At 72.2% G+C, this 57,671-nt stretch carries 37 protein-coding genes (1 of these 37 running past the window's edge); 18 read left to right on the top strand and 19 right to left on the bottom strand.

Features of this window, described 5'->3' with window-relative positions; genetic code table 11:
- Nucleotides 1-259: the 5' portion of a serine/threonine-protein kinase gene (locus ACIRJT_RS13800; RefSeq protein ID WP_403908326.1), read on the bottom strand. The gene continues 1,430 nt to the left of window position 1, outside the view; 259 of the gene's 1,689 nt are visible here — the first part of the coding sequence; its start codon is at nucleotides 257-259; the stop codon falls past the left edge of the window.
- Nucleotides 260-753: 494 nt separating this feature from the next.
- Here ACIRJT_RS13800 and ACIRJT_RS13795 point away from each other — a divergent pair, with 494 nt between their 5' ends.
- The 5 genes from ACIRJT_RS13795 (at nucleotide 754) to ACIRJT_RS13775 (ending at nucleotide 11,098) form a co-directional block, all read left to right on the top strand.
- Complete coding sequence (locus ACIRJT_RS13795) at nucleotides 754-4,491, top strand: FHA domain-containing protein (RefSeq protein ID WP_403908324.1); 3,738 nt, start codon at nucleotides 754-756, stop codon at nucleotides 4,489-4,491.
- 345 nt (nucleotides 4,492-4,836) lie between these two features.
- Nucleotides 4,837-6,201, top strand: coding sequence for an ABC transporter substrate-binding protein (locus ACIRJT_RS13790; RefSeq protein ID WP_403908322.1), 1,365 nt, complete (start codon nucleotides 4,837-4,839; stop codon nucleotides 6,199-6,201).
- 106 nt (nucleotides 6,202-6,307) lie between these two features.
- On the top strand, nucleotides 6,308-7,594 hold the full coding sequence (locus ACIRJT_RS13785; RefSeq protein ID WP_403908320.1) for a carbohydrate ABC transporter permease: 1,287 nt from the start codon (nucleotides 6,308-6,310) through the stop codon (nucleotides 7,592-7,594).
- Nucleotides 7,595-7,798: 204 nt separating this feature from the next.
- Complete coding sequence (locus ACIRJT_RS13780) at nucleotides 7,799-8,680, top strand: carbohydrate ABC transporter permease (RefSeq protein ID WP_215101447.1); 882 nt, start codon at nucleotides 7,799-7,801, stop codon at nucleotides 8,678-8,680.
- Between the two features lie 189 nt (nucleotides 8,681-8,869).
- Complete coding sequence (locus ACIRJT_RS13775; protein WP_403908318.1) at nucleotides 8,870-11,098, top strand: CDP-glycerol glycerophosphotransferase family protein; 2,229 nt, start codon at nucleotides 8,870-8,872, stop codon at nucleotides 11,096-11,098.
- 71 nt (nucleotides 11,099-11,169) lie between these two features.
- On the opposite strand, the gene ACIRJT_RS13770 is transcribed toward ACIRJT_RS13775, so the two are convergent.
- From ACIRJT_RS13770 to ACIRJT_RS13745, 6 genes are all read right to left on the bottom strand, one after another.
- Nucleotides 11,170-12,312 (bottom strand): glycosyltransferase, encoded by a 1,143-nt coding sequence (locus tag ACIRJT_RS13770; RefSeq protein ID WP_403908316.1) that lies wholly within the window; start codon nucleotides 12,310-12,312, stop codon nucleotides 11,170-11,172.
- Nucleotides 12,309-15,197, bottom strand: coding sequence for a CDP-glycerol glycerophosphotransferase family protein (locus tag ACIRJT_RS13765; protein WP_403908314.1), 2,889 nt, complete (start codon nucleotides 15,195-15,197; stop codon nucleotides 12,309-12,311). Before ACIRJT_RS13765 ends, ACIRJT_RS13770 begins: the two co-directional genes overlap by 4 nt.
- Nucleotides 15,194-18,637, bottom strand: coding sequence for a CDP-glycerol glycerophosphotransferase family protein (locus tag ACIRJT_RS13760; RefSeq protein ID WP_403908312.1), 3,444 nt, complete (start codon nucleotides 18,635-18,637; stop codon nucleotides 15,194-15,196). Before ACIRJT_RS13760 ends, ACIRJT_RS13765 begins: the two co-directional genes overlap by 4 nt.
- 256 nt (nucleotides 18,638-18,893) lie before the next feature.
- Entirely contained in the window at nucleotides 18,894-19,763 is an 870-nt protein-coding gene (locus ACIRJT_RS13755) for a TylF/MycF/NovP-related O-methyltransferase (protein WP_403908310.1), read from the bottom strand.
- A gap of 11 nt (nucleotides 19,764-19,774) precedes the next feature.
- Nucleotides 19,775-20,563 (bottom strand): methyltransferase domain-containing protein, encoded by a 789-nt coding sequence (locus ACIRJT_RS13750; RefSeq protein WP_403908308.1) that lies wholly within the window; start codon nucleotides 20,561-20,563, stop codon nucleotides 19,775-19,777.
- 135 nt (nucleotides 20,564-20,698) lie between these two features.
- A complete protein-coding gene (locus ACIRJT_RS13745) occupies nucleotides 20,699-21,871 on the bottom strand; it encodes a CDP-glycerol glycerophosphotransferase family protein (protein WP_403908307.1) in 1,173 nt (390 codons plus the stop codon).
- 101 nt (nucleotides 21,872-21,972) lie between these two features.
- Here ACIRJT_RS13745 and ACIRJT_RS13740 point away from each other — a divergent pair, with 101 nt between their 5' ends.
- Complete coding sequence (locus ACIRJT_RS13740; RefSeq protein WP_403908305.1) at nucleotides 21,973-25,848, top strand: CDP-glycerol glycerophosphotransferase family protein; 3,876 nt, start codon at nucleotides 21,973-21,975, stop codon at nucleotides 25,846-25,848.
- An 82-nt stretch (nucleotides 25,849-25,930) separates the two neighbouring features.
- On the top strand, nucleotides 25,931-27,166 hold the full coding sequence (locus ACIRJT_RS13735) for a hypothetical protein (RefSeq protein ID WP_403908303.1): 1,236 nt from the start codon (nucleotides 25,931-25,933) through the stop codon (nucleotides 27,164-27,166).
- A 101-nt stretch (nucleotides 27,167-27,267) separates the two neighbouring features.
- On the opposite strand, the gene ACIRJT_RS13730 is transcribed toward ACIRJT_RS13735, so the two are convergent.
- The gene (locus ACIRJT_RS13730) at nucleotides 27,268-27,876 is read right to left on the bottom strand and encodes a TetR/AcrR family transcriptional regulator (protein ID WP_403908302.1); all 609 of its coding nucleotides are present in this window, start codon (nucleotides 27,874-27,876) and stop codon (nucleotides 27,268-27,270) included.
- A gap of 244 nt (nucleotides 27,877-28,120) precedes the next feature.
- On the opposite strand from ACIRJT_RS13730, the gene ACIRJT_RS13725 reads away from it, so the two are divergent.
- Together ACIRJT_RS13725 and ACIRJT_RS13720 are read left to right on the top strand one after the other, a co-directional pair.
- Entirely contained in the window at nucleotides 28,121-29,026 is a 906-nt protein-coding gene (locus ACIRJT_RS13725) for an ABC transporter permease (RefSeq protein ID WP_403908931.1), read from the top strand.
- Nucleotides 29,019-29,810, top strand: coding sequence for an ABC transporter ATP-binding protein (locus ACIRJT_RS13720; RefSeq protein WP_403908300.1), 792 nt, complete (start codon nucleotides 29,019-29,021; stop codon nucleotides 29,808-29,810). The genes ACIRJT_RS13725 and ACIRJT_RS13720 overlap by 8 nt, the downstream gene beginning before the upstream one ends.
- Nucleotides 29,811-30,149: 339 nt before the next feature.
- Here the strand turns inward: ACIRJT_RS13720 and ACIRJT_RS13715 are convergent, their stop codons facing one another.
- Nucleotides 30,150-35,189 (bottom strand): NAD-glutamate dehydrogenase, encoded by a 5,040-nt coding sequence (locus tag ACIRJT_RS13715; RefSeq protein WP_403908298.1) that lies wholly within the window; start codon nucleotides 35,187-35,189, stop codon nucleotides 30,150-30,152.
- Nucleotides 35,190-35,622: 433 nt separating this feature from the next.
- Between ACIRJT_RS13715 and ACIRJT_RS13710 the strand changes: the two genes are divergently transcribed.
- On the top strand, nucleotides 35,623-36,189 hold the full coding sequence (locus ACIRJT_RS13710) for a DJ-1/PfpI family protein (protein WP_403908296.1): 567 nt from the start codon (nucleotides 35,623-35,625) through the stop codon (nucleotides 36,187-36,189).
- 108 nt (nucleotides 36,190-36,297) lie between these two features.
- Here the strand turns inward: ACIRJT_RS13710 and ACIRJT_RS13705 are convergent, their stop codons facing one another.
- On the bottom strand, nucleotides 36,298-36,975 hold the full coding sequence (locus ACIRJT_RS13705) for an HAD family hydrolase (protein WP_403908294.1): 678 nt from the start codon (nucleotides 36,973-36,975) through the stop codon (nucleotides 36,298-36,300).
- Nucleotides 36,976-37,015: 40 nt separating this feature from the next.
- Nucleotides 37,016-37,522: a DUF6912 family protein gene (locus ACIRJT_RS13700; RefSeq protein ID WP_403908292.1), complete on the bottom strand. Its 507-nt coding sequence runs from the start codon at nucleotides 37,520-37,522 to the stop codon at nucleotides 37,016-37,018.
- A gap of 274 nt (nucleotides 37,523-37,796) precedes the next feature.
- Between ACIRJT_RS13700 and ACIRJT_RS13695 the strand changes: the two genes are divergently transcribed.
- A complete protein-coding gene (locus tag ACIRJT_RS13695) occupies nucleotides 37,797-38,243 on the top strand; it encodes an Rv3235 family protein (protein WP_403908290.1) in 447 nt (148 codons plus the stop codon).
- A 68-nt stretch (nucleotides 38,244-38,311) separates the two neighbouring features.
- Here ACIRJT_RS13695 and secA read toward each other — a convergent pair whose 3' ends face one another.
- Entirely contained in the window at nucleotides 38,312-41,131 is a 2,820-nt protein-coding gene (gene secA / locus ACIRJT_RS13690) for a preprotein translocase subunit SecA (RefSeq protein WP_403908288.1), read from the bottom strand.
- Between the two features lie 240 nt (nucleotides 41,132-41,371).
- Here secA and ACIRJT_RS13685 point away from each other — a divergent pair, with 240 nt between their 5' ends.
- Both ACIRJT_RS13685 and ACIRJT_RS13680 read left to right on the top strand, forming a co-directional pair.
- Complete coding sequence (locus ACIRJT_RS13685) at nucleotides 41,372-41,983, top strand: GNAT family N-acetyltransferase (protein WP_403908286.1); 612 nt, start codon at nucleotides 41,372-41,374, stop codon at nucleotides 41,981-41,983.
- A 64-nt stretch (nucleotides 41,984-42,047) separates the two neighbouring features.
- The gene (locus ACIRJT_RS13680; protein ID WP_403908285.1) at nucleotides 42,048-43,235 is read left to right on the top strand and encodes a winged helix-turn-helix domain-containing protein; all 1,188 of its coding nucleotides are present in this window, start codon (nucleotides 42,048-42,050) and stop codon (nucleotides 43,233-43,235) included.
- 39 nt (nucleotides 43,236-43,274) lie between these two features.
- On the opposite strand, the gene ACIRJT_RS13675 is transcribed toward ACIRJT_RS13680, so the two are convergent.
- From ACIRJT_RS13675 to mtnA, 7 genes are all read right to left on the bottom strand, one after another.
- Complete coding sequence (locus ACIRJT_RS13675) at nucleotides 43,275-44,027, bottom strand: response regulator (protein ID WP_403908283.1); 753 nt, start codon at nucleotides 44,025-44,027, stop codon at nucleotides 43,275-43,277.
- Nucleotides 44,028-44,210: 183 nt separating this feature from the next.
- On the bottom strand, nucleotides 44,211-44,900 hold the full coding sequence (gene hpf, locus ACIRJT_RS13670) for a ribosome hibernation-promoting factor, HPF/YfiA family (RefSeq protein ID WP_371623777.1): 690 nt from the start codon (nucleotides 44,898-44,900) through the stop codon (nucleotides 44,211-44,213).
- 326 nt (nucleotides 44,901-45,226) lie between these two features.
- Nucleotides 45,227-45,988, bottom strand: a complete 762-nt coding sequence (locus ACIRJT_RS13665; protein ID WP_403908281.1) for a ComF family protein — start codon at nucleotides 45,986-45,988, stop codon at nucleotides 45,227-45,229.
- 84 nt (nucleotides 45,989-46,072) lie between these two features.
- The gene (locus tag ACIRJT_RS13660; RefSeq protein WP_403908928.1) at nucleotides 46,073-47,911 is read right to left on the bottom strand and encodes an LpqB family beta-propeller domain-containing protein; all 1,839 of its coding nucleotides are present in this window, start codon (nucleotides 47,909-47,911) and stop codon (nucleotides 46,073-46,075) included.
- Nucleotides 47,912-47,939: 28 nt separating this feature from the next.
- Nucleotides 47,940-49,979: an MtrAB system histidine kinase MtrB gene (gene mtrB / locus ACIRJT_RS13655; RefSeq protein WP_403908279.1), complete on the bottom strand. Its 2,040-nt coding sequence runs from the start codon at nucleotides 49,977-49,979 to the stop codon at nucleotides 47,940-47,942.
- A gap of 1 nt (nucleotide 49,980) precedes the next feature.
- The gene (gene mtrA, locus ACIRJT_RS13650; protein ID WP_007448372.1) at nucleotides 49,981-50,670 is read right to left on the bottom strand and encodes a two-component system response regulator MtrA; all 690 of its coding nucleotides are present in this window, start codon (nucleotides 50,668-50,670) and stop codon (nucleotides 49,981-49,983) included.
- A gap of 4 nt (nucleotides 50,671-50,674) precedes the next feature.
- Complete coding sequence (gene mtnA / locus ACIRJT_RS13645) at nucleotides 50,675-51,817, bottom strand: S-methyl-5-thioribose-1-phosphate isomerase (protein ID WP_403908277.1); 1,143 nt, start codon at nucleotides 51,815-51,817, stop codon at nucleotides 50,675-50,677.
- 140 nt (nucleotides 51,818-51,957) lie between these two features.
- On the opposite strand from mtnA, the gene ACIRJT_RS13640 reads away from it, so the two are divergent.
- Genes ACIRJT_RS13640 through ACIRJT_RS13620 form a run of 5 tightly spaced genes read left to right on the top strand, consistent with a single transcriptional unit; the run spans nucleotide 51,958 to nucleotide 57,459 of the window.
- A complete protein-coding gene (locus ACIRJT_RS13640; RefSeq protein WP_403908275.1) occupies nucleotides 51,958-53,169 on the top strand; it encodes a glycerophosphoryl diester phosphodiesterase membrane domain-containing protein in 1,212 nt (403 codons plus the stop codon).
- Nucleotides 53,170-53,173: 4 nt separating this feature from the next.
- Nucleotides 53,174-53,863 (top strand): DUF4129 domain-containing protein, encoded by a 690-nt coding sequence (locus ACIRJT_RS13635; protein WP_403908273.1) that lies wholly within the window; start codon nucleotides 53,174-53,176, stop codon nucleotides 53,861-53,863.
- The gene (locus ACIRJT_RS13630; protein WP_403908271.1) at nucleotides 53,860-55,110 is read left to right on the top strand and encodes a DUF4350 domain-containing protein; all 1,251 of its coding nucleotides are present in this window, start codon (nucleotides 53,860-53,862) and stop codon (nucleotides 55,108-55,110) included. Before ACIRJT_RS13635 ends, ACIRJT_RS13630 begins: the two co-directional genes overlap by 4 nt.
- On the top strand, nucleotides 55,107-56,135 hold the full coding sequence (locus ACIRJT_RS13625) for an AAA family ATPase (protein ID WP_403908269.1): 1,029 nt from the start codon (nucleotides 55,107-55,109) through the stop codon (nucleotides 56,133-56,135). Before ACIRJT_RS13630 ends, ACIRJT_RS13625 begins: the two co-directional genes overlap by 4 nt.
- Nucleotides 56,136-56,145: 10 nt before the next feature.
- Nucleotides 56,146-57,459: a DUF58 domain-containing protein gene (locus ACIRJT_RS13620; protein WP_403908267.1), complete on the top strand. Its 1,314-nt coding sequence runs from the start codon at nucleotides 56,146-56,148 to the stop codon at nucleotides 57,457-57,459.
- The last annotated feature ends 212 nt before the right edge of the window (nucleotides 57,460-57,671 follow it).

The following is a 57,671-nucleotide window of genomic DNA, read 5'->3' as shown; positions in this document are numbered from 1 at the left end:
CGACGAGGTCCCGGGTGCGCACGATGTTGGGGTGCGTGAGCCGCAGCAGGACGGAGCGCTCCCGCAGGAACCGCATCACGACATCGGCGTCGTTGGCCAGCTCCTCCTTGAGGACCTTGATGGCCACGGTCTCGCCGGGCTGACCCGCGACGGCTGCCTCGGCGCCCGCGGTCTCCCGCTGGCGGGCTCGCCAGACGGTGCCCGTGGCGCCGCGTCCGAGCGGCTCCTCGAGCAGGTACTTGCTGCCTACCGGCCGCACGTCATGCGCTCCCTGCTGATCGTGGTGCTTGCGGTCCCCCAGGGGTCTTGTTCGCTCCCTGGGCCCGCCCGAATGTTCCGGCCCACTGTAGTGCCGCCGAACGGGGCACCGGGGGCTCACGTTTCGGGGGAAGACGCGCGGACCGGGTGGAAGGTTGCCGCACGGCTGATCACAGGCCGGTCGGACGTTCGGTCACGGGTGCGGATTTCCGTCCGGCATCCGGCGAGCAGCTGCCGGGAAACCCCTCCGAGCGGCGGGATCCGGACGCAAGCAGGCACTTTTGCGCCCACAGCCGACCATTCAAGATCATTTAAAGGTGACCGCCGGGCGTGTTGTCAGCGGCAGGTGCGAGGATGCGTCCAGCACGGATCTGCGAGGTCGGAGTCTCGCGGTGCGTGACGACCTGTACGGACGACGTGTCCGTGCCGGGTGGGGGGAACCACAGGGCGTTTCCCCTGCCGGGCACCCCCGCGCAGAAGGGACCGCTGACGGCGATGCAGATCCGGCTGACCGTCCTCGCGCCGCGCAGCGGCCAGACCTCGGCGCGCACCTGCGACGTGCTCGTCACCGCGCCCGCCGGGACGGCGCTGGCCGCCGTCGCCTCCCAGCTGGCCGCCGCCGTGTCGGGGCCCGAGAGCTCCCAGGGCGGCGGGGCCATCGTGCTCTTCGCCGGACGGGAGCGGCTGGACGGGCACCGCGTCGCGCTGGGCGAACCGCCCCTGGTGGACGGCGCGGTCCTCTCGCTCCAGCTCCCCGGCGACGACGAGGCGACGGACGACCCCGTTCCGGCCCAGCTCCACGTGGTGGCGGGCCCTGACGCGGGCGGCGTCCACCTGCTGCACGGCGGGCAGATCCGGATCGGCCGCTCCGCCGACGCGGACGTTCCGCTCGACGACCCGGACGTCTCCCGGCTGCACTGCGCGGTGACGGTCTCCGACGACGGCCGGGTCTCGGTCGCCGACCTCGGTTCGACGAACGGCACCTCGCTGGACGGCGTCGAGGTGCGCGAGCGGCCGGTCCGCCTCGCCCCCGGCGCGCTGCTGCGGCTCGGCGAGTCGGCCCTCCGTCTCACGGCGGGCTCCCGTCCGACGAAGCTGCCGACCGCCCCGGACGGCGAGGGGCACCTGCGGGTGGCCCGCGCCGAGGGGGGCTCTCCCGCCCCGGGCCACGGCTCCGGCGCGCCTCTTCCCACGCACACCCCCGACCACGGCGGCCAGGGCCACGCCCACGGTTACGGCGCACCGGCCTCCCCGTTCCCCTCTTCCGCCGCTTCCACGGCGCCCTCCGGGCCCTACGGCGGCGGCTCCGGAGCCCCGGGTTCCTCCTCCGACGAGGCCTCCTGGCCGGAGCACGCCGAGGCCGGGCCCGCCGCGTATCCGGGACGCGGCACCCACGCCCGCGGCGAGGAGGTCGCCGACACCCCGGCGCCCCGGCGGGGCATAGGAGCATGGGCGAGGCGACTCAAGGGCGGCGCGAGGGCCGAGCAGTCGGCGGGCACGGAGACCGGCGCCGGGCGGCGTGGCGAGGCGTACGACGCCCCCCGCGCCCCGGACGGTCCGGGCGGCCCGACGACCTATGGATCAGCCGCGTACGGATCAGCGACGTCCGCATCCGGCGCGTACGGCTCCGTGGCGGGGTCCGACGACTTCCCGGGCGGTTCCCACGATCCGTACGGCGGCCCGTCGGGTGCCGGGCACCTCGCCTCCCCGGCCTCCCCCGGCTCCCCCTTCTCGGCGCTGCCCTCCGCACCCGAGGGCACCTGGCCGGATCCGGCCGCCGTGCTGCTGACCGCGCTCGGCCCCGGCCCCCGGCTCTGGGAGCGTCACCCGGGGCACCCGGAGGCGCTGGTGGTGCGGCTCGGTACGACCGACCGGGCCGAGGTGCCCGCCGTGCCGGTGACCGTGGGGCTGCGGGAGGCCGGTTCGCTGGGGCTCGCCGGTCCGCGCGCCCGGCTGGCGGGTCTTGCCCGCGCGACGGTGGCGCAGCTCGCCGCGCTGCACTCCCCGTTCGATCTGGAGATCGTCCTCATCAGCACGGACCGCTCCCGCCCGCTGGAGGAGAGGCGGCGCGAGTGGTCCTGGCTGGGGTGGCTGCCGCATCTGCGCCCGGCCCACGGGCAGGACTGCCGGCTGCTCCTCGCGTACGACCGTGAGCAGGCTGCCGCCCGTACGGCCGAGCTGGTGCGCCGCCTGGACGAGGGCCCCCTCGGTCCCGGCTGGCCGCACCTGGACCGGGCCTCGGTGGCCGAGGCGGCCCGCGCCCACACGGGTCCGCACACGGTGGTCGTCCTGGACGGCGACCCCGGTACGGCGATGCTGCGCGAGACCACGGCGCGGCTGGCCGGGGCGGGCGCGGCGGCCGGGATCCATCTGATCTGCCTGGCCGAGACCCCGTCCGCCTCCCCCACCTCACCGGTGGCCGCGACGTACGAGGCGGCCTGCCGGGCCTCCATCGCCTTCCGGGAGTGCGGGGCCGTCGCGATGCTGAGCGGGGACGTCGCCACGGCGCTGCGCCTGTTGCGCACGGCGGGCGGGCAGGCCGCGGGGCACGGGACGGTGGCCGCGGTGGACGCGGTGTCGGCGGCCTGGGCCGAGCGGTTCGGGCGGGCCCTGGCGCCCCTGCGTGAGGAGGGCTCGGTCGCGCTGGCGGGCCGCCCGACGACCGCGGCGCTGCCGCCGTCCGCCCGGCTGCTGGACGAGCTGGGCCTGGCCCGCGCCACGCCGGCCTCGCTGATGGCCCGCTGGGCGTCCACGGCGGAGGCCCAGCCCGGCGCCTCGGCCCCCCGGCCCGCCGCCCCGGCCCGCTCGGAGCCGGACAGCCCCAATTCCGGGCGCACCCTCAGCGCGGGCCCGCGCGTCGGCCCGCAGCGCACCGCCGCCTCCTCCTCCGACCGCGACTCCGGGCGCACTCCCTACCCGGCCGCGGGCGCCCCCGACCCGGACCGCACTCCGTACCCACCCCTGGACGCCCGCGACTCCGGGCGCACGCCGTACCGGAAGCACCGCTCCGACCCCGACCGGCCGCCCTATCCACCTCTGGACACGCACGACTCCGGGCGCACGCCGTATCCGGGCTCCCAGCGTTCCGGGACGGGGCAGGCGGCCGGGTCCGGGGAGCGGGCCGACGCCGCCGCGGTGGCGTCCGTCGCCTGCGGGGCCGCGCCCCCTCCCGGCGCCACCCGCACCGGCCGCCCGGTCCTCGTCCTCGGGGCGGGCCCCCGGGGCCCCCTGAGCGTCGATCTCGCCGACGAGGGGCCGCACCTGCTGATCGAGGGGCCGCCGGGCAGCGGCCGCACCGAGCTGCTCCGGGCCGTCGCCGCCTCGCTCGCCTCCGCGGCCCGGCCCGACCGGCTCGGCATCCTGCTCGTCGACGGCTCCGGCGGCGAGCACGGGGAGCGCGGCGAAGGCCTGCTCCCCTGTACGGAGCTGCCGCATGTCTTCACGCACCTCGTGGCATGCGACCCGGTCCGGATGCGGGAGTTCGCGCAGGCCCTGGGCGGCGAGCTGAAGCGGCGCGCCGAGCTGCTCGGCGACCTGGACTTCGCCGCCTGGCACGAACGGCACGCCCCGCAGGAGGCCCCGCCCCGCATCGTGGGACAGCGACCGCCGAGCGGCGCCGAGCGGCGCGGCGATCTGGACTCCCCGGCCAGCGGCACCCTGCGGCTGCGCCCCGCCGCCCGGTCCGGGGACCCCGGCCCCTCCCCGCTGCCCCGCCTCGTCGTCCTCGCCGACGACTTCGACGCGCTGGTCGCCCCGGCGCTCGGCAGTCCCGGCCGGCCCGCCGCCGGCTCGGTGGTGCGGGCGCTGGAGGCCGTCGCCCGGGACGGCGGGCGACTCGGGGTGCACCTGGTCGCCACCTCCGCACGCCCTGACCGCACCGAGGACACCGAGCTGGCCCGTGGCGCCCGGCTGCGCATCGTGCTGGACGCCCCGGTGCTGCCGCCGTCCCCGGACGAGCCGGCCCCCGGCCGGGGCAGGCTGGGGCATCCGGACGGCCGGGTGACACCGTTCCAGGGGGGCCGGGTGACCGGCCGCATCCCGCGTACGGCGACGCTGCGGCCCACCGTCGTCCCGCTGGAGTGGGAGCGGATGGGCGATCCGCCGACCCGGCGCCCGGTCCGGGAGCTGGGCAACGGGCCGACCGACCTGGCGCTGCTCGCCAGTGCGCTGGAGCGCGCGGCCCGTTCGGTGAACGCCGAGCGGCTGCCGGCGCTGATGCCGTTCCCTGCCTGACGCGACCACCGGCTCCGATGCCCTTCCCGGCCTGACGCGACCACCGGCTCCGGGCGTTCCACGGCCTGACGCGGACCCGGCACCGACGCGTTCCGCGGCCTGACGCGACCACCGGGGCGACCCGTTGCCGCCCTTGGCCCGGCCACCGTCTCGACCCGCTCCTACCCTGCCCCGGGAAGGCTTCCGACATGCCCTGACATGACGTCACGAGGCGATCACGATCAGCCCGTTGGGGCCTCCGGCGGTATTGCGGGGGCAGTGCGCCGGGCGTAGGACTGTGCGCACGGACGACGTGGTCCGGGCATGCGGACGTGGCCGGACGCGTACAGAAGAGACGGGGCAGGAATGGGCACAACCTTCTCGATACGCAGGGCCGCAGTCGTGTTCGCGGCGGTCGGCGCTCTGGCGCTCACCGGCTGCGGAGGCGACGGAGACGGCAAGAAGAAGACGGACGACGGCTCCGACAAGGGCACGGACAGCGCGTCCACGGTGAACCTGCCGAAGCTGGACGGGGAGAAGATCTCCGTCGCCGCGGTCTGGACCGGACCCGAGCAGGCGAACTTCACCAAGGTGCTGGAAGAGTTCGAGAAGCGCACGGGTGCGAGCGTCACCTTCGTCCCGGCGCAGGACCCGATCATCAACTTCCTGGGCACCAAGATCGCGGGCCAGCAGCCGCCGGACGTGGCGATGATCCCGCAGGTCGGCGCCATCCAACAGGCGGCGGCGAAGAAGTGGGCCAAGCCGGTCGGCGCCGAGGCGAAGGCTCAGCTCGACAAGAACTACGCGAAGGTCTGGCAGGACCTCGGCGCGGTGGACGGCACCCAGTACGGCGTGTACTTCAAGGCCGCCAACAAGTCCCTGATCTGGTACAACGCCGCCGCTTTCGACAACGCGGGGGCGAGCGAGCCGAAGACCTGGAAGGACTTCCTGACGACCGCGGAGACCATCTCCGCCTCCGGCGTCACGCCGGTCTCGGTGGGCGGCGCGGACGGCTGGACCCTGACCGACTGGTTCGAGAACGTCTACCTCTCCCAGGCGGGGCCGGAGAAGTACGACCAGCTGGCGAAGCACGAGATCCCGTGGACCGACCCGTCGGTCAAGGACGCGCTGACCACGCTGGCCGGGCTGTGGGGGAAGCCGGAGCTGATCGCGGGCGGCGCGGACGGGGCGCTCCAGACGGAGTTCCCGGCCTCGGTGACCCAGACGTTCACCGGGGGCGACCAGCCCAAGGGCGCGATGGTCTTCGAGGGCGACTTCGTCTCCATCAACATCGCGCAGACCGAGGCGAAGATCGGGACGGACGCCAAGGTCTTCCCGTTCCCGGCGGTCGGCGCGGACTCCCCCGTGGTGACCGGCGGCGACGCGGCGGTGGCGCTGAAGGACACCAAGGGCGCGCAGGCGCTGCTGACCTGGCTGGCGTCCTCGGACGCGGCGAAGATCTGGGCCGAGGCGGGCGGGTTCATCTCCCCGAACAAGGGCCTGGACCTGAAGGCATACCCGAACGACGTGCAGCGCACGATGGCCCAGGCGCTGATCGACGCCGGTGACGACGTCCGGTTCGACATGTCCGACCAGGCCCCGCAGTCGTTCGGCGGGACGCCGGGGAAGGGCGAGTGGAAGATCCTCCAGGACTTCCTGAAGAACCCGAAGGACATCGCGGGGACCCAGAAACAGCTGGAGTCCGAAGCGGTCAAGGCGTACAAGAGCTGACGCCGTGACGACAGCGACCGCGGGGGGCGCCGGTTCGGCGCCCCCCGCCGACGACACGCATCCCCGTCCGTCCCCGCCCCCGGATCCGAAGAGGTCCCGCCGGAGCGTGACCGGCACCCGCAGGGTCATCGCGGCCGCGTTCCTGCTGCCCGCGCTGGTGCTGCTCGGTGCGCTGGTGCTCTATCCGATCGGTTACTCGGTCTACCGGTCGTTCTTCGACCAGGCAGGTACGGGCTTCGCCGGGTTCGACAACTACAAGGCGCTGTTCACCGACGCCACCATCGTCACCGCGGTGAAGAACAACGCGATCTGGGTGGTCTTCGCCCCGACGGTCGCCACCGCGCTCGGGCTGATCTTCGCGGTGCTGACCGAGCGGATCCGCTGGGGCACCGCGTTCAAGCTGATCGTCTTCATGCCGATGGCGATCTCGATGCTGGCGGCCGGCATCATCTTCCGGCTGGTGTACGACCAGGCTCCCGAGCGGGGTGTGGCCAACGCGGTGGCGGTGGGCGTGCACGACACGTTCAACCAGTCCTCCGTCTTCCCGAAGGCGCGCCCGCTGCCCGTGCACCCGCTGGAGAAGGGCGACGGCGGGGCGTATCTGTCCAAGGAGCCGGTCCGGGCGGACCAGCCGCTGCGGGTGCCGCTGGTCGGCGTGGCCCCGGCGAACATGCCGGGCGACGCGCGGCCGGCGAAGGCGGCCCCGGCGGGTTCCGGGGACGAGATCACCGGCACGGCCTGGCTGGACTTCACGCGGGGCGGCGGCGGGAAGCCGAATGTCGTCGACCCGAAGGAGTTGGGCCTGAAGGGCCTGAAGGTCGAGGCGGTGAAGGACGGGAAGGTCGTCGCCACGGCCACGGCCGGAGCGGACGGCGTGTTCACCCTGCCCGCCTCGGCGGACGGGGCCCAACTGCGCCTGCCCGCAGACAACTTCCGCGAGCCGTACAACGGCGTCGACTGGCTCGGACCGTCCCTCGTGACGCCCGGGATCATCGGCAGCTACGTCTGGATGTGGGCCGGGTTCGCGATGGTGCTGATCGCGGCGGGCCTGGCCGGTCTGCCGCGTGAGCTCCTGGAGGCCGCCCGGGTGGACGGCGCCAACGAGTGGCAGGTGTTCCGCCGGATCACGGTGCCGATGCTGGCGCCGGTGCTCGCGGTGGTCCTGGTGACGCTGATGATCAACGTGCTGAAGGTCTTCGACCTGGTGTTCATCATCGCGCCGGGCTCCTCGCAGGACGACGCGAACGTGCTGGCGCTCCAGCTGTACAGATCCTCGTTCGGCACGGACGCGGACCTGGGGATCGGGAGCGCGATCGCGGTGCTCCTGCTGCTGCTGGTGATCCCGGTGATGCTGTTCAACATCCGCCGGATCCGGAAGGAGGGACGCCGATGACGGGCCACGCCCGCCCCGCGCCGCCTCCCTCCCGGGGGTCCGGGGGTCGCCCCCCGGGAGAACACAGCAACATCCGCCGGATCCGGAAGGAGGGACGCCGATGACGGGCCACGCCCACCCCGCGCCGCCTCCCTCCCGGGGGTCCGGGGGTCGCCCCCCGGGAGAACACAGCAACATCCGCCGGATCCGGAAGGAGGGACGCCGATGAGCGCACCCGACGCATCGATCAAGGCCAAGCAGTCCCTCGGCGCCCGGATCGCCGCCCGCGCCGGCGGCGGGGTGATGCGGGTCTTCCTGATCCTGGTCGCCCTGTTCTGGCTGATGCCCACGATCGGTCTGCTGCTGTCCTCGCTGCGCGGGCCGCAGGACATCGCGGCGACCGGCTGGTGGAAGGTCTTCACCGCCCCGTCGGAGATGACCTTCGACAACTACCAGCGGCTGCTGGACAACTCGACGATCACCGGCTCACTCGTCAGCACGATCATGATCACCGTGCCCTCCACGGTGCTGGTGGTGGTGATCGGCTCACTGGCCGGATACGCCTTCGCGTGGATGGAGTTCCCCGGCCGCGACTGGTGGTTCCTGCTGGTCGTCGGGTTGCTGGTGGTGCCGGTGCAGGTGGCGCTGATCCCGGTCTCCGAGCTGTTCGGCACCATCGGGATCTTCGAGACGACGCTCGGGGTCGTGCTGTTCCACACGGCGTTCGGCCTGCCGTTCGCGATCTTCCTGCTGCGGAACTTCTTCGCGGAGATCCCCCGCGAGCTGCTGGAGGCCGCCCGGCTCGACGGGGCGGGCGAGATCCGGCTGTTCACCCGGGTCGTGATGCCGCTGGGCGGTCCGGCGATCGCCTCGCTCGGGATCTTCCAGTTCCTGTGGGTGTGGAACGACATGCTGGTCGCGCTGATCTTCGCGGACTCCGAGTCGCCGCCGATCACCGTGGCGCTCCAGCAGCAGGTACGCCAGTTCGGCAACAACATCGACGTGCTGGCGCCCGGCGCGTTCGTGTCGATGGTGATCCCGCTGGCGGTGTTCTTCGCCTTCCAGCGGCAGTTCGTGTCCGGCGTGATGGCGGGCGCCGTCAAGTAGCCCTGGCCACACGGCCGTACGTCCCCGAAGGCGTACGGCTGTACGTCAACCCGAAGCGGCTCGGTTCCCCGGAATCGGGCCGCTTCGCCGTCCGCGTCCCCCGATTGCCGCGTCCGGCGTAACCCTGTCATTCCATCCGACGTTTGCGGTCTGCCTGGTTCCCGCGAACGATCGACCCATGGATGTGTAGTGCCCCGGTTCTCCGTCATCGTGCCCGCATTCCGGGTCCAGGCGTATCTGCACGCGTGTCTGGATTCCGTGCTGGCCCAGTCCTTCAAGGACTACGAGATCGTCGTGGTCGACGACTGCTCCCCCGACGCCTGTGGGCCGATCGCCGACGAGTACGCCCGCCGGGACCCTCGTGTCACCGCACTGCACCTGCCCCGCAACACCGGCCTGGGTCCGGCCCGCAACGCCGGAATGGGCCGGGCGTCCGGCGACTACCTGATCTTCCTCGACGGTGACGACACCCTGCTGCCGGACGCGCTCCAGACCATCGCCGACCGGATCGACGCGACCGGCGAGCCCGACGTCCTGATGTACGACTACGCCCGCACGTACTGGACGGGCCGCAGCGTGCGCAACGTCCTGGCCGCCCACCTCGACGAGGGCGGGCCCGACCGCTTCCGGCTCACCGACCGCCCCGAGCTGCTGCAACTCCTCATGGTCGTCTGGAACAAGGCGTACCGCCGCGCGTTCATCGAGGCCGAGGAGTTCACCTTCCCGCCCGGCTACTACGAGGACACCCCCTGGACCTACCCGGTGCTGATGTCGGCCGGGTCGATCGCGGTGCTGGACGCCGTCTGCGTCTCCTACCGGCAGCGGCGGCGCGGCAACATCCTCTCCACCACCAGCGAGAGGCACTTCGACGTCTTCGACCAGTACGACCGGGTGTTCGCGTTCATCGACGCGCGCCCCGAACTCGCGCTGTGGCGGCCGGTGATGTTCCGCCGGATGCTGGACCACTTCTCGGCGCTGTTCGCCTCCCGGGACCGGCTGCCGCACCACAGCCGTGCGGCCTTCTTCCGCCGGGCGGCCGCGTCCTGCCGCCGCTACCGCAGCCCCGGCGCCCCGGTCCCCCGCCGTGCGCTGCTGCGGCACGGCCTGTTGCGTCTCGGCGCGCGGCGCACCTACCAAGCGCTGTCGGGGGCCCAGCGCCTCGGCGGCCGGCTGCGCCGGGGGTCGGCGGCCGTGCGCCGGGCGGTGCGGGGCACCGCGCTGCGGGCGCACTACCGGATCCAGTTGCGGCTGCCGCTGCGCTCCCGGGACGCGCTGTTCGCCGCCCGGGGCGGGGGCGGGTACACGGGCAGCCCGGCGGCGATCGAGGCGAAGGTCCGCGAGCTGGTCCCGCGGGTGCGGACCGCCTGGATCTGCCGGCCCGTCGACGCCCACACCGTGCCGACCGGCGCCCGGCACCTCGCGCCCGGCACCTTCGCCCACTGGACGGCGCTGGCCCGCTCCGCGTACCTGGTGAACGACTCCGCCTTCGACCGCGGGCTGGTCAAGCGCCGGGGCCAGGTCCTGCTCCAGACGCACGAGGGCACGCCGCTGCGGACCGTGGGCACCGATCTGCTGGACCGGCCCGCCGCCGCCCGGGGCACCGACTTCGAGCAGCTGCTGCGCTCGGTGGACACCTGGGACTTCTCCCTCTCGGCGAACCCGCACTCCACCCTCGTGCGGGAGAGGGCCTATCCGTCCGCGTACACGACGCTGGAGTACGGTTCGCCGCGCAACGACGTGTACCACCGCACCGGTCCGGCCGACGTGGCGCGACTGCGCGAGACGCTGGGGATCCCGGCGGGCAGCACGGCGCTGCTGTACGCCCCGACGCACCGCGACTACCGGCGGGTCCAACGGCCCGCCCTGGACCTGGAGCGGCTGGTCCGGGTCCTGGGCCCGCAGTTCGTGGTCCTGGCCCGGGCGCCGCACCCCGCGGGCCCCGGCGGCCTCCGGGCGCCGCACCCCCGGATCATCGACGTCAGCGGGCACCGGTCCGTGGAGACGGTGGCGCTCGCGTCGGACGCGCTGATCACGGACTACGCCTCGCTGATGTTCGACTACGTCAACCTGGACCGCCCGGTGGTGCTGCACCTCGCCGACATCGAGGCGTACGAGGCGGCCCGGGGCACGTACTTCGACATCACGGCGTTCCCGCCCGGCATCGTGGCCCGGGGCCAGGACGAGCTGTTCGACATCTTCGCCACGGACCACTGGCGGGGCTCCCGCTCGGCGCAGCTGCGGGCCGCGTTCCGGGCCCGGTTCTGTCCGTACGACGACGGGTACGCCGCCGAGCGGGTGGTGCGGCGGGTCTTCCTCGGGGAGACGGGCGGGCTGCCGCTGCCGGTGCCGTCCGCCGCGCGCCGGACGCCCGCGGCCCTTCCGGCGCAGGACGGGGCCGGGGCGGGCGTCAAGGGCTGACCCCGGCCCGTCGGCTCAACGCGTACTCCGCACATGCTTAAGGGCGCGCTCAACGCGTACTCCGCAGGTGCTCAGCGTTCCAGGAACGCGAACAGCTCCTCCCAGCGGCGCAGGGTCTCCGGCTCGGAGAACCGCTGGACGCCGGACCGGGCCCGTGCGCCCATCGCGTCGCGCAACCGGGGGTTGCCGGTGAGCCGCAGCAGCCGGTCGGCGAGGGCGGCGACGTCTCCGGCGGGCGCCAGGAGGCCGTCCTCGCCGTCGCGGACGATCTCCCGCACCCCGGGCGCGCAGTCGAAGGCGGCGCAGGGCACACCGCTCGCCATCGCCTCCAGCAGGGCCAGCGGGAAGCCCTCGCCCCGGGAGGACTGGACGAAGACGGAGGCCTCGGCGAGGGCCCGCTCCACGTCGTCGGTGCGGCCCATCCACTCCACACAGCCGTCGAGGCCCAGGCTCGTGCACTGCTCCTTCAGCGCTGCCTCGTCCTCGCCGGCCCCGTAGACGCGCAGCCGCCAGTCGGGGCGGGCCGGGGCGACCAGGGCCCAGGTGTCCAGCAGCAGGTCGATGCCCTTCTGGTCGCTGAGCCGGCCGATGCTGGCGACGGTCCTCGCGGTGCGCGGGGAGGGCACGGCGGGGAGGCGGGAGAGGGCGTTCGGCAGGAAGCCGACGTTGTTCATGCCGTCCCCGGCCCACTGGTCGGCGTCCTCCTCGGTGAGGACGAGCCAGTGGTCGAGGTCCTTGTAGTGGTTCTTGATCCAGCGGTAGCGGTGGCTCGCGCGGGAGTAGCCGTAGGACTCGTGGCTCATCCCGATGACCCGCAGCCCGGTGGTGTCGGCCTCCCCGACCCATTCCATCGCCCAGACCTGGGTGACGATGACGACCGCGCCGGGGCGGGCGGTCGCGAAGGTCTCCGAGAGCCGGGCGACCGCCCGCTTCTTGGCGGCGACCCGGGCCGCCTCCCTGCGCCGGGTGGGAATGCGGAAGCGGTCACGGACGCCGTGGGGCGTCCAGGGGGTCGGGGGGTGGGCGGGGTAGAGGGCGGTGACGGGGTGGGCGGGCTGTGCGGGCAGCGCCATCTTGAGGTCGGCGGCGTGGATGCCGATGGCGTGGACCCGGTGCCCCTGGCCGGCGAGGAGGCGGGCGGTCTGGTGCATCCAGCCGGTGACGCCGCCGAGTTCGTCGGTGCTGTTGGAGACGATGAAGATGTCGCGGCTCATCGGCCGGCCCCCCGGTCGTGGTCGAGGTCGATGGTGTGACGGGCGCCCCGGGAGGATCCGGGGGCGAAGACGGCGGCGACGGTCCTGCGGGCGGCGTCGCCCCGGTCGTAGCCCCCGAACTGCCGTGTGAAAGCCCGGCGTCGGTCGGCGTACCGGGTTTCGGACCTCTTCAGTTCCGTGAGGGTCGCGAACAGCTCCTCCTGCGTCTCGGTCACCGGCCCGGGGGCCTTCTCCCGCAGGTCGAAGTAGCTGCCGCGCTCGGCCGCGTACGCCTCCAGGTCGGGGGCGTACAGCACGACGGGCCGGTCGAGGAGGGCGAAGTCGAACATGATGGAGGAGTAGTCCGTGATCAACACATCGGTGAGGGCGAGGAGTTCACTGACGTCGTGGTGGCGCGAGACGTCGACCACGGTGCCGGGCGGGCAGATCGGCAGCCGGGCGGACTCCAGGTAGTGGGCCCGGACGAGCAGGGTGTGGGTGTCGCCGAACCGCTTCGCGAACTCCCGTACGTCCAGCAGAAGTCGGGTTCTGCGCTGTTTTCCGGGGCCGCCCCGGAACGTGGGGGCGTACAGCACGGTCTTCTTGTGGTCGTCGAGCCCGAGCACCCCGGCGAGCGGGGGGCGCGGCAGCCGCCCCTCGGTCTCGGCCCGGTCGCGCTCCGCGATCAGGGCGTCGTTGCGCGGGTAGCCGGTGCGCAGGAGCCGTTCCTCGGGCAGCCGGTAGGCGCGGGCGAGGGTGTTCACGTCGTGCCCGGAGCGGACGAGGAAGTGGTCGAAGCGGTCCACGGCCCGCTGGAGCCGTTCGCGCCGGGGGGCGCTCAGGAGGCGTACGCGGGTCTCGTCGAAACCCATCCGTTTGTACGCGGAGCCGTGCCAGGTCTGGAGGTACGTGGTGTGCCGGGGCTTGTGCAGCTGCTGCGGGAAACCCTGGTTGTCGACCCAGAATTCGGCGCGGGCCAGCGCCCACAGATAGCGCCAGGACCAGCGGCGTACGAGGCGGGCGTCGGCCGGGAAGCCGGCCGGGGAGGGGTCGTAGGACCAGGTGGCGTGGAGTTTCAGGCCCTGGCGGCGGATCTCCTCGTACAGGGCGCGCGGGCTGTCCCCGTAGTTGGTGCCCATGTGGCTTTCGAGGACGACGGAGCCCCGGCGGACGGGGAGCCGGGTGAGCCAGGTGTTGTAGACGGGGACCTTGAAGCCCCGGGAGCGGTAGCGCTCCAGGCGCCCCCGCAGGGACCGGGCGAGGTGTTTCGCCTTGCGGGCGGGCCGGAAGCGGGTGGCGTAGCGGACCAGGCGGTGGGCGGTGCGGGCCGGGCGGCGGCGGGCGGTCAGCCGGAGCGCGAAGTGGTCCTTGAGCGTGATGTAGGGCTCCCAGGTGTCCCCGGCGAGCCGCCCGAGCCGGGGCCGGGCGGCGAACCGCAGGGCCTCGTCCACCTGGTCCTGCGGGGCGAACAGGTCGCTGACGGACCGGGGCCCGTCGGGGCCCCCCGCGGTCACCGTGAGCCGCGCGTCCCACGCCGTGTCGCGGGCGCCGAACGGGCGCAGGCGGCGCGCGACGTCGGCCCGCGCGCGCCAGGTGATCCCGTTGCCGTCGCGCCGGACCTCCTCGACCGGGAACGCGACGGCGCGCGCCCCGCCCCGGGCCCGGAACTCCAAGGTCGCGGCGAGAGGGGCATCGGGGGCCGGGCCGCCGTGGCCGGGCAGCACGAGGCGGCCCTCCAGCAGCAGGCGGCCCCGCTCGGCGGTGGCGCGGGTGAGCCGGTTCATCAGCCGCGCGTCGCCGAACGCGCGGTACTGGTGGCCGAGTTCGGTGACATCGACGCCGGGCCCCTCCGGCTCTTCGCCGCCCCAGGCCACCCGGCCGTCCGCGCCCGTCGTCAGCGGCGCGCACACGGTGGCGGGCCTGCTCAGCGCGTACGCCGCGGCGAGGACCCCTTCGGCGTCGCCCCGGGCCAGCAGGCTCACGGCGACCCGCTCCAGCGGCGGCAGGCCCGGCAGGCCGTCCCGGAAGGAGCCGGTCAGCGCGCGGGCGGCGGCCGCGGCGACCCGGGCGCGGCGGGCGGCGGGCAGGCGGGGGAAGGACCGGGCGAGCGGGACCAGGTGGTCGCGGGCGAACGCCGTCTCCCGTTCCTCGCGCAGCTCGGACAGTCCGTGCGCGAGGAGGGTGTTGGCGACCCGGCGGTGGGCCTCGACCAGGGCGGCGAGGTCGCGGGCCCGGTCGGGGACGGCCCGGCCGGTCACGATCAGCCGCCGGACCAGGGCGATCCGGCCGACCGCGGCGGCGGCGAGCGGGCCGAAGAGGATCTCGCCGTGCGTCAGGTCCTCCTCGTACCGCAGCCCGTGCCGTCTGGCGGCCTCTCGGCGCAGACAGAACCCGGTCACCAGGGCGTCCCTGGCGACGAGTTCGGGGGCGTCGGTGAAGCGGGCGAGGGTGCGGGAGCGGGCGTACAGCTCGCCCTGCCAGGACGGCTCCCGCTCCTTGCCGCCCTCGTCCGCGACCCGGCTCCAGCGGCCGGCGATCAGGTCGGCGCGGCTTCTCTCGCCCGCCTGCCAGAGATTGCGGCAGGCGTGCTTCTGGAGGCGTTCGCCGGTGGCGAGGACCAGGACGTACCGGCCGTCCGCCGCGTCCAGGCCCGCGTTGCGCAGGGCCCCGGTGGTGCGGACGGCCGGGTCGGCGTGGAGGAGGCGGACCCGCCCGGGGGCCCGGTCGGCGAGGGCGCGGGCGGCGGTGCGGACGGCCGGGGCGGCGGTGGAGGCGAGGACCACGACGGCCTCGGCTCCGCGCAGCGACTGGCCGAGGACGGACCCCACCGAGGCGCGCAGGGCGTCGGCGCCTCCGGGACCCTCGCCGTCCCCGCTGGCGGTGATCACACAGCTGAAATCACTCATGCCTGCTCCCCCTTGAGCATCCGGTCGACGACCCCGGCGGCGGCGGTCCCGTCGTCGAGGTCGCAGAACGCCTCCCGGAACCGCTCGTACGCCTCCCGGTGCCCGGCGGTGGTGGCCTCCGGGTCGCGCAGGGCCGCCACGATCCCGGCGGAGTCGGGGATGAGGGGTCCGGGGGCGCGCTGTTCGAAGTCGAAGCAGAAGCCGCGCAGGGTGTCGCGGTAGTGGGCCAGGTCGTGGGTGTGGAAGAGCATCGGGCGGCCGGTCTGCGCGAAGTCGAACATGATCGAGGAGTAGTCGGTGACCAGGACGTCGCTGATCAGCAGCAGTTCGGCGACGTCCGGGTGGCGGGAGACGTCCTTGACGAAGGCGGTGTCGGGGACGCTGCCACCGACGAGGTAGTGGCGGCGGACCAGCAGGACATGGTCCTCACCGAGGCTCTCCCGCGCCCGTTCCAGGTCGAGTTGGAGGTCGAAGCCGTGGCGCCCGCCCTGCCGTGGGCGGTCCTCGCGCCAGGTGGGGGCGTACAGGATCACGCGCCGCTGCTCGGGGAGCGCGAGCCGTTCGCGTACGGCGGCGGCGGTCCGATCCCGGTCGGGGGCGTGGAGCAGGTCGTTGCGCGGGTAGCCGCACTCCAGGACCTCGCCCGAGTAGCCGAAGGCTCGGCGCATGACGGGGGTGGAGAAGCTGTTCGGGGAGACGAGCACGCTCCACTGGGCGGACCGGCGTTCCATGGACGCCATGTACGCGGCGTCGGCGTGCGGGGCGCCCGCGAGGTCGCGGCCGATGCGTTTGAGCGGGGTGCCGTGCCAGGTCTGGACGACGCACTGGCCCTCGGCCCGCTCGAACCACTCGGGCAGGTGCGTGTTGGTGACGATCCACCGGCTGCGGGCGAGTGCCTCGTACCAGTCGGCGCTGTGCAGGGCGACGGGACGGACGCCTTCGGGCACGGCGGCCTGCTGGTCGCGCACCACCCACAGGTGCTCGATGTCCCGCCCCCGGGAAGCGAGTTCGCGGTGGACGGCGCGGGGCGAGTCGGAGTACTGGCGGCCGTCGAAGCTGGAGTAGAGGACGGCGGGGCGCAGCTCGTCGACCGTGGCGGCGCGCAGTCCGGCGTACCGCTCGCACTGGATCCGCTGCCCGTGGGCGCCCCGCTCACCGACGGGGAGGGCGGGGGCCGACTCCAGGACGAGCCGGTCGTGGTGGCGACGCTGGAGGGTGAAGTCCCTGCCGCTCAGGTGCTGTTGCATCGGAAGAATGGCGTGCAGGGGGGTGTTCAGGCGGAGCGGTCGGTAGGCCTCCGGGTCCCGCTCCCCCGGTTCGCGCAGGAAGAGGTACCAGCGCCCCTCGGCGAGGGGCAGTGCCCCGCCGGGTCCCTCGACGGCGGCGGGCGCGATCACGGCCCGGAAGCCGTCGCCGGCGCCCCGCTCCAGGCCGAGGACCACTTCCTCACGGTGGCCGCCGTGCCGCAGGACGAGCTCCCGGAAGTCGCCCGTGGGCTCGGGGAAGGCCCCTTCGAGGACCAGGGCGCCCGACTCCCCCCAGGCGGCGGAGGTGACGACGGGCTGGACGGGCCGGTCGGTGAGCACGAGGTCGCCCGAGGGGTTGGGGGCCGCGTGCAATTCACGGCCGCCGGGCAGTGCGTAGCGTCCGTCCTGGCTGTCGGTCCGGGCGGCCACGGTCAACTGCGTACCTTCGCCTACGAGTTGAACGCCCCAGATGTCGTCCTGTCCCCGGAGGGCGCTGAGCGGGATGTCCGCCGCCCGGGAGCCGAGCGAGCCGCGCAGGGCGAACTCCCGTGTCTCCTTGGAGCGCCATTCGGTGAGCCGGAGGGCGACCGGTCCGGCGTCGCCGAGGATCTTCACCTCCAGCCGCACGGCGCCCTCCACCGCCGACTGCCCGGCCAGGACGGCCTTGACGCGTTCGGTGCGCAGCTCCAGCTTGTTGCCGGAGAGGACGGGGACGATACGGGTCCGCTCGTCGGTGTACGTCACGGCGGGCGGGGCCGGGGTGCCGACGAGCCGCATGGGGCCCCGGCGGAGCCGGCCCGCGCCGACGACGACGGCCTCCAGCTTCCAGGTCGTACGCCCGCCGCTCGCTTTCCCGGCGAGTCCGCGCGGGTCGACGACTGCGGTGAACCCGGCGCGGTCGTAGCGGTGCAGGGAGCGGCCGGAGAGGGCGGTGGCCCCGTCGCCCGGGACCGGGCGGGTCCGCAGGGGGATCAACCGCTTCCCGGAGCGCAGCCAGCCGAGCCGGACCGGGCCGCCCGGGGCGTTCCGTACGTAGGCGTGGCCGGTCAGGTGCAGCAGCCCGTCCCGCCAGACGGCCTCGGTGAGGTGGGCGTGGACGGGCAGGTCGGCGGAGGTCAGTGCGGTGATGGCGGGCGGCAGGGGGTCGCGGACGGCGGGGTGGTGGGCGCGGGGGCGGAACAGCCCGGTGACGTGGAAGGTGTCCCGGTCCTTCTTCTCGTCGGCGAGGAGGGCGAGGAGTTCGGACAGCCGGCGTTCGCGGATGAGCTGCCACTTGACCCGCAGATGCAGGGGCAGTCCGGCGAGGACGGTGGGCTCGACGGTGGCGGCGAACGCGCCCGCGTGCTTCAGGAACGCCTCGTGGAACTCCGCGTCGCCGCCCCCGAGCGCCTCGATGAACAGCCACAGGTCGCCGGAGAGCGCGTGGGCGTCGTAGCGGCGCTTGGCCTCGGCCAGTTCGGGCCGGGCGGCGAGGAAGCGGCTGACGGTGGTGACGGCGGTGACCCGGTCGCGAATGCCCCGGGGCACGGCCCGCCGGGTGGTGATCGAGCCGTCGCGGTCGCGCCAGTGGTAGACGGGCTCCTCGACGACGTCGACGGACCGGGCCAGGAAGTGGGCCGGCAGGACGACGGCGATGTCCTCGTACAGCACCCCGGTGGGGAACGCGAAGGCGTGCTCGTCCCAGAAGGCGCGCCGGAAGACCTTGTTGCAGGCGATCCGGTCGCCGAGCAGGATCCAGTCCCGGGTGACGTGGGTGGCCCGCCGGGCCTTCTCCATCGGTTTGCGGAACATCGGGGACTGTTCGAGATCGCCGCCGATCCGCAGCCGGAGCACGTTGCCGGTGGCGAAGTCGGAGCCCGAGCCGTCGAGTTCGGCCAGCATCCGGGCGTACGCGCCGGACGGCACGACGTCGTCGCTGTCGACGAACGTCAGGTACTCCGCGCCGGGGTGGGCCTCGCGCACCCCGGCGTTGCGGGCCGCGCCGAGCCCGGCGTTCTCCTGCCGGATCAGCCGGAAGCGCGGGTCGCGGTCCGCGAACTCCCCTGCGAGGGAAGGGCCGTTGTCCGTGGAGCCGTCGTCGACGAGGACGACCTCCAGGTCCGGCATGGTCTGCTCGGCCAGCGAGGACAGGCAGGCACCGAGGTACTCCTCGACGTTGTAGAGGGGGACGACGACGGTGAGACGGGGTGCCATCGCGGCGCACGATCCTTCCGGGCGGACGACATCAGGGGCAATGAGCGTCGGGGGACTTGGGCTTCGGGGCGTGGGGCCCGTCGGGGGCCATGCGGTACAACCCGCGCCGGAAGGACGGGTCACCCGAGGGGGTCCGTTCGGGTGACGCGGAGGGCGGAGTCACGCACCCCGGGGGCGTGCCTGGAGCACGTTCGAGCCCCGTACCGTCAAGGGCACGGGGCTCGATGGTGCTCGGCGCTGCCGTGAAGGGCTCGCGTCAGGGCTTCACGGCGATCCGGCCCTCGTCCATCCGCAGCAGCAGCAGCCGCTCACCGGTCTTGTCGAGGAATTCGTCGACCGCCTGCCGCGATCCCTGCCAGTAGCCGTAGTCGTCGATGAGGAGTACCCCGCCGGGGGCCAACCGGGAGTACAGATGCTCCAGTTCGTGCTTGGTGGAGGCGTACCAGTCGGTGTCCAGGCGCAGGATGGAGATCTGCTCGGGGGCCTGCGCGGGGATCGTGTCCTCGACCCGCCCCTGGACGTAGTGGACGCGCTCCTTCGGGTACGGGACGTGTCCGAAGCCCGCCTTGACGTCCTCCAGCGAGGCGACCGCCCAGATCGGCCGGTCCTTGCCCTGGGCGTCCAGCAGTTCCTGGGCCGGCCGGCCGTCGCGCCGCAGATCCTCGGCGGTGGGCGGGGTCATGCCCTCGTACGTGTCGAAGAGGTACAGGTCGCGCTCGGTCTCGCCGACGGAGAGCAGGGTCCGGGCGCAGGCCTGCATCGACCCGCCGCGCCAGACACCGCACTCGACGATGTCACCGGGGATGTCGTGCCGGGCGATGTGGCGGGTGGCGAGGATGAAGGCGTTGAGCCGCTCCGGTGAGGTCATCGAGTACGGCTTGACCGCGCGGATGATCTCCTTCGCCTCGTCGTCGTAGTCCGCCGGGAAGGCGAGCGCGGGCTTCTTCGCCTCGGGCTTCGGAGCCGTTACGGGGACGGGTGCGGCGGCCGGAGACGGTGCGGGGGCGGTGCGGGCGGCGGGCACCGTGACGCGCCTGAGCTGGTATCCGGTGAGCTGCTGAAGGACGCCGTTGACGGCGTTGCGCCAAGCCATGCCCCGGGACAGTACGCGCGGTTTGCGCCGCATGTCATCTTTCGTCAACCTGCCATTGATCGGGGCGGGCCCTGGTCGAGTGAGGGCCCCTGCGCGGGCACGGTCCCCGGGCGGCCGCACGCCTCACGGCCGTCCAGCGGCCGGGGCAGCGGGACGCCGTCCACGCCGCCGACCCGGTTCGCCCACCACACCGCCAGCTCCCGCACGACGAACATCGTCAGGCGCGGGTAGTGGGCCGGCTTGCGGAAGACGCCGACGGAGTCGCCCCAGTAGGCGGCCTTCTTGTCGATGGCCCGGTAGTCGTGCCAGATGCCCTTCCTCGGCGGGAAGTCGGTGTAGGCCTCGCGCAGTTCGAGCCGCGAGTGGGCGGCGAGCGCGCGGAACCCGTCGGGGTAGTAGCGCCAGCAGTCCTGCGCGTCGTGGACGTGGCCGCGCGAGGGCGCGGTGATGAACGCGTGTCCGCCCGGCTTCAGAATGCGGGCGATCTCCAGCATCGACGCCCAGAAGAACGGGATGTGCTCGAACGCCTGCCCGGACAGCACGACATCGGCACTGTTGGACCGTGCGGGGATGCGGTACGGCCTCTTCATCACGGCGTCGACGTTGGGGCCGTCCTGCACGTCGACCCCGAAGTAGTCGATGGGGTGGTCGGCGAGCAGCGCCCGGTGGGTACGGGTCTGCTTGCCGGAGACGCGCGATCCGAGGTCGACGACGCGGTAGGCGCCCGTCCCCGCGCCGGAGCCGTTGCGGGACGCGGGCCCTTCGACGGGCCCTTCGACGGGCAGATACTCCTTGATGCAGAGTTCCATCTGCTCGTAGGCGGACCGGTGCATGGACGTCTCCCAACATGGCGGGGTGAGCGGGCTGTTGGGCACAACGACCGGGCGGCACGGAGGAATCGGCACGGAAGGCCCGCCGTGAGCCATTCGGGTGGCGGGACGCGCCGACCGATCGAGAGGCGGGGCCCGTCACAGTGACGGGGCGAAGAACCGCCGTACGACGCGTTCCGCCGCGCGCCCGTCGTCGTACGGGCAGAACCGCTTCCGGAACGCGGCGCGCAGCGCGGCCGTCTCCGGTGTCCGCCACTCCCCCGTCCGGAACACGTCGGCCAGCTCGGCCGGGGTGGTGGTGACGGGGCCGGGGGTGTCGCCGGGCCGCCCGGAGAGCAGGTCGAAATACGTCCCGCGCGTGGCCCGGTAGGCGGCCCAGTCGGGGGCGTGGACGACGATCGGGCGGTCCAGGCAGGCGTAGTCGAAGAGCAGGGAGGAGTAGTCGGCGATCAACGCGTCCGCGGCCAGGCACAGTTCCTCGACGCGGGGATGCCCGGTGACGTCGACGACCCCCGCCGCACCCGTCCGGCCGAGCCCGGCGGAGCGTCCGTAGAAGTAGTGGGCACGCACCAACAGCACGAATTGCGGGCCCAGTTCGCTCGCCAGCCGCTCGGGGTCGAGATCGGGCACGAAGCCGTCGCGGTAGTCACGGTGGGTCGGGGCGTGGAGCAGGGCGGTCTGCCCCTCGGCGATGCCCAGTTCGGCGCGGATCCTCGCGATCTCCTCGACGGTGGCGGTGAAGTAGGCGTCATTGCGGGGGTAGCCGACGTCGAGCCGTTCGTACGCGCCCGGGTAGACGCGGTCCCAGACCTCGGTGCTGTGCGGGTTGGCGGAGAGACTGAAGTCCCACTGGCCGACGTGGGCGAGGATCTTGGCGAAGTCGGTCTTCCGGGCGAGGGCGGGGTACGCGCGCTGGTCGAGCCCCATGGTCTTGAGCGGGGTCCCGTGGTGGGTCTGGAGGTAGCGCTGACCCGGCCGTTTGGTGAAGCCGCCGGGAAAGCTCGAGTTGTTGACCAGATACGTGGCGGTGGCCATGGCCCGCCAGTAGGGGCGCGAGCCCTCGATGACGTACGGCACGCCCGGCTCCATCCGGTCTCGGTGCCGGGAGGAGACGACCCACACGCCCCGGACCCGCGGGGCCAGTTCGCGGGCCTTGGCGTGGATCGCGGCGGGATTGCAGGCGATGCCCCGGTTCCAGTACGCCCCGTAGACGGCGAGGTTGGGGTCGAGCGGGCGGTGCAGGTCGGTGCGGTAGGCGGCCCGCATGGCCTGGCGACGCACGAACCGCTTCACGGAAGCTCGGGTGGGCATGGCAGCCGAGCGTAATCGCGGGCCGGGACGGCCGAGGTGCCGCGTTCACCCGTTCGGGTCAGCGTCGGTGACCCTGGGACCCGCCCTCTGTTGACCAGGACATGAAGCCACCACCGCCACCCCTCCTCAGCGTCGTCGTCCCCGTCCACAACGTCGAGGCCTACCTCGACGACTGCCTGCGGTCGGTGGCGGACCAGACTCTCGGAGCGATCGAGGTGGTCATGGTCGACGACGGTTCGACGGACGGCAGCGCCGGCATCGCGGCGGAGTTCGCCGCCCGGGACAGCCGCTTCCGGCTGGTGCGGCAGCGGAACGCGGGCCTGAGCGCCGCCCGCAACACCGGCGTCCGGCACACCACCCCCACCGTCCCCTACCTGGCGTTCGCCGACAGTGACGACATTGTCGTGCACGACGCGTACGAGCGGATGACGGCCTCACTGGAGTCGACCGGCTCCGATCTGGCGACCGGCAATGTGTGGCGGCTGACCGCGCAGGGGCGGCAGCAGGCGTGGCAGTACCGCTGGCTGACGGCCACGCGAGCGCGCACCCACATCACCGGGGACCCGCGCCTGCTGGCCGACCGGGTGGCGTGGAACAAGGTGTTCCGGCGCTCCTTCTGGGACGCGCACGGCTTCGCCTTCCCCGTGGGCAAGCTGTACGAGGACACCCCGGTGATGATCCCCGCGCACCATCTCGCCGGGGCCGTCGACGTCCTGCACGAGCACGTCTACTACTGGCGGGTGCGGGAGGGCTCGATCACCCGGCGGCGTACGGACATCACGGGCGTACGGGACCGGATCGCCGCGTGCGAGCAGGTCAGCGCGTTCCTGGGCGGCCGGGACGCGGCACAGCGGCGGGCGTACGACGCCTCCTGCCTGCGCGACGACTTCGGATACTTCCTGGACGGCCTGCCGATGGGCGGCGATGCCTACCGGACGGCGTTCCTGGAAGGCGCCGGGGCCTTCGCCGACCGGGCGGGGCCCGGGGCGCTGGAGGGGTTGCCGGTGGAGCTGCGCGTCAAGTGGTCGCTGGTGCGGGAGCGGCGCCTGGACGATCTGCTGGCGGTCCTCGCCTTCGAACGGGCCAACGGGCCGGGCACGTTCGCGGTCGAGGGAATCCCGGGTCGGCGGCGGGCGGTGTACCCCGGGGTGCGCGGCGCGAGCGCCCGGCTCGCGCGCACGGACGTCCCCGCCGTGGCGCGGTTGCTGGAGGCGCGCTGGAGCGCGGACGGGAAGCTGCGGCTGCGCGGGTACGCGTATCTGCGCAACCTGCCCGCCGCCTCCGCCCGGCAGCGGCTCACGGTGGGGATGGTCCGGGCGGAACGGGGCCGGCGGGTGCGGCCGGTGCCGGTGCGGTCCGTGTCCGCGCCCGAGGCGACGGTCAACTCCGGCCAGGAGCTGCACGGCTACGACCACGCGGGCTTCGAGATGGTCCTCGACCCGGACCGGCTGCCCGTGACGGTGGACGGCGGCGGCTGGCTCGTCGGCCTGGTCCTCGCCGCGCCCGGGACGGTGCGCCGGGCGGCGGTGCGCGCCCCGGACGCGGGCGCGGACCAGCCGCTCGTCCACGACCTGGGCGACGGGCGGCGGGCGGTGCTCGACTACCGGGGCGGCCGGCTCCGGCTGACCGTGTCGCACCTGCGGGCACGGGCCGAGGGGCACCGGACCGCCGGGGCGCGGGGGGCACCGCTGGAACTCACGGGCCGGCTCTTCGGCGGGAGCGGGAGCAGGCCGACTGCGCTGGTGCTGACGCGCGAGGGAGAGGGCGAGGAGCACGCGTGCCCGGTGGAGTACGCGGAGAGCGCCGGGGGCGGGGGGCCGGGCGAGGGAGGCGCGGTGAGCGGCGGGGTGAGTGAGGCCCGCGCGGCGGGTGGGGCGGGCGCGCCGGGTGGGGCAGGCAGGATGCGTGCGGCCGGCGGGGGGCACAGGTCGGACGAGATGGGCGGGTCGGACGAGGTGCGTAGGCCGGGCGGGATGCCTGCGGCCGGCGGGGGGCACGGGCCGGGCGGGGTCGGGTTCACGGTGCGGGTGCCGCTCGCCGACCTCGCCGCCGCCCCGCCCGTCCCGCACCGGGCTCCCCGCGAGGTCGAGGCGGCGGGCGGGGCGCGCTGGCAGGTCCGGCTGCAGCTCGCCGACGGCGCCCGTGTCCCGCTGCCGGCCGCCCCGGACCTGCCGCCGCCCGCGTGCGCGGACCCGGCGGGCAACCTGGTGCTGGACCTGTCGGGGCCGCCGTACGCGGACCGGGTGGAGCACACGCCGGAGGGGGCCCTGCGGGTCTCGGGGATGTACGTTCCACCTGCTCCGGGGGCGGCGACCGCGTCCGGAGACCGACTCGTCCTGCGCCACGAGACGCTGCACGAGACGGTTCCGGTCGCGGTGGATTTCGTGGAAGCCGACACCGGGAACATCGGAGCGGCGGGCGCGGGGAACATCGCGGAAACCGTCACGGACGACGTCGCGCGGAGCGTCACGAAGGCCGCCGTGAAAGCCGCTGTGAAGGCCGCCGCGAACGAGCCTTCGGGCGCGGGCGCGGGCGCGGACGCGGGCAGGAACTCGGGCGAAAGCGCCCACCGGGCCTCCGACCACGCGCCGAGCCGCTTCTCCGCGCTGATCTCCCCGCCGCTCCCGGAAGGCCGCTGGGAGATCCGCCTGGACGGCCGCCCCGTGCGCGTCCTCGGCTCCGCCGCCGCGCGGCTCCCCTGCGGCGGAGCCGAGAGCGCCCTGCGTCCGGAGCGCCGGAACGGCGACCGGCTGTCCGTCGTCGCGGGGCCGGAGTCGCGGGCGTCGGACTCGCAGACGGAGGCCGCCGGGCGGAGCGCGTACGGCAGGCGCCTCCTGCGCGCCGCGCACTACCGGGACGGGCGCACGCCCCTCCCGCTCCGCGACACCGTGCTCTACGCGGGCGGCGACTCCCCGCGCGCCGTCCACGCCGAACTCGTGCGCCGGGGCACGGAGACCGAGCACCTGTGGGTCACCGGCACCGCCCCCGGCCGCACCACCCACGTCCCGCCCGGCGCGCGGGCCGTCCCCGTACACAGCGCCGCCTGGTACGAGGCGCTGGCCCGCTCCCGCCGGATCGTCACGGACGATCAGCTGCCCGGGTGGTTCGAGCGGCGGCCGGGGCAGACGGTCGTCCAGACCTGGCACGGGACCCCGCTCGGCCGGTTCGGCGGCAGCCTGACGGACACCCTCTACGCCGACCACCAGTACCTCGCCACCCTGCCGCGGCGGTCGGCCCAGTGGTCGGTGCTGGTCTCCCCGAGCCGCTTCGCCACCCCGTGGCTGCGCCGGTCGCTGGGGTACGAGGGCGAGGTGCTGGAGGCCGGTTCGCCCGCCAACGACCTGCTGTTCCCGCCCGACCGGGACAAGACCGCCGAGGAGGTCCGGCGCGGGCTGGACATCCCGGAGGACCACCGCGTCGTGCTGTACGCCCCGACCTACCGCGACCACCTGGCCCATCCCCCGGCGGCGTCCGCCGACCGCACGGCCCCCGGCCCGTACCGCTGGGACCCGGCACTCGACCCGGGCGCCCTGGCCCGGGAGCTCGGCCCCGGCCACACGGTGCTGGTGCGCCGCCACCCCCGGGTCACCGGCAGCGTCCCGGCCGGGCCCGGCGTGCTCGACGTCTCGCACCATCCGGGGGCCGCGGGGCTGCTCCTGATCGCCGACGTCCTGGTGACGGACTACGCGGGGCTGATGTTCGACTTCGCGCTGACGGGCCGCCCGATGCTCTTCCACACGTACGACCTGGAGCACTACCGCGACACCGTGCGCGGCTTCTGCCTGGACTTCGAGACCCGGGCGCCGGGGCCGCTGCTGGTCACGACGGACGAGGTGGCGCAGGCGCTGCGCGACACCGGGTCACTCACGGCCCGGCACGCCGACGCCTATGAGAGCTTCCGCCGCGACTACTGCGATCTGGACGACGGCGGCGCGGCGGCCCGGGTCGCGGACCGGCTGCTGGCGGACACGCCCTGAGGCCTTCGGGAAGCCGGGGCCCGGAATCCCTCGGACGGGTGGCGGCGGGGAGAGCGGGCCCGCCGCACGGAACCCATGAGGCGTGCCCCTCTTCTCCGCTGCCTCCTCCGCCCCGTCCTCCGGTGCCCCGCCCTCCGACCTCCCGCCCGCCGCGACGGGAGGCGACGGGGCGGGGGGAACGGCCCGGCCTCCCCTGTGGCTGCCGTCGCCGTACCTGGTGCTGGGCGGCCTGCTGTGGGCGGTCCTGTCGGCGGCGGCCTGGCAGGCCCCGCTGTGCTGCGAGGCCGGGCTCCAGGCGGCGGTCATCGAACGGCTGCGGGTGAATCTGCTGCACCCCGCGTTCCCGATGACCGACCTGCCCGCCGTGGCGAGCGCGCACTACTCCCCGTACGCGCTGCTCCAGGGGCTGGCCGCCCGCGCCACCGGGCTCTCGGGCCCGTCCGTCGTCGCGGTGGCCGCGTCGGTGAACCTGCTGCTCCTGCTCACCGGGATCGGCCGGCTCACCCGGCTGCTGACCCCGAACCGCTGGGTTCCGGTTCTCGTGCTGGTGCCACTGGTCCCGATCCACTGGGCGGATCCGGCCCGTTGGAGCGCGCCGAGCACGTTCGCGGTCGCGGTCACCCTGCACCTGTGGGCGTGGACCGGCCGTGCGACCGCCCGGACCGCCCGCCCCGGTGATCCGAGGCCCGGCCGGACGCCCCGGTGGGCGGAGACGGCCGGGATCGGCGTGCTCCTCGGGCTCGTCCTGCTGGTCCACCCGCCGACGGCGATCGGCGCGGCGATCGGGTGCGTCGCCCTGATCGCGGTCCGGACGCGGACCCGGATCCGGCCGACCGTGTGGCGGTGGGCGTTCGCCGTCGTGTGCGCGGTGGCCGTGGCGGCGCTGTGGCCGTACTACAACGGGCTGACCGCTCCGCGCACCCCTGCCGAGGGCCGGACCACGGGCCCGCCGGCGGCCCAGGGGGTGCGGGCGGCCGGGGAGCCGTACGCCTGGGCGACCGCGTACGTGCCACCGGGCGAGGTGGTCCTGACGGACAGCCGCCCGGCGATGTACGCGCTGGCCGGGCACGGGGCGTACGTGCTGGCCGACGCGCTGCCGGACGCGGGGCTCGCGCGCACGGAGCGGCGGGAGCGGAGCCGGGCGGTGGCCGCCTACCTCGACGTGTCGACCCCGCAGGCCCGGCGGGACGGGATCACCGCACGGTACGGGGTGCGGTGGCTGCTGCTGACCCGCTTCCAGCGCCTGCCCGAGAACGCGACGATGCTGGCGTTCAGCCCGGCCACGGGCGAGGTGCTGGCACGGGTACCGGCGGGCTGAGCGTCGTCGGACACGCTGGAGGCTTCGGACGGGCTGAGCGTCGCCAGTCGTACTGAAGGACTTCAGGCGTACTGAAGGGCTACAGACGTGCGGAAGGATTCTCAGACGTGCTGGAGGGCGGCGACCGCCGAGGCGGCCAGATCGTCCAGGTAGCCCTTCGGCAGTTCGCCGCGGACCACGACGAGCCGCCAGTACAACGGCCCGACGATCAGATCGAGCGCCCGGTCCGGATCGCTGCCCTCGGGCAGCTCCCCCCGGGCCACCGCCTCCCTCACCACCACGGCGGCGACGCCCTGCTGCTGGTCCAGGAGCGCGGCCTTGATCGCCTCGGAGATCTCCGGATTGCGGGCCGCCTCGACCAGCAGGTCCGGGATGACCTGCGAGGCGACCGGGTGGCGCAGGGCGTACGCGGCCAGTTCCAGGACGGCGCGCACGTCCCCGTACAGCGAACCGGTGGCCGGGGCGGGCATCCCCTGGGCGGCGACGGCCGCGACCAGGTCGAGGACGAGCGCCAGCTTGGACTTCCAGCGACGGTAGACGGCGGTCTTGCCGACGCCCGCACGCCGGGCGATGCCCTCGATGGACATCCGGGCGAACCCCACCGCGGCGAGTTCCTCGAAGACGGCGGCGCGGATGGCGTCCGTCACGTCCGCACGCAGGACGGCGGCGCCCGCTGGGGCGCGGCGGCGGGTTCCCCGTTCGGTGGTCATGGCCCGCATGATAGTCGGCCGCGACGAAACGGTTGCGTTGCGACGTGGAAGCGTCCTACTCTCAGCGTTACGACGATACGGTCCCGTCCCCACGAGGGCGTCCCCACGGGACCGTATCGTTCCGTCGCCGTACTGCCCCACCGTTTCGGCGTTCGGGCGTTCGGGCGTTCCGGCGTTATCCCCCTCCCGCTTCCATCGAAAGCGATCGTTCGTGGTGAGCCAGACAGCAGCTCCGCCGTCCCCGGTGAGCACTCCCGCCCAGGACGTCCCCGCCTACGCACCCGGTGAGCTGGCCGCCCTGGCCGCCCGGCACGGTCTGACGGTCAGCGGCGCCCGGCCCTCGCTGCCCGCCTACATCCGGCAGCTGTGGGGGCGGCGGCACTTCATCGCCGCGTTCGCGACGGCCAAGCTGACCGCCCAGTACAGCCAGGCGAAGCTCGGCCAGATCTGGCAGATCATGACGCCGCTGCTGAACGCGACGGTCTACTACTTCATCTTCGGCGTCCTGATGAACACCAAGCACGGGGTGGAGGACTTCGTCCCGTTCCTGGTCACCGGGGTCTTCATCTGGACCTTCACCGCGAGCTCGATCACCGCCGGCACCCGGGCGATCAGCGGCAACATCGGCCTGGTGCGGGCCCTGCACTTCCCGCGCGCCTCGCTGCCGGTGGCCCTCGCCCTCCAGCAGTTGCAGCAGCTGCTGTTCTCCCTCGGCGCGCTGACCGTGATCCTGCTGGTGTTCGGCCAGTACCCGCGCCCGTCCTGGCTGCTGGCCGTCCCCGCGCTCGCGCTCCAGGCGCTGTTCAACACCGGGGTGTCGATGGCCGTGGCCCGGCTGACGGCGAAGACCCCGGACATCGCGCAGCTGACGCCGTTCGTGCTGCGGACCTGGATGTACTCCTCCGGCGTGATGTGGAGCCTGGACCACCTGCTCAAGGGCGAGCGGGTGCCGCACGCGGTGCTGGTGGCGCTGGAGTACAACCCGGCGGCGCTCTTCATCAACCTCATGCGGTACGCGCTCATCGACAGCTACACCTGGGCGCAGCTGCCGCCGTTCGCGTGGGCGGTCGCGGCGGGCTGGGCGCTGCTGTGCGGAGTGGCCGGATTCGTGTACTTCTGGAAGGCCGAGGAGACCTACGGACGTGGCTGACCTCAAGGATTCCCCCGTGGACGACCGTGTCCCGACGGTCGTCGTCGACGACGTCCACATCACGTACACGGTCAACGGCGCCCGTACGGGCAAGGGCAGCGCGACCTCGGCGCTCAGCCGGATCACCACCCGCCGCCGTACCCCCGGCGCACGCCAGGTGCACGCCGTGAAGGGCGTCAGCTTCGCCGCGTACAAGGGCGAGGCGATCGGCCTGATCGGCTCCAACGGTTCGGGCAAGTCGACGCTGCTCAAGGCGGTCGCGGGCCTGCTCCCGCCGACCCGGGGCAAGGTCCACACCCAGGGCCAGCCGTCGCTGCTCGGGGTGAACGCGGCGCTGATGGGCGATCTGACCGGCGAGCGCAACGTGGTGCTGGGCGCACTCGCGATGGGCATGACCCGCGAGCAGATCCGCGAACGCTACGACGGGATCGTCGACTTCTCCGGCATCAACGAGAAAGGCGACTTCATCACGCTGCCGATGCGCACGTACTCCTCGGGCATGGGCGCGAGGCTCCGCTTCTCCATCGCGGCGGCCAAGAGCCACGACGTACTCCTGATCGACGAGGCGCTGTCCACGGGCGACGCGAAGTTCCAGCGCCGCAGCAAGGACCGCATCAAGGAACTGCGCGCCGAGGCGGGCACGGTCTTCCTGGTCAGCCACAGCAACAAATCGATCACCGAGACCTGCGACCGCGCACTGTGGCTGGAGGCGGGCACGCTGAGGATGGACGGCCCGGCGAAGGAAGTAGTGGCAGCGTACGAGGCCTTCACCAAGCGCAAGTAACCCGAGCACCCCCAACCCGGCCACCAACCTCCAGCCCGCCCATCCACCTCCACTCACCCGGCCACCTCCACCTCACCCGGCCACCCCCAGCCCGCCCGACGCTTGAGCGCATCTTTCCCAACCCGCCCGGCCACCCCCAGCCCGCCCGACGCTTGAGCGCATCTTTCCCAACCCGCCCGGCCACCCCCAGCCCGCCCGACGCTTGAGCGCATCTTTTCCAGCCCGTCCGGCGCTTGAGGACATCTCTTCAGCCCGCCCGGCGCTTGAGGGCGGAACCCCACGCCGAGGGGGCCGGCGCCCCTGACAGGCACCGGCCCCCTCACCCCCGTACGGCAACGCCTACACGTGCGTACGCAACAACGTCCGCATCGTCCGCATGGCCACCGACAGATTCGCCAGATCGAACGCGTCCGACCCCTGGATCTCCTCCAGCGTCGCCCGCGACCGGGCGAGGATCGCCGAGTTCTTCGACTCCCACGCCCGGAACCGCTCCTCCGGCGTGGACGACCCGTTCCCCACGCTCAGCACGTCGGACGTGAGCGCCGCGTGCGCCGCGTACAGGTCCTCGCGGATGGAGGCGCGGGCCATGGACTGCCAGCGGTCGGCCCGCGGCAGCTCGATGATCCGGTCCATCAGCTGAGTGATCCGCAGCCGGTCCGCGAGGTCGTAGTAGACCTCGGCGACCTCCAGCGGATCCTGGCCCGTACGGTCGGCGATGGCCACGATGTCCAGCGCCGGGAAGGCGGAGGAGAACCCTGCCACCCGGACCGCCAGCTCGTCCGGCACACCGGCGGCCGTCAGCTCGTCCAGGATCGAGTGGTACCAGTCCAGGTCCGCGCCCTTGACCAGCTTGGGCAGCTCGTCCCAGACCCGCGCGACACCGTCCCGGAAGCTCCGAATCGTCTCCGCGATGTCGACGGGCTGCGGCCTGTTGCCCAGCAGCCAGCGCGAACCGCGCTCGACCAGCCGCCGCGAGTGCAGCCGGATCCGGGTCTGGACATCGGCGGCGACCTTGTTGTCGAGCGCCTCGACCGCGTCCCAGACCCGGGACAGGCCGAAGATCTCACGGGCCGCGAACTGGGCCCGCACGATCTCCTCGATCGACGCCCCGGTCTCCTCGCGCAGCCGGTGCAGGAAGGTCGAACCGGCGGTGTTCACCGTGTCGTTGACCAGGACCGTCGTGATGATCTCGCGCCGCAGCGCGTGCCCGTCGACCGCCTCGGGGAACCGCTCGCGCAGCTCGCTCGGGAAGTAGGCGTGCACCAGCTTCTGCAGGTGCGGGTCGTCCGGCAGGACCGTGGAGATCAGCTCGTCCGCCGTCGTGATCTTGGTGTAGGCGATCAGCACGGCCAGCTCGGGCTGGCTCAGCCCCTTCTCGTTGCTGAGCAGCTCCCGGATGTGCCGGTCTGCGGGCAGGAACTCCAGCGCCCGGTCGAGGGCGCCGTCGCGCTCCAGGCGTCGCATGAAGCGCTGCTGGGCGTGGAGCAGGGACGGGGCCTGGGCGGAGGCGTTGGAGAGCGCGACGTTCTGCGCGTAGTTGTTGCGCAGGACGAGCACGCCGACCTCGTCGGTCATGTCGGCGAGCAGTTTGTTGCGCTGCTTGACGGTCATGTCGCCGTCCCGCACCAGACCGTTGAGCAGGATCTTGATGTTCACCTCGTGGTCGGAGGTGTCCACACCGGCGCTGTTGTCGATCGCGTCGGTGTTGATCCGGCCGCCGCTGCGGGCGAACTCGATCCGGCCGAGCTGGGTGGCCCCGAGGTTGCCGCCCTCGCCGACGACCTTGGCCCGCAGGTCCTCACCGTTGACTCGGATCGCGTCGTTGGCCTTGTCGCCGACGTCCGCGTTCGACTCGGGGACGGCCTTGATGTACGTGCCGATGCCGCCGTTCCACACCAGGTCGACGGGGGCCTTGAGGATGGTCTGCATCAGGTCGGCGGGCGTCATCTTGCTCACCGAGGGGTCGATGCCGAGCGCCTTGCGGACGTGCGAGTTGAGCGGGATCGACTTGGCGCTGCGCGGGTGGACCCCGCCGCCCGCCGAGATCAGACCCGTGTCGTAGTCGGCCCAGGAGCTGCGGGGCAGGTCGAAGAGCCGGCGCCGCTCGGCGTACGAGGTGGCGGCGTCCGGGTCCGGGTCGATGAAGATGTGCCGGTGGTCGAAGGCGGCGACGAGGCGGATGTGCTCGGAGAGCAGCATTCCGTTGCCGAACACGTCGCCGGACATGTCACCGACGCCGACGACGGTGAAGTCCTCGGTCTGGGTGTCGTGGCCCAGCTCCCGGAAGTGCCGCTTGACGGACTCCCAGGCGCCCCGGGCGGTGATGCCCATGCCCTTGTGGTCGTAGCCGGCCGAGCCGCCGGAGGCGAACGCGTCGCCGAGCCAGAAGCCGTACGCGACGGCGACCTCGTTGGCGATGTCGGAGAAGCTCGCGGTGCCCTTGTCGGCGGCGACGACAAGATAGGTGTCGTCCTCGTCGTGCCGGACGACGTCGGCGGGCGGCACGACCTCGCCGGCCACCATGTTGTCGGTGATGTCGAGCAGCGCGGAGATGAACGTGCGGTACGCGGCGATGCCCTCCGCGAACCAGGCGTCGCGGTCCACGGACGGGTCCGGGAGCTGCTTGGCGACGAAGCCGCCCTTGGCGCCGACGGGCACGATGACGGTGTTCTTCACCATCTGCGCCTTGACCAGGCCGAGGATCTCCGTACGGAAGTCCTCGCGCCGGTCCGACCAGCGCAGCCCGCCCCGGGCGACCTTGCCGAAGCGCAGGTGGACGCCCTCCACGCGCGGCGAGTAGACCCAGATCTCGTACGCCGGCCGAGGTGCGGGCAGGTCCGGGATGGCCTGCGGGTCGAACTTCATCGAGACGTACGAATGCGGCGTGCCGTCCTCCGTGTGCTGGCCGCTCCTGTCACTTCCCTCGCTTGCGCTCTGGAAGAAGTTCGTGCGCAGGGTGGCCTTGATGACGGTGAGGAAGGACCGCAGGATCCGGTCCTCGTCGAGCGAGGCGACCTGGTCCAGGGCCCCGTCCAGCTCCTCCAGGAGTCCGTCGGTCAGCTCGGTGCCGGCGCTCTGGCGGCCGGGCGACATGCGGGCCTCGAAGAGCGAGACGAGCAGCCGGGTGGTGTGGACGTTGTTGCGGAGCGTGGACTCCATGTAGTCCTGGCTGAAGGTCGAACCCGCCTGCCGCAGGTACTTCGCGTAGGCGCGCAGCACCATCGCCTGCCGCCAGTTGAGTCCGGCGCCGAGGATCAGGGCGTTGAAGCCGTCGTTCTCCGCCTCGCCCTTCCAGACGGCCGCGAACGCCTCCTGGAAGCGGGCGCGGGCGTCGTCGGCGAGATAGCCGCCGTTGCCGTTGGCCAGCGGCATCCGCAGCCCGAAGTCGTAGATCCAGGCATGGGTGCGGTCCGCGCAGCGCAGCTCGTACGGCCGCTCGTCGACGACCTCGACGCCGAGCTGCTGGAGCGCCGGGAGGACGGCGGAGAGGGAGACCTGCTCGCCGGTCCGGTAGATCTTGAAGCGGCGCTCGCCGGGGCCCGCGCCGACCGGCTCGTACAGGCTGAGGGCGAAGTCCTTCTCGCCCTGCTTGAGGGTCTCCAGGTGGACCAGGTCGGCGACGGCGGCGCGCGGCGAGTGGTCGGCCTTGTAGCCCTCGGGGAACGAGTGGCCGTACTGGCGCTGGAGTTCGGCGCCGCGCTCCTCGCCCAGCTCGGCGGTGAGCGCCTCCTGGAAGCCGTCGGCCCAGGAGCGGGCGGCCTCGACGAGGCGGGCCTCGATGCGGTCGGCGTCGGCGTCCGTCAGGTGCGGCAGCTCGGTGCCGGCCGGGACGCGGATGACGAAGTGCAGCCGGGAGAGGATCGACTCGGTGTTCCAGGCGGTGAAGTCGACGCTGTTGCCGCCGAGCTCCTCCTTGAGGATGTCGATCAGCCGCAGGCGCACGCCGGTGGTGTAGCGGTCGCGCGGCAGGTAGACGATCGCGGAGTAGTAGCGCCCGTACTCGTCCTGGCGCAGGTAGAGCCGCAGCCGGCGGCGCTCCTGGAGGTAGAGGACGGAGGTCACGATGGAGCGGAGCTGGTCGACGGGCGTCTGGAACAGCTCGTCGCGGGGGTAGGTCTCCAGGATCTGGAGCAGGTCGCGGCCGTCGTGGCTGTTGTACGAGAAGCCCGCACCCTCGACGACCTCGGCGACCTTGCGGCGGATGACGGGCACCCGGCGCACGGACTCGGTGTAGGCGGCGGAGGAGAAGAGCCCGAGGAAGCGCCGCTCGCCGACGACGTTGCCCTTGGCGTCGAACTTCTTCACGCCGACGTAGTCGAGGTAGCTGGGGCGGTGCACGGTGGCCCGGCTGTTGGCCTTCGTCAGGACGAGGAGCTTGTGCTCGCGGGCCTTGGCACGGGCGTCGGCGGGCAGCCGGTCGAAGGACGGGCTGACCGGGTGGGCCTCGTCCTCGCTGTGGTGCGGGTCGGAGCGCAGGATGCCGAGCCCGGTGCCGGGCACGGCGGCCAGCGCGTCGCTGTCCTTCAGCTCGTACTCGCGGTAGCCCAGGAAGGTGAAGTGGTCGGCGGCCAGCCAGCGCAGCAGCTCGCGGGCCTCCTGGACCTCCTCTTCGGCGAGGTCGTCCAGCGGTTCGCCGGGCAGGTCGTCGGCGATCCGAAGGGCGGCTTCGCGCATCTTCCCCCAGTCCTCGACGGTCTCCCGCACGTCGGACAGGACGCGCAGCAGATCGGCGGTGATCTGCTGGAGGTCGGCGCGGTCGGTCTCGCGGTCGATCTCGACGTGGATCCAGGACTCGACGAGCGCGTCGTGGGGCAGCTCGGCCTTGGCGTCCTTGGACTTCTTCCGGCCCTGGGAGGCCTTCGGGGTGCCGGGGCCGCCGGAAAGGACCTCGATGAGCTGGCCGGTGACGTCACGGCGGACGGTGACCTGCGGGTGGATCACGACGTGGATGCCGCGCCCCTGCCGGGACAGCTCGTTGGTGACGGAGTCCACCAGGAAGGGCATGTCGTCGGTGACGACCTCGACGACGGAGTGGCTGCAGGTCCAGCCGTTCTCCTCGACGGTCGGGGTGTGCACCCGGACGTTGGCGGTGCCCTGCGGACGGTTCTCGGCGAGCCGGTAGTGCGAGGCGGCGGCGCCGAAGACGTCGACCGGATCACGGCCGCTGAGGTCCTCCGGAGCCGTGTGCAGGTAGTAGCGCTGGAGGTAGGCGAGCACCGTGTCCTGACCGGGACGGGCGCTCTCGTCGGCCCCGGCAGCGGAAATCCGCGCCCGGGGGGCACCTCCCGGGCCACCGACACCACCGCCCGGACCGTTGTCAGCTACCTTGGCGGCCCCTGCGAGCAGCTCGGCCTTGGCTTCGTCCAGCTTGGTCTGCATGTCCTCTGGCTCCTGTCGCGCGCCGTTGCGTGACGTAGGTGAGAAAAGCGGCGTACCGCCACGACGCGGGGTTTCCGGTCTGGGTCGACGCTATGCCGCTCGGAGAGATACCCGGGACCAAATTGGCCATTTTCGGCAGCCGGCCCGGAGTCGGGAGATCACGGATCGCCCGGGTGCTGTGGCACTCCGGGCGGCAGCCGGGGGCTTCGCTGCCCCCGAGGCGTATCGCGCTGATCACGGCACCAGGCTATCTCCCTCGCACCCTGTTCCGTCATGAGCTGCTTGTGTACAAAAGATCCCCTCGAACTTTGACACTCTGGACAGTGCGCCGTGCCGTCTTGGCGAACTCCCGAAACAGGGGCAGTCTGTCCGTACCGCACGGATTCAGGCCCTCGGCACACCATCGGGGCCATCGGCCCCGAGGAGCCCCGCCATGCCGCAGAAGATCCTCATCGTCACCGGCGACGCCGCCGAGTCGCTCGAAGTCCTCTACCCGTACCAACGGCTGCTGGAGGAGGGTTACGAGGTCGACATCGCGGCTCCCGAGCGCAAGACGCTGCGCTTCGTGGTCCACGACTTCGAGCCCGGCTTCGACACGTACACGGAGAAGCCCGGCTACACCTGGCCCGCCGACCTGTCCTTCTCCGAGGTCGACCCCGGGGCCTACATCGCCCTGGTGATCCCCGGCGGCCGCGCCCCCGAATACCTCCGCAACAACGCCGAACTGAAGAAGATCGTCGGCGCCTTCTTCTCCGCGGACCGCCCGGTCGCCCAGATCTGCCACGGCCCCCTGATCACCGCCGCCACCGGCAGCCTCAGCGGCCGCAACGTCACGGCCTACCCGGCGCTGGAACCGGACATGCAGAGCGCGGGCGCGACCTTCCAGGACACGGAGGCGGTCGTGGACGGCACTGTGGTCTCCTCCCGAGCCTGGCCGGACCACCCGGCCTGGATGCGAGAGTTCCTGAAGGTACTCAAATCAAGCCCGTCCGGCGCTTGAGGACATCCTTTCCAGCCCGTCCGGCGCTTGAGGAACGGGGTCCGGGGCAGCGCCCCGAAAAGCCCGCACCACCCCCACGCCCACCCGCGCACGGCACCGGCACCCCCGCTACGCGGCAAACGTCTCCGCCAACGCCACCGCCTCCCCCAGGCTGTCCACCACCGGCACCCCCGCCCCCTCCAGGCTGCTCCGGCTGTGCGACCCCCCGGTGTACAGCACGGCCCGAGCCCCCACATGCGCCGCCGCCACCGCGTCGTCCACCGCGTCCCCGATGACCACCGAATTCTCCGGCGCGATGCCGTCCACCCCGGCCAGCGCCTCGAAGTGCCGCTCCATGTGGAGCGCCTTGCTCCCGCCGGACGGCCCCGTACGCCCTTCGACGCGGACGAACCGCGGCTCGATCCCGTACCCCCGCACCACCGGCACCAGCTGCTCGTGCCCGTACATGCTCAGCAGCGACTGGCTGCGGCCTGCCCGCTGCCACTGGTGCAGCAGTTCCTCCACCCCGGCGGTGAGCCCACAGGCCACCCGCTGCTCCGCGTAGTACCGGTGGAAGATGCCGTCCATCCGCTCCCACTCGGCCTCGGTGGGCAGCCGGCCCAGGAACCGCTCGTAGAACCGGGGTATGGGGATGGTGTACATCTCCCGGTACTGCTCCAGCGTGATCGGCGCCAGCTCGACCTCCGCGAACGCGGCGTTCGTCGCCTGGATGACGGCATGGGTGTCATCCAGCAGCGTGCCGTTCCAGTCCCAGACCAGATGAGTGCGTGTCGTCCCCGAAGTCATACAGAAAAAAATACCCTCCGGGTCCGACAACACCGCCGGCTCAGCCGATGAGCTGCGGAATCTCCTGGACGCCGAACCAGAGCAGCTCGTGGTCCTCGGCCCCGTCCACCGTGAACTGCGCGTCGTCGTCGCCGAGGTCCGCCGCTCCCAGCACCGCCGCCGCGGCGGCCACGTCCTTCTCCGCGTCGTCGGCGTCCACGTGCACCGCCGCCGCCTTGGCCAGCGGCAGCGTGGCGGTGATCCGCACCTCGCCGAGCGATGCCGCGCTCAGCCCGTGATCGGGGTCGGCGACGGCGGATCCGTCCGGTACGTCGACGGCCACGACGACCCGGCGGCGCACCTCGTCCGGCTTGCCCGCGATCATCCGCAGCGAGGCGGCGGCGGCCCGGTTGAGCGCCGCGTACTCCAGCTCCTCGATGTCGTCGGAGACGTACCACTCGCGCAGCCCCGGAGTCACCGCGTAGGCGGTCAGCGGCCCGGGGCCGACCTCGCCCGCACCGTGCGCCGCTGCGAGACCGGAGAGGGTCAGGGGGACGTACACGCGCATGGCAGGTCGCTTTCGTAGAGGGAAACGCCCTCAGGATACGTGGGAACGTCCCCTTTCGGGTTTCGGCAACCGGGGTCGTCCGTCCACGGCCGACGCCCCGTCACCCCCGCTGTCGCCCTTGTCCCGCATGGGCTGAGCCACGGATAGGTGAATCCACCCGCGCGCGATCGGCGTCCGAAGGCCCCTTGCGTCGCTGACGGCGGCCCCCGTAGAAGATCCCCAACACAAGTTACCGCCCGGTAGAAACCGGGCCCGGTCAACGGGGGCGACGATCATGAGCACGGACAGGACGAGGCCCGCCGGCCGACGCGACCCGAGTGGTCCCCGGTCGGTACCTCCGCAGCGGTCACGCAGGCAGCAGCCCCACCGGCCGCAGCGTCCGCACCAGTGGTTCGCCGAGCGCCTGCTCGCGGTCCTCAGCGGCCAGCGCCCGGTGCACTGGATGCTCGGCCACACCATCGGCGAGGCCTACGACCAGCTCGCCGAGCTGGCCCCGAGCACTCCGCTGGGGGCCACCCGGGGCAGCCGCCCCGTCCTTCGCCACTGCCGAGGGGCCCAGCCCGCCACCGGCGTGGTCGAGGCGTTCGCCAGCATCGCCGCGGGAGACCGGGTCCGGGCGATGGCCTTCCGGCTGGAACAGGGCGCCGACCAGCGCTGGCGCTGCGCCGCGGTGGAACTGGGCGGCGAACGCCTCAACGCCGGCGCCCCGGGCCCCCGGTGACCCCGCGAACACGGCAGGGGCCGGACACCCCTCGGTGTCCGGCCCCTGCCGCAGCACTGCCGCAGGTGCTACTTCTTGCGACGGCGACCGCCGCCGCCACCGCTCTTCTGCGCCTTGCGGCGCTCCGCACGCGTCATCCCGTCGGCAGAACCGGACCGCGTGTCACCGGTGGCGTCGTCGTTGGCGAAGTCACCCTCGACGACGCCGCCCTCGCCGTCCACGGTGGGAGCGGAGAAGTGGAGCCGGTCCGGCCGCTGCGGGGCCTCCAGGCCCTTGGCCCGGATCTGCGGGGCCGCGGCCTCCTTCTCCAGCGAGGGACGCTCGGCGCCGTCCTGCACCGGAACCTCCTCGACCTGCTGCTCGACCTGGACCTCCAGGTTGAACAGGTAGCCGACGGACTCCTCCTTGATGCCCTCCATCATGGCGTTGAACATGTCGAAGCCCTCACGCTGGTACTCGACCAGGGGGTCCTTCTGCGCCATGGCCCGCAGGCCGATGCCCTCCTGGAGGTAGTCCATCTCGTACAGGTGCTCACGCCACTTGCGGTCGAGCACCGAGAGGACGACGCGTCGCTCCAGCTCACGCATGATGTCGGAGCCGAGGGTGCCCTCGCGCTCCTCGTACTGCTCGTGGATGTCGTTCTTGACCGACTCGGCGATGAACTCGGCGGTGACGCCCGCCAGGTCCCCGGCCGCCTCCTCCAGCTCCTCGACGGTGACCTTCACCGGGTAGAGCTGCTTGAAGGCGCCCCACAGCCGGTCGAGGTCCCACTCCTCGGCGAAGCCCTCGGCGGTCTCCTGCCGGATGTAGTCGTCGATCGTGTCGTCCATGAAGTGCCGGATCTGGTCCTGGAGGTCCTCGCCCTCCAGGACGCGGCGGCGCTCGCCGTAGATGACCTCGCGCTGCCGGTTGAGCACCTCGTCGTACTTCAGGACGTTCTTGCGCGTCTCGAAGTTCTGCTGCTCGACCTGCGACTGGGCGGAGGCGATGGCACGGGTGACCATCTTGTTCTCGATCGGGACGTCGTCCGGAACGTTCGCCATCGACATGACGCGCTCGACCATCTGGGCCTTGAACAGGCGCATCAGGTCGTCGCCCAGCGACAGGTAGAAACGGGACTCGCCCGGGTCGCCCTGACGGCCGGAACGACCGCGCAGCTGATTGTCGATGCGGCGCGACTCGTGGCGCTCGGTGCCCAGCACGTAGAGCCCGCCGAGGTCCTTGACCTCTTCGAACTCCGCCTTCACGGCCTGCTCGGCCTGCTCCAGCGCTGCGGGCAGCGCGGCCGCCCACTCCTCGACGTTGTCCACCGGATCGAGGCCGCGCTGGCGCAGCTCCGCCTCGGCGAGGTCGTCCGGGTTACCGCCCAGCTTGATGTCGGTGCCTCGGCCGGCCATGTTCGTCGCGACGGTGACAGCGCCCTTGCGGCCCGCCTGGGCGACGATCGTCGCCTCCCGGTCGTGCTGCTTGGCGTTGAGGACCTCGTGCTGCACACCGCGCTTGGAGAGCTGCTGCGAGAGGTACTCGGACTTCTCGACCGAGGTGGTGCCGACCAGGATCGGCTGACCCTTCTCGTGCTTCTCGGCGATGTCGTCGACGACCGCGGCGAACTTGGCGACCTCGGTGCGGTAGATCAGGTCCGACTGGTCGGCACGGACCATCGGCCGGTTCGTCGGGATCGGCACCACGCCGAGCTTGTAGATCTGGTGGAACTCGGCGGCCTCGGTCATCGCCGTACCGGTCATGCCGGAGAGCTTGTCGTAGAGGCGGAAGAAGTTCTGCAGGGTGATCGTGGCGAGGGTCTGGTTCTCGTCCTTGATGTCCACCCCTTCCTTCGCCTCGATCGCCTGGTGCATGCCCTCGTTGTAGCGGCGGCCGGCGAGGATACGGCCGGTGTGCTCGTCGACGATCATGACTTCGCCGTCGATGACGACGTAGTCCTTGTCCTTCTTGAACAGTTCCTTGGCCTTGATGGCGTTGTTCAGATAGCCGACGAGCGGGGTGTTCACCGACTCGTAGAGGTTGTCGATGCCGAGCCAGTCCTCGACCTTGGCGACACCGGTCTCGTGGATGGCCACGGTCCGCTTCTTCTCGTCGACCTCGTAGTCGCCGGTCTCCTCGATGCCCTTGAGCTGGTTGCCCGCCTCGCCCTTGGTGAGGCGCGTGACCAGCTTGGCGAAGTCGCCGTACCACTTGGTGGCCTGGTCGGCCGGGCCCGAGATGATCAGCGGCGTACGGGCCTCGTCGACGAGGATCGAGTCGACCTCGTCGACCACGGCGAAGTTGTGGCCGCGCTGGACGAGCTCGTCCTTGGACCACGCCATGTTGTCGCGGAGGTAGTCGAAGCCGAACTCGTTGTTCGTGCCGTACGTGATGTCGCACGCGTACTGCTCGCGGCGCTGGGCCGGGGTCATGTTGGCGACGATGCAGCCGACGGACAGACCGAGGAACTTGTGGACCCGGCCCATCATCTCGGAGTCGCGCTCGGCGAGATAGTCGTTGACCGTGATCAGGTGCACGCCCTTGTTCGAGAGCGCGTTCAGATACGTGGGCAGGGTGCCGACGAGGGTCTTGCCCTCACCGGTCTTCATCTCGGCCACATAACCGAGGTGCAGGGCGGCTCCGCCCATCATCTGTACGTCGTAGTGGCGCTGTCCGAGGACGCGCTTCGCGGCCTCACGGACCGTCGCGAACGCTTCGGGAAGCAGGTCGTCCAGGCTCTCGCCGTCCGCGTACCGTTCCTTGTACTCGTCGGTGAGCGCCCGCAGCTCGGCGTCGGAGAGGTTGACGAAGTCCTCTTCGATGGAGCTGACCTGGTCCGCGATGCGGTGCAGTTTGCGCAGGATCTTGCCTTCGCCTGCACGCATGAGCTTGTTGAAGACGGACACTGAGGCTGGTCTCCTTGCCGGTCGGGCCTGGCACTGGGTCGTGTAATGGACTCTGGCGCGGGCACGGCAGGTGGGCCCCACCGCAACGGCCATCGTAAGCGAGGACACCACCGCGTCGGGAGGGCTGCCGTCGCGTGGACCTCACCGCACCCTTATAGGACAACGGTCCAAACGCACGGAAGGTGCCGGGAAGCCCCAAAAGTGCTCGCATCGAGGAAGCGGGCTCACGAGAATCGGTCCATGGAGCCGATCACCCTCACCACGGAACGTCTGCTCCTGCGGCCCTTCGGTCCGCAGGACACCCACCCCGTGCACACCGCCTGCCAGGACCCGGACATCCAGCGCTGGACGATGATCCCCTCCCCGTACCGCCTCACCGACGCGGAGCTGTTCACCACGAAACTCTGCCCGGCGGGCTGGCAGGACGACTCCGCCTACGGCTTCGCCCTCATCCTGCGGGAGACCGGGGCGCTCGTCGGTGCGCTCGGCATCGACCGCCGCGGCCTGCCGGGGACGTACGAGGTCGGCTACTGGTCCGCCAAGGAGCACCGCGGCCACGGATACGTCACCGAGGCGGTGCTCGGCTCCGCCCGCTGGGCCTTCTCCTCCCTCGGGGCGGACCGGCTGGAGTGGCGGGCCGAGATCGGCAACCTGGCCTCGCGGGCCGTGGTCCTGCGGGCGGGGTTCCGGCTGGAGGGCGACCAGCGGTCCGGGCTGCTCAACAAGGGGGTGCGCCGCGACGCCTGGACGGCGGCCCTGCTCCCGTCCGACCTGGGACTCGCGGGCGCCCACCCGTACGTCCCCGAGCGCCGTGCACCGCGGCCCGGCGGGGCCCCGGATTCCGGACGGTGACCTACGGGATCGGCGTACGGCATCCGGGCCTGAACTGTCAGCGGCGCCGACTAGGGTTCCACGTATGACGCCTGTGCCTCCTCCCGCAGTCGAACTCTCCGCCGACCAGGCCCGCCGCATAGCGCTGCGCGCCCAGGGCTTCCTGGGGGCTCCGGACCGCCGGGCAGGGGTGCCGGGAGTGCTGCGGCACCTCGGCGCGGTCCAGCTGGACACGATCTCGGTGCTGGCCCGCTCGCACGAGCTGATCCCCTACGCCCGGCTGGGCCCGGTGAGCCGCCGGACGGTGGAGGACGCCTACTGGTCGGGCGGCCGGACCTTCGAGTACTGGTCGCACGCGGCGTGCATCCTGCCGGTCGAGGAGTGGCCGCACTTCGCGTTCCGCCGCCGCGCCTACCGCTCCCGCCCGCACTGGGGCCACGATCTGCCCGACGGCTCCTACGACACCGTGATCAAGCAGCTTCGCGACGAGGGCCCGCTGACGGCGACCGAGCTGGGCGGCGCGAAGAACGGCGGCGAGTGGTGGGACTGGTCGGCGTCCAAGGTCGCCGTCGAGCGGGCCCTGATGTACGGCGAGGTGGTGTGCACCGAGCGGCGCGGCTGGAAGCGGGTCTACGACCTGGCCGAGCGAGCCATTCCGGATGCGCTGCTCCACGACGACCTGAGCGACGCCGAGTGCCGGCGGCGGCTGGTGGCGCTGGCGGGCAGGTCCCTGGGCGTCGGCACCCGCGGCGACATCGCGGACTACCACCGGCTGAAGGGCGAGGAGTTCGACGCCGTGGTGGCGCACTCGGGGCTGGTGCCGGTCGTGGTGGAGGGCTGGGCGAAGCCGGCCTGGGCGGACCCGGAGGCCCTGGCCAAGGACGTTCGCGGCCGCCACCGTACGACGCTGCTGTCGCCGTTCGACTCCCTGATCTGGGAGCGGGCCCGCACGGAGCGGATCTTCGACTTCACGCATCGGCTGGAGGCCTACGTACCCAAGCAGAAGCGGATCCACGGCTACTTCGCGATGCCGTTGCTGGCGGGCGGGAAGCTCCAGGGCCGGGTCGACCCGGCGCGTGAGGGCACCACCCTGGTCGCCCGACAGGCGTCACTGGCCGGCCCGAAGGCGGTGGCCCCGATGGCTGAGGCCCTGGTGGAGGCGGCGGCCTGGGTGGGCTGCACGGACATCCGGGTGGACCGGGTGGAAGCACCGGAGCTGCACGAGCCGCTCAGGGCAGAGATCGGCCACGCGCTCCAGCGCGCCCACCGCTGACCGGCCCGGGCCCGAGCGGGGCCGGGCCGGGGCCGTCCGCTACCTGATCTCCAGGATCTTCTCGCGCATGGCGTAGACCACGGCTTCCATCCGGGAGTGCAGCTGGAGTTTCTCCAGGATATTGCGGACGTGGTTCTTCACCGTGTTCTCGGAAATGAACAACTCCTTGGCGATATCACGGTTGTTCATGCCGGTCGCCACGAGTTTCAGCACTTCCAGCTCGCGTTCGGTGAGCCGGGGCGCCGGAACGAGCCGTCGCTCGTCGGTGCGCTGGATCATCGATTTGAACTCGGTGAGCAGCTTGGAGGCCATGGAGGGGCTGATCTGGGACTGCCCGTCCGCAACCGCGCGAATGGCCGTGGCGACCTCGTCGGTGGAGATCTCCTTGAGGAGGTATCCGGTCGCGCCCGCCTTGATCGCCTCGTAGAGATCGGCTTCCTCATCGCTGATCGTCAACATGATGATCTTCGCGCTGGGGGCCACCTCCTTGATGGCGGTACAGGCCTCGATGCCACCGCGCTTGGGCATCCGGACGTCCATCAGAACGATGTCGGGCAGCAGGTCTGCTGCCTTGTCCACTGCCTCGGAGCCGTCCCCGGCCTCGCCGATGACCTGGATGTCCTCCTCCTGCGCGAGGACGATCTCCAGACCTCTGCGGAAGAGCGCGTGGTCATCGACCACGAGGACCCTGATGGGCTCCTTGCGTGAAGCGCCGTCCGCGTCGGTGCCGGTGTACGCACCGGTGTCGTCGGAGTCATTCGCATCGCGCACGGGCCCGAAGGTGTCCGCCATCGTTCCTCCCCCTGAAGGCCACGGCCTGAAGTGTCGGTCGTTCGCCAACGGCACTTCACAGAACACCGATTGGCTCGGGCCGCCATGATTCCATGCCCGGCCCCCGGAACGGTCGTCCTGTGCCCGTGCGCGGGTGCCCCCGGTGGCGCGAAAACGCCCCGGAGGCACCTCGACGTCGTGGCCTCAGCCGCCGAGCGCACCGCCCGCGCCGCCCGCTTCGTCCGCGGCGAGCGGGTCGGTCCTCAGGTGGATGACGCCGTAGTCGTAGGCGTGTCGCCGGTAGACGACGCTGGGCTCCTTCGTCTCGGAGTCGACGAACAAGTAGAAGTCGTGGCCGACCAGTTCCATCTCGTAGAGCGCCTGGTCGAGCGACATCGGTGCGGCGGTGTGGGTCTTCTCGCGCATCACGAGCGGCCCCTCGCCCTGCACTTCGAGCGAGCCGATCTTCGTGGTGGGGACGGGCTCCGACGGCTGCTCGCCGACCAGTTCACCGTCCTCGTCGAACGAAGCGACACCGGGGACCACGTCCCCGACCTCGGCAGCCGACAGACGGCCGTTGCCCCGGCGGCTGTAGCGCTTGTCGTGCTGCTTGCGCAGCCGGGCCTCCAGCTTTCCGGTGGCCAGGTCGAGCGCTGCGTAAGGGTCGCCCGCCGCCGCTTCCGCCCGGATGACCGGTCCCCGGGAGCGGAGCGTGATCTCCACCCGGTCGGAACGGTCGGCCTGACGGGGATTCGGCTCCTTGGACACCTCGACGTCGAGGCTGATCACCTTGCCGTCGAACTTCTGGATCTTGTCCAGCTTCAGCTTCTCGGCCACGTGCTTGCGGAACCGCTCGGGCACCTCGGTCTTGCGGCCCTTGACGACGATGTCCACGCAGAACTCCGTTCCCGGATCGCCCCGCTCAGCGGCGGAGCATCTCCCTTTTGCACCAGGCCCCGGAGATCACCAGGGCCTCGGACTCGGTGGCTTTCGCCTCCTCCTCCCCCGTCGGAAGGGTCGCAACCCCACCGACTTGCGTGCTTCTCCTACCGGTGAGTTACCTGCCCGAAACCTGAGGGTGCATTCATCGAGGTTCGGCATTCACCGTTCCTCACAACCGAACATAGCCTGCGCAGCAGGGTCTCGGCACCCGCTACTGACACGTACCTCCGTTCAGGGGGTATTGCCCTCTCATTACCTGCAACGATGCGGGTTCCCGGTCAGTTCCGGTTTATTTCGAAGGCGGAGGGAGAGGCCGCGACGACCGCTGCCCGGCACGCTCCGTGCACGGAGCGCTCCCGACCGGCACCGCTCGCCTCGCCGACGGCCCGCGCCGCCTCCGCCAGCGTCGATCCCGTCGTCAACAGATCGTCGACCAGGATCACCCGGTCGAACCGGAGAGGTCCGCCGCGCCCGAGAAGCCCGTGCCGGAAAAGCCGCCCTCCCTCCACCGTGAGCTCCAGCGCGCCGGCCAGATTCGCCCGCCGCTGCCGCGCCCCGAGACCCGACTGGTCGGCGACCGCGCGCCGCTGCCGCAGCAGCGGAAGCACCTCGGCCGGCAGCCCCTCGCGCCGCAGCTCCCGTGCGGCCGCGGCGGCGATCCTGCGCACCGGGTCGTGGCCACGCGCCGCGGTCGAGGATCGCGCGGAGGGCACGGGGACGAGCAACAGCGGGCCCGCTCCGCCCGGCCGCCGCGCCCAGGCCCGTACACAACCCGCCAGGGCCCGTCCGAGCGCCCCGGCCAGCCCCAGTGCCCCTCGCTCCTTGTGGGCCAGCAGAACCGCGCGTACGGCGTTCTCGTACGGCGCGGCCGCGTACACCAGCGGGAGCCCCGAAGGCCGCGGCGAGGGCCGGACCAGGCGGACGGGCGTACCGTGCAGCGCGTCCCCGCAGGCCGTGCACAGCTCGGTGCGCGGCCCGCCGCAGCCGGCGCAGGCGACCGGCAGAAGCAGACCGGACAGTTCCTGCCACGCGTTCCGCATGGCTCCACTGTGCCGGGGCCGCCCCGAGCGGACCACCCCTGTGGAAAACCCTCGGCGCCCGGCGGGTCCCGGCCTGCTGCCGGATCAGCCGGGGTAGACCAACGACGTGCCCTGTTTGAGAACCGTCTGCCAGTTGTCCCCCGGGGAGAGCTTCACTATGCCGTCGCCGACGGTCTCCGCCATCAGCGGAAGCAGCTCGTCGTCCGCCGCGGCGACCGACTGGACCTGGTTCACCCCGGGCAGCGACCCCGAGGCCGATGTGGAGCCGTCCGCCTGCACGTAACGCACCTGCTGGACACCGCCCTCCTCCTTGCCGACCACCACCAGACGGCTGCGTCCGGACCAGGAGACGGCCGTCACGTCCGTGAGCTGCGGCGCGGCCTGGCGCAGGTCCTCGACCGCGATCTCGGGCGCCACGGGGGAGCCCCGGCGCTCGACCCGGCCGATGTTCAGCGTCGTACGGCCGTCCTTCCTCAGCAGCAGGGCGATCCGCACCCCGTCCGCGGACATCCGCAGCTCCTCGATCCGGGCGCCGTCGAGACCCGGCACCCGGACCTCCTGCGGCTCGCCCGTACCGGCGGTCAGCCGCAGCAGCCGGGGACCGGCCGGATCGCGGTCGGCGACCCACAGGTCACCGAGGCCGTCCCAGCTCGGGGACGACAGCCGGTCGGCGGCCTTCTTCGCCTTGCTGCTGACGAGAGGGTCGTCCAGCTCGCCGTCCGTCTCCAGGGAGGACACGTAGAGGTGCTGCGCCTGGGAGGAGATCGCGGCGGCCCGTTCTTCGTCCCGGGCCACCCCGACGGCGCTCATCGGGACGGTGCCCGTACCGAGCGGGCCGGTCACGGGCTCGGGGGTGCCGGTGGCGTCGGTGGCGCCGGAGACCCGCTCCACCTGGCCCTTGTCGTTGATGAAGTACTGGCTGTCGTCCCCGTCGGAGCCGTGGTCGCCGGAGAATTCCGGCGCGTCGTCGGCGTCCAACGCGCAGAGCTCAGCGCCCCCGCCGCCCTCCAGCTCCACCCGCTCGACCCGCGCGGAGGTCAGGTCCCTGAGTGTGAACAGCACCTGTGCGGCCATCATGCGGCAGGCACGGGGGCTCGCCTTGTCGGCCTTGCTGTTGAGCGGCACCTTCAGGACGTTCTGGTCGTCCTGGGGCAGCGCGATGGTGTCCTTGCGCAGCGCGGTGCCCGTCGGGAAGCGGGAGTCGGCCACGGGCCGCAGCCAATTCGTCGGCCCGTCGAGCAGCGTCCTGACGGTCTGTGTGACGGTGTCCATACGCGTGACCGGATCCGTACGGTTGCGCACGTAGACGGGGTCCGCGACGAGCGTCGACCGGCCGTTCGCGCGCCCGGTGGCGAAGTAGTACTTGTTCACGGAGCGGTAGAGCCGCTTGAAGTCGGACTGCCCGAGGACCAGGCCGTCCGGAACGACGTCGATGCGCCACTCCTGCTTCCCGTCCACCCCCTTCTCCAGCACCAGGTGCAGGGCCTGGGCGTAGTCGGTGGGCGCGAGCGGACGGTAGGAGCTCTGGGCGTCGACCTCCGCCACCTTCTCACCGGTCAGCGTGTAGGTCGTCTCCTTGTCCCGGGTCGCCCGGTTGTCCTCGTCGTGAAGGAGGGGGCCACTGCGGTTGGGGGCCTGGGCGAGCACCGTGGTCCCCCCGCCGGGCTGCCAGGTACGCCGGGCGTCGGCGCTCAGGTACTTCCGGGTGGTCGCGAACGCGGGGTCATCACTGGTCATCGACTCCAGGAAGCCGTCGACGATCTCGCTGGGCGGCGCGCCTTCCCGGGGCGCCACCGCGTACACCTGCACCTGGGAGTCCCCGGGCTGCGAGGCGTCGACCGCCTTGACGTCCCCGGTCACCGGCATCGAGCCGCACCCGGCCAGCACGACGATGCAGCAGCCCAGCAGCGCGGACGTCCGCACCGCCCGTCCTCGGCCGCCCGGACGGCGGTCAGTACCCACGACTGGTGTCCTCCTGGTCGGAATTCAGAACGCCATTGCCCGAACGCCCACCGGGGCGGTCCTGGGCCGGGCGCGCCACGACTCGCGCCCCGCTGCCGGGCAGCGCCGCGGGGTGCACCGACGAGGGGGCGCCGTTGCGGACGGCGGGGCCGCGACCGGGCGCGGGCAGCGGCGAACGCTCACCGGCCCCGGGCTGGGCCGGCACGGACATCAGCCGGTGGTCGTCCGAAGCGCCCGCCCCGGCCTCCTCGCGTTCCCGGTTGCCCCGGTTGCGCCGCGAGTCCTCGGGCTCCAGCGGTATCGGCGAACCACGCAGGGGCTCGTCCGCCGTACGCGGCAGGGTCAGCCTGAACTGGGAGCCGCCCCCCGGCTCGCCCCAGGCCTGGAGCCAGCCGCCGTGCAGCCGGGCGTCCTCCACGGCGATCGACAGGCCGAGACCCGTCCCGCCGGTCGTCCGGGCCCGCGCCGGGTCGGCACGCCAGAACCGGTTGAAGACCCGGGTCGCCTCGCCCGGCTTGAGCCCGACGCCGTAGTCCCGGACGGCCACGGCGACCGCGCCCTGCGCCACACCCATCCGCACCACGACGTCCCGGCCCTCACCGTGCTCGACGGCGTTGACCACGAGGTTGCGCAGGACGCGTTCGACGCGGCGGGGATCGGCCTCGGCTATCACCGGCTGCTCGTCGCCGACGACCAGGATCCGGGTTCCCTTGCGCTCGGCGAGCGGCTCGGCGCCGCCGATCACCCGGTGCACCACGGTCCGCAGGTCTATCGGCTCGGCCTCCAGGGCCGCGGCGCCCGCGTCGAACCGGCTGATCTCCAGCAGATCGGCGAGCAGCGACTCGAACCGGTCGAGCTGGTCGCCCAGCAGCTCGGCGGAGCGAGCGGTGATGGGGTCGAAGTCGGCACGCGCCTCGTGGATGACGTCGGCGGCCATCCTGACGGTCGTCAGGGGGGTCCGCAGCTCGTGCGAGACGTCGGAGACGAAGCGCCGCTGCATCCGGGAGAGCTCCTCCAGCTGCTGGATCTTCAGCTGGAGGTTCTGGGCCATCTTGTTGAAGGCCTCGCCGAGCCGGGCGATGTCGTCCTCGCCGGTGACCTTCATCCGTTCCTGGAGCTTGCCGGCGGAGAGCCGCTCGGCGATACCGGCGGCCATCCGCACCGGTGTGACGACCTGCCGCACCACGAACCAGGCGATGGCCCCGAGCAGCACGACGACGAACAGTCCGGCGGTCGCCAGGGTCGTCTTGACCAAGGTCAGAGACTTCTCCTCCTGCGTGAGCGGGAAGAGGTAGTAGAGCTCGTAGGGCTGTTGATCGATGTCGTAGAGCCGCTTGCCGACGACGAGCCCCGGTTGCGCCTCGTTGCCGTACGAGTACCGGATCTCGGAGTACGTCTGGAACGCGCCCTGCCCGTTGCTCACTTTCTGCCGCAGGCGCTCGGGCACACTGGCCGCCTCGACGCTGCCCGAACCGCGTGCGGCACGGCTGCTCGCGCCCTCGGTCACCGAGTCGACGCTGAGCGCCACCACGTTGAAGGCGTTCTTGCCGCCGCTGGCGAGTTGGTCGACGAGCTCGGTGCGCCAGGAGGTGCTGCCGGTCATGTCGTCGGTGCCCTCGCTCCCCTGCCCGTCGGGGGCGAGGGGGGCGTTGGCCTTCTCCTGGGCCGCGGCGAAGCCGCCGGCGGCCTGGGTCTGGGCGGCCGTGCCCTTGGCTTCGAGCAGGCCGTTGCGCACCTGGCCGATGACGACGAAGCCGAGCAGCAGCACGACGACGATCGACATCAGCAGGGTGCCCGCGACGACGCGGAGCTGCAGATTGCGCCGCCACAACCGGACGGCGGGCAGCAACGGACGGCGTACCCACCGCATCAGCAAGCGCGGTACGGGCCCGCCGGGCGTCCGGTCCTGGAACAACCGGCCGCCCTGCAGGAAACGGCTCATACGTGACGCCTTCCGCCCCGGTCCGGCAGCCCGCTCCGTACGGACTCCCGGCTCGCCGGGCCCCGGAGCAGCGCTGCCTCGGGGCATCTCAGCTCGGTCCGGCCTTGTAGCCGACGCCTCGGACCGTCACGACGATCTCCGGCCGCTCCGGGTCTTTCTCGACCTTGGAACGCAGACGCTGGACATGCACATTCACCAGGCGGGTATCGGCCGCGTGGCGGTAACCCCACACCTGTTCCAGCAGGACCTCACGGGTGAAGACCTGCCACGGCTTACGGGCGAGCGCGACCAGCAGGTCGAACTCCAGCGGAGTCAGGGCGATGGACTGCCCCTCACGCTTCACGGAGTGGCCGGCCACGTCGATGACCAGGTCACCGATGGTCAGCTGTTCCGGCGCGGGCTCTTCGGACCGCCGCAGACGTGCCCTGATCCGGGCAACCAACTCCTTAGGTTTGAACGGCTTGACGATGTAGTCGTCGGCCCCTGACTCCAGGCCGACCACGACATCGACGGTGTCGCTCTTGGCAGTGAGCATGACGATCGGCACACCGGACTCGGCCCTGATCAGCCTGCACACCTCGATGCCGTCCCTTCCGGGCAGCATGAGGTCGAGCAGCACCAGGTCCGGCTTGGCCTCACGAAATGCGGCCAGTGCCTTGTCGCCGTCCGCTACGAACGACGGCTCGAAACCTTCTCCACGCAGCACAATCCCGAGCATCTCGGCCAGTGCGGTGTCGTCGTCGACGACAAGGACGCGTCCCTTCATAATCGACATCATCCCATTAGCTAATCGTTACCTGCGATGACCTGGCACACAGCTCTGCCAGTCCGACCCCCGTAACCGGGGAAACAGCGCCCTCCTCGGTGACGATCGCCGTGATCAGTTCCGGCGGTGTGACGTCGAAGGCCGGGTTGTACGCCGGGGCCCCGAGGGGTGCGACCGCCATCCCGCCTCCGCCGCCGCCCGACGCACCCTGCGGCGATGTGAGCTCCGTCACTTCTCTCCCGGAACGCTGCTCGACGATGATCGATGTGCCGTCCGCGGTCTCCAGATCCACGGTCGTCGTCGGCGCCACCACGATGAAGGGCACGTGGTGATACTTCGCGAGCACGGCCAGCGGATAACTCCCCACCTTGTTGGCCACCGAGCCGTCCGCGGCGATGCGGTCCGCCCCTATCAACACCGCGTCGACCTCCCCGGCCGCGAACAGGGACCCCGCCGCATTGTCCGTGAGCAGGCTGTACGCCAGACCGTTGCGCGCAGCCTCGTACGCGGTCAGCCGGGCCCCCTGGAGCAGCGGCCTCGTCTCGTCCACCCACAACCGGCGCAGCCGCCCCTGCCGGTGCACCCGCAACGCCACGGCGAACGCCGTCCCCTCGCCCCCGGAGACCAGCGCCCCGGTGTTGCAGTGGGTCAGCAGCCGGTAGGCACGACCCGGCAGCAGCTCCTCGAGCACCACCTCGCCGTGCTCCGCCATACGCCTGCTGGCCAGGGCGTCCTCCCGGTGCAGCGCCCGAGCCTCGGCCAGCGCCGCCGCCGCGGCCGCCTCGTCCCCCTCCCCCTTGCCGGAGGCCTCCCAGTAGGCCGCCGCCACCCGCCGCACCCCGTAACCGAGGTTCACCGCGGTGGGCCGCGCTCCCTCCAGGAGACCGGCCGCCTCCGCGACGTCGAAGCCCCGCGCCGCGGCGAGCGCCACCCCGTAGCCCCCGGCGATCCCGAGCAGCGGTGCCCCTCGCACCGCCAGTGTCCGGATCGCCCGCACCAGCGCGGGCACGTCGGTGCACACCAGCTCGACCTCCTCGGCGGGCAGCCGCGTCTGGTCGAGAAGCACCAGCACGGGACCTTCCGGAGGCTCGTCCCAGCGAAGTACGGAGAGCGCGGGAGGCTCGAAGCCCGCCGTCGATTGCGCGTCCTGATCAGCCATCCGTCCAGTCTGCCCGGTGAGCCGACCGCACATGAAGACACGGAGGAGGCAGAGCGGCTGATCCGCCCCGGACCTACGCGTGGCACGATGGCTGCCAACCTGCCGCCCCGATGAGCGGTCAGGACGGTGAAGGAGCGAGAATGAACGACTCTCCGGGCTGGGCGTCGCCCGGATCTGCCCCCTCCGACGGCAAGGAGACGGCGATTCCCCGCCCCTCCGGACCCCAGGACGGAAGCGGCCCGACGGGACAGTGGTCCCCCGAGCAGCCGCCTCCCGGGCAGTGGTCCCCACCGAGCAACCCCGGCAGCGGCCCCGGAACTCGGCCGCCCGCACCCGGCTGGGGCGGTGGCCCGCAGCGACAGGGCTGGGCAGGGCCGCCGCCGGCCGCGAAGCCCGGCGTCATCCCGCTGCGCCCCCTGAGCCTCGGCGAGATCCTCGACGGCTCCGTATCCGCCCTGCGCGCCCACTGGCGCACCGCACTCGGCTTCAGCCTCGCAGTCTCGGTGGTCACCCAGATCGCGGTCATCCTCATGCAGCGCTACCTGCTGCCGGAACCGACCTCCGTCGACCCGAACGCCACCGGTGCCGAGGCTCTCCGCCAGGCCACCGACTCCGCCCGGACGACGCTGATCTCCCTGGCCCCGGCCTCTCTCGTGATGATGATCGCCACGCTCTTCACCGCGTCGATCATCACCGTGGTCATCAGCCGCTCGGTGGTGGGCCGTCCCACCACGCTCTCCGACGCCTGGGCAGAGGCCCGCCCCCGGGTGCTCCCGCTGCTCGGACTGACCGTGCTGGTGACCCTCATCATGGCCGCGATCATGACCGTGGGCGTCGGCCCCGGCCTGCTGCTGGGCTCCGAGGCGGGAGCGGCACTCGCCCTCCTCGGCTTCGCCGCCGCCTGCGTCGCAGTGCTCTGGCTGAACGTCAGCTTCGCCCTCGCCGCCCCCGCGCTGATGCTGGAACGACAGAGCATCGTGGCCGCACTGCGCAGGTCGGCGAAGCTGGTCCGCGGCGCCTGGTGGCGCACCTTCGGGATCCTCGCCCTGACCTGGCTGCTGACCTTCCTGCTGACGTTCCTCGTCTCCATCCCGTTCGGCATCGTCGCGGTGATCGCCGACGGGACCGACGCCGGCGAACTCTTCAGCGGCACCGCCCCTTCCTTCGGCTGGCCGTTCCTGATCATCACCGGCATCGGCGAAGTGATCGTCTCGACGCTGATCTACCCCTTCGTCGCCGGCGTGATGGCCCTCCTCTACGTGGACCAGCGCATCCGCCGCGAAGCACTGGACCTCGACCTCGCACGGGCCGCGGGTCTGCCCGGCTACGACGCCGACACCCCCAGGAGCTGATGCGGTGTCGGGGCCGGGGGGCATAGCCACAGCACGACGGGGCACGGCGGCGGGCGGCATCCCCGTGGACACTCCGCGTCTCCCCGCACGCGAGGCGGCCGAGAGCGAGCTGTCCAAGCCGATGTACCACGAGAACGACCCGAACTTCCTCCAGCGCGCCCTGAACCAGTTCTGGGACTGGGTCGCCGGCGTGTTCGACGCCGCCGCGGGCGCCGCCCCGGGCGGCCCGGCCGGACTCGTCGTCCTGGTCGTCGTCGTCATCGGCCTTGCCGCCGCCCTCTGGTGGCGGCTCGGCACCCCGAAACGCTCCTCCCGGAGCGCGGACGCTCTCTTCGACAGCGACGGTCCCCGCAGCGCGGCCCAGCACCGTGCCGCCGCCGAGGCACACGCCGCGGCTCTGCGCTGGACCGAGGCCGTCCAGGAACGCATGCGTGCCGTCGTCCGGTCCCTGGAGGAACGGGCCCTGCTCGATCCCCGCCCCGGCCGCACGGCCGACGAGGCCGCAGCCGAAGCGGGCCGTACCCTGCCCGAGCACACCGCCCGACTGCGCACCGCCGCCCGGAGCTTCGACGACGTGACATACGGGGGCCGCACCGCGGACCAGTCGGCATACCTGTCCCTGCGCACCCTCGACCTCGAACTCGACGAGGCAAAGCCGCTGCTGCCCGGAACCTCCCGAGGAGCCACCGGATGACCGCGGCGACCACCGCTTCCCCCACCTCGACCGCGCCCACCCCCGGCCAGGTCTGGACCCGCGCGCGAGGCATCCTGGCCGTCGTCCTGATCCTCGTCGTCGCCGGCATCACGTTCGCCGTCGTACGTTCCGGAACGAACCACGGACAGCTCGACCCCCGCTCGGCGGACCCCAAGGGCAGCCGCGCCGTGGCCGAACTCCTCAAGGCCCGCGGCATCTCCGTCACCGTCGCCACCACTCTCGACGAAGCCACCGCCGCGACCGGCCCCGACACCACCCTCCTCGTCGCCGGACCCAATCTCCTGACACGGTCGCAGCTGCTCCGACTGAACGCGGCGGCCTCTGCGTCCGCAGGACGCACCCTCCTGATCGCCCCGGGACCGGGAGCAACGACCCGACTCGCACCGGGTGTCCGGGCCGAGCCGCAGCACGCCGTCAGTCCTCTCGCCCCCTCGTGCGGGCTGCCCGCCGCGCGACTGGCAGGCACGGCGGACATGGGCGGCATCCGCTACACGACGCAGGACACCACCGCCATCACCTGCTACCCGGCTGCGGGCCTCCCCAGTCTGGTCGTCCTCCCCACCGGTGCGGGCGGCGACACCGTCGTCCTCGGTTCCCCCGACCTCCTCCACAACGAGCGTCTCGACAAGCAGGGCAACGCCTCGCTCGCCCTGCAACTCCTCGGCTCCCGTCCCCATCTCGTCTGGTACCTCCCCTCGCTCACAGATCCATCCGCAACCATCGATGACCGCTCCCCCGGCGGCGAGAACGAAGAGCAGCCGGAGAGCGGGACGAGGGACGACGCGGCCGACGAGAGCAGCTTCCTCGACCTTGTCCCCTCCGGCTGGCTGTGGGGGACGTTTCAGCTCGCCCTCGCCGCAGTCCTCGCCGCCGTCTGGCGGGCCCGTCGACTCGGCCCCCTGGTGACAGAACGGCTGCCGGTGGCCATCCGCGCGTCCGAATCGGCCGAAGGCCGCTCACTCCTCTACCGCAAGGCCAACGCCCGCGACCGAGCCGCCGAGGCCCTCCGAGCCGCCGCCCGCACACGCATCGCCCCTCTCACGGGTGTGCCCGCCCGTGACGCGCACACCCCCGGCGTCCTCCTCGCCGCCGTGTCCGCACGCGTCACCTCCGCGGACCACGACCTCAGCACCCTGCTCTTCGGTACGGCTCCCTCCACCGACGCCGCCCTGGTCCTCCTCGCCGATCAACTCGACGCCCTCGAAAGAGAGGTACGCACTTCATGAGCGCCCCGACCCCTGAGCCGGCCGAGCCCACGGTGCCCGCAGCGGCCCCCGTGAGGCCTGCGAGGCCGGAGCCGTCCGACAGCGCCCGCGCGTCCTTGGAGGCTCTGCGCTCCGAGATCGCCAAGGCCGTCGTCGGCCAGGACCCCGCCGTCACCGGACTCGTCGTCGCACTGCTCTGCCGGGGACACGTACTCCTCGAAGGCGTACCCGGAGTGGCCAAGACCCTGCTGGTGCGCGCACTTGCCGCGTCGCTCGAACTCGACACGAAACGCGTCCAGTTCACCCCCGACCTGATGCCCAGCGACGTCACGGGTTCACTGATCTACGACGCACGCACCGCTGAGTTCTCCTTTCAGCCCGGTCCCGTCTTCACCAACCTGCTGATCGCCGACGAGATCAACCGCACCCCTCCCAAGACCCAGTCCTCCCTCCTCGAAGCGATGGAGGAAAGACAGGTCACCGTCGACGGGACGGCGCGCCCGCTGCCCGACCCCTTCCTCGTCGCCGCGACCCAGAACCCCGTCGAATACGAAGGCACCTATCCCCTCCCCGAAGCCCAACTGGACCGCTTCCTGCTCAAACTGACGGTTCCGCTTCCTTCGCGGCAGGACGAGATCGACGTCCTCACCCGTCACGCCGACGGTTTCAACCCGCGCGACCTGAAGGCCGCGGGGATACGGCCCGTCGCCGGACCCGCCGATCTGGAAACAGCACGTGAAGCCGTCGCGAAGACGACCGTCTCCCCCGAGATCGCCGGCTACGTAGTGGATATCTGCCGTGCCACGCGCGATTCCCCCTCGCTCGCCCTCGGGGTCTCCCCCCGAGGCGCCACCGCACTGCTGTCGACCGCCCGTGCCTGGGCCTGGCTGACCGGCCGGGACTACGTCATCCCGGACGATGTGAAGGCCTTGGCGCTCCCCACGCTCCGTCATCGCATCCACCTGCGGCCCGAGGCGGAAATGGAAGGAGTCACCCCTGACTCCGTCATCGCCTCAGTGCTCGCCCACGTGCCCGTACCCCGATGAGGCGGTGACCATGGCCCTCACCGGACGTACCGCGCTATTGGCCGCCCTGGGGTCACTCCCCGTAGGCATCCTCGCTCCCAGCTGGACCGGGATACTTGCGGTCAACGCACCGCTTTCTCTGGCAATTCTGTGTGACTATGCCCTGGCCGCGCCAGTGCGCACGCTTCGATTCACTCGATCTGGTGACACATCCGTTCGACTCGGCGACACCGCCGAAGTGCAACTCACAGTGACCAACACTTCGCGTCGGCGCCTGCGCGCCCAGCTGCGGGATGCCTGGCCCCCCAGCAGCTGGGCCTCGGGCTCCGAACACAGCGCTTCCCGCCACGCACTGGCGATTCCCGCCGGGGAACGGCGACGTCTGGTCACCGTTCTGCGCCCGACCCGTCGCGGCGAACGGCAGGCCGAACGGATCACCATCCGCTCGTATGGACCGCTGGGCCTCGCCGCCCGCCAAGGACAGCACCGTGCACCGTGGACCGTACGGGTCCTGCCACCGTTCACCAGCCGCAAGCATCTGCCTTCCCGACTCGCCCGGCTCCGAGAACTCGACGGCCGCACCAGCGTCCTGACACGCGGTGAAGGCACGGAGTTCGACAGTCTGCGGGCCTACGTACCCGGCGACGACACCCGCTCCATCGATTGGCGGGCCACCGCACGCCAGTCCGCCGTAGCGGTCCGGACGTGGCGCCCCGAGCGTGACCGGCACATCCTGATCGTCCTCGACACCGGGCGCACGGCAGCGGGCCGGGTGGGCGATGTCCCCCGCCTGGACGCCTCGATGGACGCCACACTCCTTCTCACTGCCCTCGCCACCCGGGCGGGCGACCGCGTCAGCCTCCTCGCCTACGACCGCCAGGTCCGAGCCCGGGTCCAAGGCAGGACGACCACGGGCAATGTTCTGGCCACCGTCGTCAACACCCTGGCCCCGCTGGAACCGGAGCTCATCGAGACGGACGCCCGAGGCTTGAGCAATGCCGCTCTCGCGGACGCCCACCGCGGTTCGCTGATCGTCCTCCTCACGACGTTGGAGGCCGCTCCTATCGAGGAGGGACTCCTCCCGGTGTTGCCTCAGCTGACCCAGCGCCACACCGTTCTGCTGGCCGCGGTCTCCGACCCTCGGATCGAGGAGATGGCCCACGCCCGGGGAACTGTCGACTCGGTGTACGACGCGGCAGCCGCCGGCCAGGCCCGGGCCGACCGTCGCCGCACGGCCGACAAGCTCCGCCGCCACGGCGTTGTCGTCGTGGACGCCACTCCGGAGAATCTCGCTCCAGCACTTGCCGATGCGTACTTGGCTCTGAAGGCCGCAGGCCGTCTCTGACTCAGAGCCCAGCGCCCTGCTCTGCCGGCTCTGAGGCCGAGAAGCATCCGGGGGACTTCCCGCTCCAGCTCGCGTTTCTCCTGGATTCTCCTCGGCGATGGTGCCGGTCAAGTCGTAAACGCAGAAAAGCCCCGTGCCACAAGGCACGGGGCTTTCCCGGAAAAATTGTTCGGCGGCGTCCTACTCTCCCACAGGGTCCCCCCTGCAGTACC

The organism is Streptomyces sp. NPDC102283 (genome assembly GCF_044766265.1).
Taxonomy (GTDB): domain Bacteria; phylum Actinomycetota; class Actinomycetes; order Streptomycetales; family Streptomycetaceae; genus Streptomyces.
Note: the sequence above shows the minus strand (reverse complement) of the source record. Positions and strands in the feature narration are given on the sequence as shown.

Excerpts from the sequence above, each read along its gene's own strand:
- mtnA (WP_403908277.1), bottom strand. The coding sequence starts at position 51,817 with ATGGCTGATCAGGACGCGCAATCGACGGCGGGCTTCGAGCCTCCCGCG.
- ACIRJT_RS13630 (WP_403908271.1), top strand. The coding sequence starts at position 53,860 with ATGACCGCGGCGACCACCGCTTCCCCCACCTCGACCGCGCCCACCCCC.
- ACIRJT_RS13675 (WP_403908283.1), bottom strand. The coding sequence starts at position 44,027 with ATGGCGGACACCTTCGGGCCCGTGCGCGATGCGAATGACTCCGACGAC.
- ACIRJT_RS13715 (WP_403908298.1), bottom strand. The coding sequence starts at position 35,189 with ATGCAGACCAAGCTGGACGAAGCCAAGGCCGAGCTGCTCGCAGGGGCC.
- ACIRJT_RS13700 (WP_403908292.1), bottom strand. The coding sequence starts at position 37,522 with ATGCGCGTGTACGTCCCCCTGACCCTCTCCGGTCTCGCAGCGGCGCAC.
- ACIRJT_RS13620 (WP_403908267.1), top strand. The coding sequence starts at position 56,146 with ATGGCCCTCACCGGACGTACCGCGCTATTGGCCGCCCTGGGGTCACTC.
- ACIRJT_RS13795 (WP_403908324.1), top strand. The coding sequence starts at position 754 with ATGCAGATCCGGCTGACCGTCCTCGCGCCGCGCAGCGGCCAGACCTCG.
- ACIRJT_RS13745 (WP_403908307.1), bottom strand. The coding sequence starts at position 21,871 with ATGCCCACCCGAGCTTCCGTGAAGCGGTTCGTGCGTCGCCAGGCCATG.
- ACIRJT_RS13680 (WP_403908285.1), top strand. The coding sequence starts at position 42,048 with ATGACGCCTGTGCCTCCTCCCGCAGTCGAACTCTCCGCCGACCAGGCC.
- ACIRJT_RS13640 (WP_403908275.1), top strand. The coding sequence starts at position 51,958 with ATGAACGACTCTCCGGGCTGGGCGTCGCCCGGATCTGCCCCCTCCGAC.
- ACIRJT_RS13685 (WP_403908286.1), top strand. The coding sequence starts at position 41,372 with ATGGAGCCGATCACCCTCACCACGGAACGTCTGCTCCTGCGGCCCTTC.
- ACIRJT_RS13755 (WP_403908310.1), bottom strand. The coding sequence starts at position 19,763 with ATGCGGCGCAAACCGCGCGTACTGTCCCGGGGCATGGCTTGGCGCAAC.
- ACIRJT_RS13750 (WP_403908308.1), bottom strand. The coding sequence starts at position 20,563 with ATGCACCGGTCCGCCTACGAGCAGATGGAACTCTGCATCAAGGAGTAT.
- mtrB (WP_403908279.1), bottom strand. The coding sequence starts at position 49,979 with ATGCCCCGAGGCAGCGCTGCTCCGGGGCCCGGCGAGCCGGGAGTCCGT.
- ACIRJT_RS13665 (WP_403908281.1), bottom strand. The coding sequence starts at position 45,988 with ATGCGGAACGCGTGGCAGGAACTGTCCGGTCTGCTTCTGCCGGTCGCC.
- ACIRJT_RS13740 (WP_403908305.1), top strand. The coding sequence starts at position 21,973 with ATGAAGCCACCACCGCCACCCCTCCTCAGCGTCGTCGTCCCCGTCCAC.
- ACIRJT_RS13730 (WP_403908302.1), bottom strand. The coding sequence starts at position 27,876 with ATGACCACCGAACGGGGAACCCGCCGCCGCGCCCCAGCGGGCGCCGCC.
- ACIRJT_RS13765 (WP_403908314.1), bottom strand. The coding sequence starts at position 15,197 with ATGAGTGATTTCAGCTGTGTGATCACCGCCAGCGGGGACGGCGAGGGT.
- ACIRJT_RS13625 (WP_403908269.1), top strand. The coding sequence starts at position 55,107 with ATGAGCGCCCCGACCCCTGAGCCGGCCGAGCCCACGGTGCCCGCAGCG.
- ACIRJT_RS13710 (WP_403908296.1), top strand. The coding sequence starts at position 35,623 with ATGCCGCAGAAGATCCTCATCGTCACCGGCGACGCCGCCGAGTCGCTC.
- ACIRJT_RS13790 (WP_403908322.1), top strand. The coding sequence starts at position 4,837 with ATGGGCACAACCTTCTCGATACGCAGGGCCGCAGTCGTGTTCGCGGCG.
- ACIRJT_RS13780 (WP_215101447.1), top strand. The coding sequence starts at position 7,799 with ATGAGCGCACCCGACGCATCGATCAAGGCCAAGCAGTCCCTCGGCGCC.
- mtrA (WP_007448372.1), bottom strand. The coding sequence starts at position 50,670 with ATGATGTCGATTATGAAGGGACGCGTCCTTGTCGTCGACGACGACACC.
- ACIRJT_RS13695 (WP_403908290.1), top strand. The coding sequence starts at position 37,797 with ATGAGCACGGACAGGACGAGGCCCGCCGGCCGACGCGACCCGAGTGGT.
- ACIRJT_RS13770 (WP_403908316.1), bottom strand. The coding sequence starts at position 12,312 with ATGAGCCGCGACATCTTCATCGTCTCCAACAGCACCGACGAACTCGGC.
- ACIRJT_RS13705 (WP_403908294.1), bottom strand. The coding sequence starts at position 36,975 with ATGACTTCGGGGACGACACGCACTCATCTGGTCTGGGACTGGAACGGC.
- ACIRJT_RS13760 (WP_403908312.1), bottom strand. The coding sequence starts at position 18,637 with ATGGCACCCCGTCTCACCGTCGTCGTCCCCCTCTACAACGTCGAGGAG.